Annotated in this window: 57 protein-coding genes, 1 tRNA gene and 1 pseudogene (1 of these 59 cut by a window edge); 34 read left to right on the top strand and 25 right to left on the bottom strand. The window is 61.9% G+C overall.

Annotation, left to right across the window (positions count from 1 at the left end; translation table 11 throughout):
- From lpdA to GGQ66_RS12225, 3 genes are all read left to right on the top strand, one after another.
- Nucleotides 1–1,095: the 3' portion of a dihydrolipoyl dehydrogenase gene (gene lpdA, locus GGQ66_RS12235; protein WP_183792880.1), read on the top strand. The gene continues 312 nt to the left of window position 1, outside the view; only the last 1,095 of its 1,407 coding nucleotides appear in the window; the start codon falls outside the window, past its left edge; it ends in the stop codon at nt 1,093–1,095.
- A 103-nt stretch (nt 1,096–1,198) separates the two neighbouring features.
- Nucleotides 1,199–1,711 carry a cytochrome b gene (locus tag GGQ66_RS12230; protein ID WP_183792878.1) on the top strand — a complete coding sequence of 171 codons (513 nt, stop codon included), beginning with the start codon at nt 1,199–1,201 and terminating at the stop codon, nt 1,709–1,711.
- Between the two features lie 84 nt (nt 1,712–1,795).
- Nucleotides 1,796–2,272 (top strand): DUF2867 domain-containing protein, encoded by a 477-nt coding sequence (locus GGQ66_RS12225; protein WP_183792876.1) that lies wholly within the window; start codon nt 1,796–1,798, stop codon nt 2,270–2,272.
- Here GGQ66_RS12225 and GGQ66_RS12220 read toward each other — a convergent pair.
- Both GGQ66_RS12220 and GGQ66_RS12215 read right to left on the bottom strand, forming a co-directional pair.
- A complete protein-coding gene (locus tag GGQ66_RS12220; protein ID WP_183792873.1) occupies nt 2,265–3,347 on the bottom strand; it encodes a TraB/GumN family protein in 1,083 nt (360 codons plus the stop codon). The genes GGQ66_RS12225 and GGQ66_RS12220 overlap by 8 nt on opposite strands.
- 86 nt (nt 3,348–3,433) lie before the next feature.
- Nucleotides 3,434–4,369: a tyrosine recombinase XerC gene (locus tag GGQ66_RS12215; RefSeq protein WP_183792871.1), complete on the bottom strand. Its 936-nt coding sequence runs from the start codon at nt 4,367–4,369 to the stop codon at nt 3,434–3,436.
- Nucleotides 4,370–4,455: 86 nt separating this feature from the next.
- Between GGQ66_RS12215 and GGQ66_RS12210 the strand changes: the two genes are divergently transcribed.
- The 9 genes from GGQ66_RS12210 to GGQ66_RS12170 all read left to right on the top strand — a co-directional run bounded on the left by GGQ66_RS12210 (nt 4,456) and on the right by GGQ66_RS12170 (nt 14,918).
- Nucleotides 4,456–5,592, top strand: a complete 1,137-nt coding sequence (locus GGQ66_RS12210; protein WP_183792869.1) for an AAA family ATPase — start codon at nt 4,456–4,458, stop codon at nt 5,590–5,592.
- A 48-nt stretch (nt 5,593–5,640) separates the two neighbouring features.
- Complete coding sequence (locus GGQ66_RS12205; protein WP_183792867.1) at nt 5,641–7,857, top strand: primosomal protein N'; 2,217 nt, start codon at nt 5,641–5,643, stop codon at nt 7,855–7,857.
- Between the two features lie 87 nt (nt 7,858–7,944).
- A complete protein-coding gene (locus GGQ66_RS12200; RefSeq protein WP_183792865.1) occupies nt 7,945–8,331 on the top strand; it encodes an AGROH133_08824 family phage infection protein in 387 nt (128 codons plus the stop codon).
- Nucleotides 8,332–8,594: 263 nt separating this feature from the next.
- The gene (locus tag GGQ66_RS12195; protein ID WP_183793136.1) at nt 8,595–9,161 is read left to right on the top strand and encodes a F0F1 ATP synthase subunit delta; all 567 of its coding nucleotides are present in this window, start codon (nt 8,595–8,597) and stop codon (nt 9,159–9,161) included.
- Entirely contained in the window at nt 9,161–10,690 is a 1,530-nt protein-coding gene (atpA, locus tag GGQ66_RS12190; protein ID WP_183792863.1) for a F0F1 ATP synthase subunit alpha, read from the top strand. The genes GGQ66_RS12195 and atpA overlap by 1 nt, the downstream gene beginning before the upstream one ends.
- Before the next feature lie 25 nt (nt 10,691–10,715).
- Entirely contained in the window at nt 10,716–11,591 is an 876-nt protein-coding gene (locus GGQ66_RS12185) for a F0F1 ATP synthase subunit gamma (protein WP_183792861.1), read from the top strand.
- A gap of 23 nt (nt 11,592–11,614) precedes the next feature.
- A complete protein-coding gene (atpD, locus tag GGQ66_RS12180; protein WP_183792859.1) occupies nt 11,615–13,060 on the top strand; it encodes a F0F1 ATP synthase subunit beta in 1,446 nt (481 codons plus the stop codon).
- Nucleotides 13,061–13,124: 64 nt separating this feature from the next.
- Nucleotides 13,125–13,532, top strand: coding sequence for a F0F1 ATP synthase subunit epsilon (locus GGQ66_RS12175; protein ID WP_183792857.1), 408 nt, complete (start codon nt 13,125–13,127; stop codon nt 13,530–13,532).
- Nucleotides 13,533–13,853: 321 nt separating this feature from the next.
- Nucleotides 13,854–14,918, top strand: coding sequence for a glycoside hydrolase family 25 protein (locus GGQ66_RS12170; protein ID WP_183792855.1), 1,065 nt, complete (start codon nt 13,854–13,856; stop codon nt 14,916–14,918).
- 100 nt (nt 14,919–15,018) lie between these two features.
- On the opposite strand, the gene GGQ66_RS12165 is transcribed toward GGQ66_RS12170, so the two are convergent.
- Together GGQ66_RS12165 and GGQ66_RS12160 are read right to left on the bottom strand one after the other, a co-directional pair.
- Nucleotides 15,019–15,095 (bottom strand) — tRNA-Arg (locus GGQ66_RS12165).
- A 59-nt stretch (nt 15,096–15,154) separates the two neighbouring features.
- The gene (locus GGQ66_RS12160; protein WP_183792853.1) at nt 15,155–16,318 is read right to left on the bottom strand and encodes a M20 aminoacylase family protein; all 1,164 of its coding nucleotides are present in this window, start codon (nt 16,316–16,318) and stop codon (nt 15,155–15,157) included.
- Between the two features lie 214 nt (nt 16,319–16,532).
- Here GGQ66_RS12160 and GGQ66_RS12155 point away from each other — a divergent pair, with 214 nt between their 5' ends.
- Together GGQ66_RS12155 and GGQ66_RS12150 are read left to right on the top strand one after the other, a co-directional pair.
- Nucleotides 16,533–17,675, top strand: coding sequence for a D-alanyl-D-alanine carboxypeptidase family protein (locus GGQ66_RS12155; RefSeq protein ID WP_183793135.1), 1,143 nt, complete (start codon nt 16,533–16,535; stop codon nt 17,673–17,675).
- A 1-nt stretch (nt 17,676) separates the two neighbouring features.
- Nucleotides 17,677–18,843, top strand: coding sequence for a CobW family GTP-binding protein (locus GGQ66_RS12150; RefSeq protein ID WP_183792851.1), 1,167 nt, complete (start codon nt 17,677–17,679; stop codon nt 18,841–18,843).
- Nucleotides 18,844–18,865: 22 nt separating this feature from the next.
- Here GGQ66_RS12150 and GGQ66_RS12145 read toward each other — a convergent pair whose 3' ends face one another.
- From GGQ66_RS12145 to GGQ66_RS12125, 5 genes are all read right to left on the bottom strand, one after another.
- Nucleotides 18,866–19,087, bottom strand: a complete 222-nt coding sequence (locus GGQ66_RS12145) for a sulfurtransferase TusA family protein (RefSeq protein WP_183792849.1) — start codon at nt 19,085–19,087, stop codon at nt 18,866–18,868.
- Nucleotides 19,084–20,451 carry a L,D-transpeptidase family protein gene (locus tag GGQ66_RS12140; protein WP_183792847.1) on the bottom strand — a complete coding sequence of 456 codons (1,368 nt, stop codon included), beginning with the start codon at nt 20,449–20,451 and terminating at the stop codon, nt 19,084–19,086. Before GGQ66_RS12140 ends, GGQ66_RS12145 begins: the two co-directional genes overlap by 4 nt.
- 189 nt (nt 20,452–20,640) lie before the next feature.
- Nucleotides 20,641–21,594 (bottom strand): acetyl-CoA carboxylase carboxyltransferase subunit alpha, encoded by a 954-nt coding sequence (locus GGQ66_RS12135; protein ID WP_183792845.1) that lies wholly within the window; start codon nt 21,592–21,594, stop codon nt 20,641–20,643.
- A 64-nt stretch (nt 21,595–21,658) separates the two neighbouring features.
- The gene (locus tag GGQ66_RS12130; RefSeq protein ID WP_183792843.1) at nt 21,659–22,615 is read right to left on the bottom strand and encodes a site-specific tyrosine recombinase XerD; all 957 of its coding nucleotides are present in this window, start codon (nt 22,613–22,615) and stop codon (nt 21,659–21,661) included.
- 5 nt (nt 22,616–22,620) lie between these two features.
- Nucleotides 22,621–22,779 (bottom strand): hypothetical protein, encoded by a 159-nt coding sequence (locus tag GGQ66_RS12125; RefSeq protein ID WP_183792841.1) that lies wholly within the window; start codon nt 22,777–22,779, stop codon nt 22,621–22,623.
- A gap of 139 nt (nt 22,780–22,918) precedes the next feature.
- On the opposite strand from GGQ66_RS12125, the gene GGQ66_RS12120 reads away from it, so the two are divergent.
- From GGQ66_RS12120 to GGQ66_RS12105, 4 genes and pseudogenes are all read left to right on the top strand, one after another.
- Nucleotides 22,919–23,503, top strand: a complete 585-nt coding sequence (locus tag GGQ66_RS12120; protein WP_183792839.1) for a shikimate kinase — start codon at nt 22,919–22,921, stop codon at nt 23,501–23,503.
- A gap of 4 nt (nt 23,504–23,507) precedes the next feature.
- Complete coding sequence (gene aroB, locus GGQ66_RS12115; protein WP_183792837.1) at nt 23,508–24,656, top strand: 3-dehydroquinate synthase; 1,149 nt, start codon at nt 23,508–23,510, stop codon at nt 24,654–24,656.
- Between the two features lie 65 nt (nt 24,657–24,721).
- Nucleotides 24,722–25,519 (top strand): annotated as a pseudogene (locus GGQ66_RS12110) (HlyC/CorC family transporter); the annotation flags it as partial.
- Nucleotide 25,520: 1 nt separating this feature from the next.
- Complete coding sequence (locus GGQ66_RS12105; protein WP_183792833.1) at nt 25,521–26,000, top strand: GNAT family N-acetyltransferase; 480 nt, start codon at nt 25,521–25,523, stop codon at nt 25,998–26,000.
- Here GGQ66_RS12105 and GGQ66_RS12100 read toward each other — a convergent pair.
- Together GGQ66_RS12100 and GGQ66_RS12095 are read right to left on the bottom strand one after the other, a co-directional pair.
- Nucleotides 25,975–26,484 (bottom strand): cupin domain-containing protein, encoded by a 510-nt coding sequence (locus tag GGQ66_RS12100; RefSeq protein WP_183792831.1) that lies wholly within the window; start codon nt 26,482–26,484, stop codon nt 25,975–25,977. The two genes, GGQ66_RS12105 and GGQ66_RS12100, sit on opposite strands and share 26 nt — an antisense overlap.
- A gap of 61 nt (nt 26,485–26,545) precedes the next feature.
- Nucleotides 26,546–26,827, bottom strand: coding sequence for a BolA family protein (locus GGQ66_RS12095; RefSeq protein ID WP_183793134.1), 282 nt, complete (start codon nt 26,825–26,827; stop codon nt 26,546–26,548).
- 102 nt (nt 26,828–26,929) lie between these two features.
- Between GGQ66_RS12095 and GGQ66_RS12090 the strand changes: the two genes are divergently transcribed.
- From GGQ66_RS12090 to GGQ66_RS12075, 4 genes are all read left to right on the top strand, one after another.
- The gene (locus GGQ66_RS12090; RefSeq protein WP_183792829.1) at nt 26,930–27,559 is read left to right on the top strand and encodes a J domain-containing protein; all 630 of its coding nucleotides are present in this window, start codon (nt 26,930–26,932) and stop codon (nt 27,557–27,559) included.
- 157 nt (nt 27,560–27,716) lie between these two features.
- Nucleotides 27,717–28,706, top strand: coding sequence for a cobaltochelatase subunit CobS (gene cobS, locus GGQ66_RS12085; protein WP_183792827.1), 990 nt, complete (start codon nt 27,717–27,719; stop codon nt 28,704–28,706).
- A gap of 80 nt (nt 28,707–28,786) precedes the next feature.
- Nucleotides 28,787–30,688 (top strand): cobaltochelatase subunit CobT, encoded by a 1,902-nt coding sequence (gene cobT / locus GGQ66_RS12080; RefSeq protein WP_183792825.1) that lies wholly within the window; start codon nt 28,787–28,789, stop codon nt 30,686–30,688.
- 8 nt (nt 30,689–30,696) lie between these two features.
- Nucleotides 30,697–31,692, top strand: a complete 996-nt coding sequence (locus GGQ66_RS12075) for an esterase-like activity of phytase family protein (protein ID WP_183792823.1) — start codon at nt 30,697–30,699, stop codon at nt 31,690–31,692.
- Between the two features lie 4 nt (nt 31,693–31,696).
- On the opposite strand, the gene GGQ66_RS12070 is transcribed toward GGQ66_RS12075, so the two are convergent.
- The 3 genes from GGQ66_RS12070 to rpmB all read right to left on the bottom strand — a co-directional run bounded on the left by GGQ66_RS12070 (nt 31,697) and on the right by rpmB (nt 33,499).
- Complete coding sequence (locus tag GGQ66_RS12070) at nt 31,697–32,326, bottom strand: LysE family translocator (RefSeq protein ID WP_370686342.1); 630 nt, start codon at nt 32,324–32,326, stop codon at nt 31,697–31,699.
- Between the two features lie 125 nt (nt 32,327–32,451).
- The gene (locus GGQ66_RS12065; protein ID WP_183792821.1) at nt 32,452–33,090 is read right to left on the bottom strand and encodes a queuosine precursor transporter; all 639 of its coding nucleotides are present in this window, start codon (nt 33,088–33,090) and stop codon (nt 32,452–32,454) included.
- Between the two features lie 112 nt (nt 33,091–33,202).
- Nucleotides 33,203–33,499, bottom strand: coding sequence for a 50S ribosomal protein L28 (gene rpmB / locus GGQ66_RS12060; protein WP_183792819.1), 297 nt, complete (start codon nt 33,497–33,499; stop codon nt 33,203–33,205).
- Nucleotides 33,500–33,718: 219 nt separating this feature from the next.
- On the opposite strand from rpmB, the gene GGQ66_RS12055 reads away from it, so the two are divergent.
- Both GGQ66_RS12055 and yddG read left to right on the top strand, forming a co-directional pair.
- Complete coding sequence (locus tag GGQ66_RS12055; RefSeq protein WP_183792817.1) at nt 33,719–34,492, top strand: DUF3108 domain-containing protein; 774 nt, start codon at nt 33,719–33,721, stop codon at nt 34,490–34,492.
- Nucleotides 34,493–34,571: 79 nt separating this feature from the next.
- Nucleotides 34,572–35,453, top strand: a complete 882-nt coding sequence (gene yddG, locus GGQ66_RS12050) for an aromatic amino acid exporter YddG (protein ID WP_183792815.1) — start codon at nt 34,572–34,574, stop codon at nt 35,451–35,453.
- Here the strand turns inward: yddG and GGQ66_RS12045 are convergent, their stop codons facing one another.
- Nucleotides 35,454–35,876 carry a cupin domain-containing protein gene (locus GGQ66_RS12045; protein ID WP_183792813.1) on the bottom strand — a complete coding sequence of 141 codons (423 nt, stop codon included), beginning with the start codon at nt 35,874–35,876 and terminating at the stop codon, nt 35,454–35,456. It abuts the gene before it with no gap.
- Complete coding sequence (gloB, locus tag GGQ66_RS12040; protein ID WP_183792811.1) at nt 35,873–36,646, bottom strand: hydroxyacylglutathione hydrolase; 774 nt, start codon at nt 36,644–36,646, stop codon at nt 35,873–35,875. The genes GGQ66_RS12045 and gloB overlap by 4 nt, the downstream gene beginning before the upstream one ends.
- Before the next feature lie 158 nt (nt 36,647–36,804).
- Between gloB and GGQ66_RS12035 the strand changes: the two genes are divergently transcribed.
- The 3 genes from GGQ66_RS12035 to GGQ66_RS12025 all read left to right on the top strand — a co-directional run bounded on the left by GGQ66_RS12035 (nt 36,805) and on the right by GGQ66_RS12025 (nt 39,689).
- Nucleotides 36,805–37,575 (top strand): class I SAM-dependent methyltransferase, encoded by a 771-nt coding sequence (locus tag GGQ66_RS12035; RefSeq protein WP_183792809.1) that lies wholly within the window; start codon nt 36,805–36,807, stop codon nt 37,573–37,575.
- Nucleotides 37,576–37,651: 76 nt separating this feature from the next.
- Nucleotides 37,652–38,758 (top strand): histidinol-phosphate transaminase, encoded by a 1,107-nt coding sequence (hisC, locus tag GGQ66_RS12030; RefSeq protein ID WP_183792807.1) that lies wholly within the window; start codon nt 37,652–37,654, stop codon nt 38,756–38,758.
- Nucleotide 38,759: 1 nt separating this feature from the next.
- Nucleotides 38,760–39,689: a prephenate/arogenate dehydrogenase family protein gene (locus GGQ66_RS12025; protein WP_183792805.1), complete on the top strand. Its 930-nt coding sequence runs from the start codon at nt 38,760–38,762 to the stop codon at nt 39,687–39,689.
- A gap of 66 nt (nt 39,690–39,755) precedes the next feature.
- Here GGQ66_RS12025 and GGQ66_RS12020 read toward each other — a convergent pair whose 3' ends face one another.
- Nucleotides 39,756–40,766 carry a DUF2125 domain-containing protein gene (locus GGQ66_RS12020; RefSeq protein ID WP_183792803.1) on the bottom strand — a complete coding sequence of 337 codons (1,011 nt, stop codon included), beginning with the start codon at nt 40,764–40,766 and terminating at the stop codon, nt 39,756–39,758.
- A 99-nt stretch (nt 40,767–40,865) separates the two neighbouring features.
- Here GGQ66_RS12020 and GGQ66_RS12015 point away from each other — a divergent pair, with 99 nt between their 5' ends.
- Both GGQ66_RS12015 and GGQ66_RS12010 read left to right on the top strand, forming a co-directional pair.
- On the top strand, nt 40,866–41,393 hold the full coding sequence (locus tag GGQ66_RS12015) for a gamma-glutamylcyclotransferase (RefSeq protein WP_183792801.1): 528 nt from the start codon (nt 40,866–40,868) through the stop codon (nt 41,391–41,393).
- A 133-nt stretch (nt 41,394–41,526) separates the two neighbouring features.
- A complete protein-coding gene (locus GGQ66_RS12010) occupies nt 41,527–44,160 on the top strand; it encodes a TIGR02302 family protein (RefSeq protein ID WP_183792799.1) in 2,634 nt (877 codons plus the stop codon).
- Nucleotides 44,161–44,241: 81 nt separating this feature from the next.
- Here GGQ66_RS12010 and GGQ66_RS12005 read toward each other — a convergent pair whose 3' ends face one another.
- The 3 genes from GGQ66_RS12005 to GGQ66_RS11995 all read right to left on the bottom strand — a co-directional run bounded on the left by GGQ66_RS12005 (nt 44,242) and on the right by GGQ66_RS11995 (nt 46,044).
- On the bottom strand, nt 44,242–44,601 hold the full coding sequence (locus tag GGQ66_RS12005; protein ID WP_183792797.1) for a response regulator: 360 nt from the start codon (nt 44,599–44,601) through the stop codon (nt 44,242–44,244).
- Nucleotides 44,602–44,794: 193 nt separating this feature from the next.
- On the bottom strand, nt 44,795–45,349 hold the full coding sequence (gene hpt, locus GGQ66_RS12000) for a hypoxanthine phosphoribosyltransferase (protein WP_183792795.1): 555 nt from the start codon (nt 45,347–45,349) through the stop codon (nt 44,795–44,797).
- A gap of 41 nt (nt 45,350–45,390) precedes the next feature.
- Complete coding sequence (locus GGQ66_RS11995) at nt 45,391–46,044, bottom strand: hypothetical protein (protein WP_183792793.1); 654 nt, start codon at nt 46,042–46,044, stop codon at nt 45,391–45,393.
- A 217-nt stretch (nt 46,045–46,261) separates the two neighbouring features.
- On the opposite strand from GGQ66_RS11995, the gene ftsE reads away from it, so the two are divergent.
- The 4 genes from ftsE to GGQ66_RS11975 all read left to right on the top strand — a co-directional run bounded on the left by ftsE (nt 46,262) and on the right by GGQ66_RS11975 (nt 49,696).
- Nucleotides 46,262–46,921, top strand: coding sequence for a cell division ATP-binding protein FtsE (ftsE, locus tag GGQ66_RS11990; RefSeq protein ID WP_183792791.1), 660 nt, complete (start codon nt 46,262–46,264; stop codon nt 46,919–46,921).
- A 58-nt stretch (nt 46,922–46,979) separates the two neighbouring features.
- Nucleotides 46,980–47,930, top strand: a complete 951-nt coding sequence (locus tag GGQ66_RS11985; protein WP_237358900.1) for a cell division protein FtsX — start codon at nt 46,980–46,982, stop codon at nt 47,928–47,930.
- A gap of 82 nt (nt 47,931–48,012) precedes the next feature.
- On the top strand, nt 48,013–48,747 hold the full coding sequence (locus GGQ66_RS11980; protein ID WP_183792787.1) for a YdcF family protein: 735 nt from the start codon (nt 48,013–48,015) through the stop codon (nt 48,745–48,747).
- A 160-nt stretch (nt 48,748–48,907) separates the two neighbouring features.
- On the top strand, nt 48,908–49,696 hold the full coding sequence (locus GGQ66_RS11975; RefSeq protein ID WP_183792785.1) for a lysophospholipid acyltransferase family protein: 789 nt from the start codon (nt 48,908–48,910) through the stop codon (nt 49,694–49,696).
- A gap of 36 nt (nt 49,697–49,732) precedes the next feature.
- On the opposite strand, the gene lysA is transcribed toward GGQ66_RS11975, so the two are convergent.
- The 3 genes from lysA to argH all read right to left on the bottom strand — a co-directional run bounded on the left by lysA (nt 49,733) and on the right by argH (nt 52,717).
- Entirely contained in the window at nt 49,733–51,001 is a 1,269-nt protein-coding gene (gene lysA, locus GGQ66_RS11970) for a diaminopimelate decarboxylase (protein ID WP_183792783.1), read from the bottom strand.
- Nucleotides 51,002–51,019: 18 nt separating this feature from the next.
- Nucleotides 51,020–51,214, bottom strand: coding sequence for an LPS translocon maturation chaperone LptM (gene lptM, locus GGQ66_RS11965; RefSeq protein WP_183792781.1), 195 nt, complete (start codon nt 51,212–51,214; stop codon nt 51,020–51,022).
- Nucleotides 51,215–51,313: 99 nt separating this feature from the next.
- A complete protein-coding gene (argH, locus tag GGQ66_RS11960) occupies nt 51,314–52,717 on the bottom strand; it encodes an argininosuccinate lyase (protein ID WP_183792779.1) in 1,404 nt (467 codons plus the stop codon).
- A gap of 27 nt (nt 52,718–52,744) precedes the next feature.
- Between argH and tlpA the strand changes: the two genes are divergently transcribed.
- Nucleotides 52,745–53,413, top strand: a complete 669-nt coding sequence (gene tlpA, locus GGQ66_RS11955) for a thiol:disulfide interchange protein TlpA (protein WP_183792776.1) — start codon at nt 52,745–52,747, stop codon at nt 53,411–53,413.
- Nucleotides 53,414–53,443: 30 nt separating this feature from the next.
- Here the strand turns inward: tlpA and GGQ66_RS11950 are convergent, their stop codons facing one another.
- Nucleotides 53,444–54,325, bottom strand: a complete 882-nt coding sequence (locus GGQ66_RS11950; protein WP_183792774.1) for a 3-hydroxybutyryl-CoA dehydrogenase — start codon at nt 54,323–54,325, stop codon at nt 53,444–53,446.
- A 65-nt stretch (nt 54,326–54,390) separates the two neighbouring features.
- Nucleotides 54,391–54,835, bottom strand: a 445-nt coding sequence (locus GGQ66_RS11945) for an electron transfer flavoprotein subunit alpha/FixB family protein (RefSeq protein WP_210287248.1), incomplete at its 5' end; no start/stop codon positions are given.

The following is a 54,835-nucleotide window of genomic DNA, read 5'->3' as shown; positions in this document are numbered from 1 at the left end:
AACAAGATCGATGGCTTCACCGGCCTCGGCAAGATCGTTTCCGCTGGCAAGGTCGCCGTTGTCAACGACAAGGGCGAGGAGCAGATCCTCGAAGCCAAGAATATCGTCATCGCCACGGGTTCGGACGTTGCCGGCATTCCGGGCGTTGCTGTCACGATCGATGAGGAAACCATCGTCTCGTCCACCGGCGCGATCGCGCTGAAGAAGGTTCCGGAAAAGATGATCGTGGTTGGCGGCGGCGTCATCGGCCTCGAGCTTGGCTCGGTCTGGTCGCGCCTCGGTGCCAAGGTCACGGTCATCGAATATCTCGACAAGATCCTCGGCGGCATGGACGGCGAGATTTCCAAGCAGGCCCAGAAGCTCCTTACCAAGCAGGGTATCGAGTTCAACCTGTCTGCCAAGGTTACGGGGGTTGAAAAGACCGCTTCCGGCGCCAAGGTTACGTTCGAGCCGGTTGCCGGTGGCGAAGCCCAGACGCTCGACGCCGATATCGTTCTCGTTTCCACCGGCCGCAAGCCCTACACCGAAGGCCTCGGCCTTGAGGCCGTGGGTGTTGCGCTCGACAATCGTGGTCGCGTAGAGATCGATGGTCACTACAAGACCAACGTGCCCGGCATCTTCGCCATTGGCGACGTCGTCAAGGGTCCGATGCTCGCCCACAAGGCTGAAGACGAAGGCGTTGCGCTGGCCGAAATCCTCGCCGGCCAGCACGGCCATGTGAACTATGACGTCATTCCGGGCGTCGTCTACACCCAGCCGGAAGTCGCTTCCGTCGGCAAGACGGAAGAAGAACTGAAGGCCGCAGGCGTTGCCTACAAGGTCGGCAAGTTCCCGTTCACCGCCAATGGCCGTGCCCGCGCCATGGAAGTGACGGACGGTCTGGTCAAGGTTCTGGCCGATAAGGATACGGACCGCGTTCTCGGCGTGCATATCCTCGGTTTCGGTGCCGGTGAAATGATCCACGAAGCCGCCGTGCTGATGGAATTCGGCGGTTCTTCGGAAGATCTGGCCCGCACCTGCCATGCACACCCGACCATGTCGGAAGCCGTGAAGGAAGCCGCACTGGCGACCTTCTTCAAGCCGCTGCATATGTAAGCCGTATTAAATCTTTGTCATGTTCGGGACCGCGCCTTGCCAGTCAGGGCGCGGTCTTTTAATTTTTATATTGTTTTACAATGTTTTGACAAAGGACAAGATCATGGCAGCTTCCTCTCCGGCTTCCCCGGTGAATTTTTCCATTGCCCAGCGCGCCGTGCATTGGGCAACCGTCCTTCTGATCGCCTGGCAGTTCATTGCCGCCAGTGGTTTCGATGCGGCCAAGGAAGCGCGCAAGGCCGGCGCCGCGCTGGATGGTTTTTCGGCGTTTCTGATCCAGTCGCATTTCATTACCGGTTTCGTTCTTCTCGCGCTGGTGATCTGTCGTCTGTGGCTCCGGTTCACCCAGGGCGTGCCGGCTGAACCGGCGAACGAACCCCCGGTGCTCAAGCTTCTCGCCAAGATCACCCATATCGGGCTTTATGTCGTGCTGTTCGCCATGCCGCTTTCCGGCATCGCGTTCAAGTATCTCGGTCTCAGCTTTGCCCATGATCCGCATGTCGGGCCGCTGAAGGGCCTGATGATCCTGCTGATCGCGCTGCATGTGGCGGGAGCGCTGGTTCACCAGTTCATCTGGAAGACGGATGTTCTGGCCCGGATGACACGCGGCGTCTGAAACCCTGCTGCGCGTTTATGCGCAATTGCCTGTCGGGTTGCGGCATGTGAGGAAATTGCGAAGTGTCAATCGGGCTTTCGCAAGATGAAGATAAATGCCGCAACCGTTTCCCTGCCGCACGCCGCGCTACCTAGGGCGAACTGGGCCGATCGCTGGACGACCACTTTCTGCGGGCAGGCCATGACCGCGTCTCAGGTCGCGGAGGTTCTGTTTGCCCGTCCCCCGCGGTGGATACGCAGATTGATGGAACTGCGCAACACGATCGTCGGCGTCTTTGGCCTGAAAGGTGCGGGAACCCTGACGGGAGCAACCGGTGGCTTTCCGGTTGTGTCGGAAGGCCCCGGCCAGATCGTTCTCGGTTTTGACGACCGGCACCTCGATTTTCGCATCGTGCTCGATGTCAGCGCGGTGGATGGTGGGCAGCAGGCGAGTGTGACGACGCTGGTCGATCGGCACAATCTCGCCGGCCGGCTTTACATTCTCGCGGTGACGCCCTTCCATCGGCTGATCGTACGCACGATGTTGGGCAAACTGGCTGCGTTCGGATCGACGATTACCTGACCGGCGTCAGCGTAAAGCCCTTTTGCTGGAGAAGAGCGACGACGCCTTCTTCGCCCGGCAGGTGCAGGGCACCAACGGCCAGGAACACGTTGCCCTTATCGAGGATCGGCGCACCACGATCGGCCATGACGTGGTTGCGATCGCGGATCAGGCGGTCCTCGAAGGCGGCATAACCATCACCCTCGCCGGTGGTGGCGGGTGTTGCGGCCTTCAGCATCGGCATGATTTCACCCGGCTTCCCCTGAAGGTAAAGTTCGGTCATCGTCTCGAATATGTCTTCCATCCTGTCGCCAAGCGCCAGCGTTTCGATGAGGCCCTTGAGGTGGAAGTCGACCGGCAGATCGGCCATGGCCGAAAGTTGTTCCACCATGGTTTCCAGCCCCAGCACCTCACGGCCCGATGCCTGAGCGTCAAGCGCCAGCTTCTTGTCGAGGAAGATCTGGCCGGATTGCTTGCGGGCCGTTTCGCAGGCGGGCAGTGCGACGAAGCTCGAAATCAGCCAGGGTTGCATGCGCGCCACCGCAATCAGCGGAATGCCGCGACCCTTGAGCCCGGCCTCCAGCTTGTCGGCTTCTTCCTTGCCGAGAAGGTCCTGAATGGTCTTGCCGTCGGCCAGCATGGTGAGATCGGCGCGACCCATCATCGCAGCGGCCGTTTTCTTCTCGTCCAGCACATCGGTCGTTTCGATGACGACGGTTGAGGCGCTCTCATAGGGCGCGCGTGCCGCTTCCGGCAGAGCCGTCACACGCGGGTCTGTGACATGCATGGTGCCAAGCAGCCAGGAGGGGGCGATGCCCGGCTTTTCGACCTTCCACAAAATGGCGTCGCCATTCGGCACCTTGGCGGTATCAGCCAGCAGCTTGGCGTAAAGCGCGGGATCATTGGCCTGCATGCCCGGCAGTATGCTCTTGCCGTTACAGGCATTGCCGCCTTCGGCACGGGCCGGTGAAATCGTCGCGAGCGCGGCCACAAGCAGGGCCAGCAGCAGGAGCGGAAAGAGAGCCAACGCATGCAGGAGCGGGCGGGAAACGTGATCCGCGAGGACAAGGGCGGTGGATTCGGATTTGAAGCGCATCATGGCTTTCCGGTTCGGCGTTTTTGATTACGCCGCATGTTAACCGAGGAAATCTCGGATCGGTTTAACGGATGTGGTTAACGGTTTCATGCACGCGGGTGGGCGCGGTCGTAGATATCGAGCAGGCGGGCGGAATCGACGCCGGTATAGACCTGCGTGGTCGACAGGCTGGCATGGCCGAGCAGTTCCTGAATGGTGCGCAGATCACCGCCACCGGACAGGAGGTGCGTGGCGAAGGAGTGACGCAGCGCGTGCGGTGTCGCGGTCTCCGGCAGGCCGAGCGCGCCGCGCAGCTTCTGCATCTGCCGCTGGATGATGGCCGGTTGCAGCGGCCCGCCGCGTGCTCCGCGAAACAGCGGCTGATCGGCGGCCAGCGGAAACGGGCAGAGCGCCTGATACTGCTTCACGGCTTCCAGAACGACGGCGAGCAACGGCACAAGCCGTGTCTTGTCGCCCTTGCCGGTGATGCGCAATGCGGTCGTGCCATCGGGCAGATCGTTCGGGGTCAGGCCCAGCGCTTCGGAAATGCGCAGGCCGCAGCCATAGAGAAGCGCCAGAACAGCCGCGTCGCGGGCACCGATCCAGGCTTCCTCCTGAAGATCGCCGCCGGTTGCGATGACCTCCAGCGCCTGGTCTGGCAAAAGTGGCTTCGGCAGGGATTTCGGTTGCTTCGGCGAGCGGACCGCACCAACCCCGGCGGCATTGACCAGCCCCTTCTTTTCCAGAAAGCGCAGGAAGGAGCGGATGCCGGCGAGATGTCGGCCGAGCGAACGGGCACCATCGCCCTCGCGGCGGCGGGCGGCCAGAAAGCCTCGGAAATCGGCGGGTTTCAGCGTGTGAATGTCTTCGATACGGGCCGGACCACCGAGATGGCCCGTCAGGAATTGCAGGAATTGCCGCGTGTCGCGCTCATAGGCTTCCAGCGTCAGGCTGGCCAGACGGCGTTCGCCGGCAAGGCTTGCCAGCCAGGCCTGCCGTTCGGCAATCAGATCGGGAGCAGCGATAATGAGGATTTCGGTCATGGCTTCTATACCGGCTTTTGCGCCACTGTGCTCGACCGGGCGTTAGGAAATTGCTAACGAACGGGTTTGAAAGCCGGAGTTTTCCCATGCGACTTGCCGCGCTCACCGCTCGCCAGTACCGCTCGTTGAGAGCCATCCGCATGGAGCTTGGCGGCGTTAACCTGTTCATTGGTGCCAATGGCGTCGGCAAATCCAATCTCTACCGCGCGCTGCAACTGGTGCAGGCGGCCGTGCGTGGCACGTTTGCCGGGGAGATTGCCGCGGAGGGCGGCATGATGCAGGCGCTGTGGGCGGGGCCGCGCCGCAATCATGAACGGGCGCGGGTTGCCTTCAGCGTTGAAGTTGAGGACGCCGAACGCGGCCTGACCTTTTCCTATGTCATCGAGGCTGGGTTGCGCCCGCCGCTGGCCGCCGGCTTCATCTTCGAACCTCAGGTCAAGGCAGAACAGTTCTCGGTCGATACGGGGCGTGGTCCGGTCGTTTTGATGAAACGGGACGGACCCGGCATTGTGCTGCGTGACGAACGCGGGCGAATGAGATCGCTCGATGAGAGCCTGATGGCCTCGGAAACGGCGATTGCCTTGCTGGCGCATGGTGGCGTTGCCCCGGAAATTTCCACTTTCTGCCGCTTCGTGGAGCAATGGCGCTTTTTCCACGGGTTCCGCACCGATGCCGGTTCGCCGCTGCGGCATCCCTGCCTTGCGGTGACGTCTCCGTTGCTCGATGAGGACGGCGCCAACCTCGCCGCCGTGTTCGCGACGCTTTCCGTGACCCGCGGCGATACAGTCGATCTTGATCGGGCGGTGGCGGACGCGCTGGGTGGTGCGCGGCTCGTCATTCCCGAGCCGGAAACCGAGGCTTCTTTTGGTCTTGCCCTGCCGGAATTCGAAAAGCGGGTGTTCACCGCGCGCGAGCTTTCCGACGGGCAGTTGCGGTTTCTGGCGCTGGCGGGGGCGCTGCTGTCCTATCGTGCGCCGCCACTGATTGCGCTCAACGAGCCGGAAGCGAGCCTGCATCCCGACATGCTGGAACCGCTGGCCGATCTGATCGCGAGGGCTGCGGGCAAGAGCCAGGTCTGGATCGTGACCCATTCCGAACGGCTGGCCGAGGCGGTGCGCCTACGCTGCGGGTTGCGGCCGCTGCGGGTCATTCGCAAGGATGGCGCAACATGGATCGAAGGGATGCGGCTGACGGGCATGATGCCTGACGGCGATGATGAATAAGACGCTTTCCTGTTTCCATTTTCGGCGGGGGGAGGCAATGTCGCGGCAATGACGCAAGATTCGCTTTCCTCCCTGTTCGGCGATTTGCCGGAAGCGCCGAAGCCCGGCCGCTCCGTGCCGGTTCTGGTACCCATGCCGGCACCGGGGCCTTACAGCTATGGTGTACCGGCAGGAATGGCAGTGGAGCCGGGTTCGGTGGTGCAGGTGCCGCTCGGTCCCCGGCAGGTGATCGGCGTGGTGTGGGACGGCGTCTCCGACGGGGTGGATCCGAAGAAGCTGCGCCCGATGACCAAGGTGTTCGATTGCCCGCCGCTGACGAAGGAGATGCGGTCTTTCATCGACTGGGTGGCGGCCTACACGCTGTCGCCACCCGGGCTTGTCGCCCGCATGGCGCTTCGCGCACCCACTGCCTTTGATCCAGAGCCCATGGTCGAGGGCGTGCAGATCGGGCAGGGGCAGCCGGAACGGTTGACGCCGGCGCGACACCGGGTGATGGAACTGGCGTCCGAAGGCTTTGCCTGGACGAAAAGCGGTCTGGCGCACGCCGCCGGTGTCTCGACAAGCGTGGTCGACGGGTTGCTGAAGAGCGGGGCACTGGAAACCGTCTTCATGGCGCCGCCACCGGTGGTGGCAAGGCCTGATCCCGATTTCAGCGAGGGCCGTCTCGACGGGCTTCAGGTGGATGCTGCCGAGGAGTTGCGGGAGGCCGTGCGCGACGGGTTTTCCGTGACGCTCATCGACGGCGTGACCGGTTCCGGCAAGACGGAGGTCTATTTCGAGGCGATTGCAGAGGCGTTGAAGAACGGCAAGCAGGTGCTCATCCTCCTGCCGGAAATCGCGCTGACGGCGAGCTTCCTCGAACGGTTTCAGGATCGCTTCGGCGCGAAGCCCGCCGAATGGCATTCCGATCTTTCGCCGAAGATGCGCGAGAAGGTCTGGCGGCAAGTGACGACCGGCGAAATCCGCGTCGTGGCTGGTGCGCGCTCGGCCCTCTTCCTGCCGTTCGAGGAACTCGGCCTTATCGTGGTCGATGAAGAACACGACCCCGCCTACAAGCAGGAAGATCGCGTCTTCTATAATGCCCGCGATATGGCCGTGGTGCGCGGGCGTATCGGCGGCTTCCCGGTGGCGCTGGTTTCCGCCACGCCCTCGGTCGAAAGTCAGGTAAACGCCCGCTCCGGTCGCTACAATCTCATTCACATGCCAACACGTTTCGGTGATGCAGCGTTGCCGGACCTGCATCTCATCGACATGCGCCGGCATCCGCCCGAACGTGGCGGCTTTCTCTCACCCGTGCTTTTGCGCGGCATGAAGAAGACGCTGGAGAAGGGCGAGCAATCGCTTCTCTTCCTCAATCGTCGCGGTTATGCGCCGCTGACGCTCTGCCGGGTGTGCGGCCATCGCTTCCAATGCCCGCAATGCTCAAGCTGGTTGGTCGAGCACCGGTTCAAGGGGCAGATCCAGTGCCATCAGTGCGGCTATTCGGAACCGACGCCGCACGCCTGCCCGGAATGCGGCACGCTCGATCATCTCGCCGCCTGCGGGCCGGGGGTGGAGCGCATCGCGGAGGAGGTGGAGCGACACTTTCCGGAGGCGCGCACCATCGTCCTGTCCTCGGATATGGCTGGCGGGGTCCGCAGGCTTCGGCTGGAGCTTGAAGCCATTGCCAAGGGTGAGGCCGATATCGTCGTCGGAACGCAGCTTGTCGCCAAGGGTCATAACTTTCCGCTGATGTCGCTGGTGGGCATTGTCGATGCCGATCTCGGCCTTGCGAATGGCGATCCGCGCGCCGCCGAACGCACGTTCCAGCTTCTGGCGCAGGTGACAGGCCGTGCAGGACGTTCCGGCCTCAAGAGCCATGGCCTGATCCAGACCTATCAACCGGCGCATCCGGTGATGCAGGCGATTGCCTCCGGCGACCGGGATGCCTTCTATGATCGCGAGATCATGGAGCGGGAGCGGGCGCTGCTGCCGCCCTTCGGCCGGCTGGCTTCGCTTATCGTTTCCGCCGATAGCCGGGCCGATGCGGAAACCCATGCGCGCGGGCTTCGCGCCGCCGCCCCTGCCGTTTCCGGCGTTGCGGTCCTTGGGCCAGCGGAGGCGCCGCTGGCTTTGGTCAGGGGGCGGCATCGCTTCCGGCTTCTGGTTCACGGGCAGAGAACGAGCGATATGCAGGGCTTTTTGCGTGCCATGCTCGTGAACGGGCCGAAGGTGCGCGGTTCGGTGCATGTGCAGGTCGATATCGATCCGCAGAGCTTTTTGTGATCTGCATGGCAAGCGCCCGAAAACGGGCGTTTTCGCCGCCCTCGCTTCATGCCATAAGGGCGGCGATTTCTGATTTGGGGGCTTGCCATGGAATTCTACCTGCCGACCGAGACGGGCGAACTGCTCGCTTTTTCCGCTGCCGCCTTTACCGCAGCGCTCGGTCTCTTCATGATGTTCGCGCCGGGGCTGACCTTCCGGTTCCTCGGGCTCGGCTCCATGGAACATCGTCCGGGTGCGATTGCCGAAGCGCGTTCGATGCTCGGCGGCTTCTATGCGGGCATCGGCCTTTCGGCTATCCTGCTTGCGCAGGATTGGATCTACATGGCGCTTGGCGCCGGTTTTGCGCTCTCGGCCTTCGGGCGCATCCTGTCGCTCATGTCCGACCGGGGGCGTAACCCTATGAATTATCCCCTTCTGGTTGCGCAAATCATTCTGGCGGCGCTGCCGCTTGGTTACGTTTTCGGTTTTCTCTGAAAGCTGCGGACAGCGCACGGGCAAAAGGGCTTGTCGCTTTCCTGCCGTCTTTCGGACAAAATTTCAAAAAGGGTATTGTCCTATAGGCGTAAACCTTTAATACCCGTGTTGCGAGTCCGGACAGCGTATGCTAGACGGACCCCGAATTTGGAAAAAGGCATGGCTGAGGTCAGGCCAATTTCAGGCGAAAATGCAACGAATTCAGAATCTTGTTTAGCTCCTCTCCCGAGGGGGCAGGATTCTGGATGAAAATCAGGGAACTTTTGCCCGTGGCAGACACATCCCCGCTTATTTCCGGTGTTGCCGAACGTTATGCGTCGTCGCTGTTCGAGGTTGCTCTCGAGGCTGGCAAGGTTGACGCAATCGGTGCCGCTCTCGACGGCTTCCAGGCCCTGATCGACGAAAGCGCGGATCTGAAGCGCCTGGTGCTCAGCCCGGTGTTTACGGCCGAAGACCAGACGAATGCACTCGTTGCGCTCGCTCAGAAGGCTGGTCTCGATGCGCTCGTAACGAATTTTCTGAAGGTGGTGGCGGGTAACCGTCGTCTCTTCGCGCTTCCCGGCATGATCAAGGCGTATCGTCAGATCGCCGCCGCCCACCGTGGCGAAGTGACTGCCGACGTTACCTCTGCTCACGCCCTGACGGCCGAGCAGGACTCTGAATTGAAGGCGGCGCTGAAGGGCGTTACCGGTAAGGACGTGACGCTGGCCGTCACGGTCGATCCGTCGATCCTCGGCGGTCTGATCGTCAAGGTCGGCTCGCGCCAGATCGATACTTCCCTTCGCACCAAACTTTCCACCCTTAAGCTTGCACTGAAAGAGGTTGGCTGATGGATATCCGCGCCGCGGAAATTTCCGCAATTCTGAAAGATCAAATCAAAAACTTCGGCCAGGAAGCTGAGGTTTCCGAAGTCGGTCAGGTTCTGTCCGTCGGCGACGGTATTGCCCGCGTCTATGGTCTGGACAACGTGCAGGCCGGCGAAATGGTCGAGTTCCCTGGCGGCATTCGCGGCATGGCGCTCAACCTCGAAACCGACAATGTCGGTGTCGTTATCTTCGGTTCCGACCGCGACATCAAGGAAGGCGACACCGTCAAGCGTACGGGCGCCATCGTGGACGTTCCGGTTGGTCCGCAGCTTCTTGGCCGCGTGGTCGACGCTCTCGGCAATCCGATCGACGGCAAGGGCCCGATCGTTTACGAAAAGCGCGCCCGCGTCGACGTCAAGGCTCCGGGCATCATTCCGCGCAAGTCGGTTCATGAGCCGATGTCCACGGGCATCAAGGCCATCGACGCCATGATCCCGGTCGGCCGCGGTCAGCGCGAACTCGTGATCGGCGACCGCCAGACCGGCAAGACCGCCATCATTCTCGACACGTTCCTGAACCAGAAGCCGATCCACGACAATGGCCCGGACAAGGACAAGCTCTACTGCGTCTACGTCGCCGTTGGCCAGAAGCGTTCCACCGTTGCCCAGTTCGTGAAGGTGCTCGAAGAGCGCGGCGCGCTGCAGTACTCGATCGTCGTTGCCGCCACGGCTTCCGATCCGGCTCCGATGCAGTACCTTGCTCCGTTCACCGGTTGCGCCATGGGCGAATACTTCCGTGACAACGGCCAGCACGCCCTGATCGGTTACGATGACCTTTCCAAGCAGGCCGTTGCCTATCGTCAGATGTCGCTTCTGCTGCGCCGCCCGCCGGGCCGTGAAGCCTATCCGGGCGATGTGTTCTACCTGCACTCGCGTCTCCTCGAGCGCGCTGCAAAGCTGAACGACGACAACGGCGCCGGCTCGCTGACGGCTCTGCCTGTCATCGAAACGCAGGGCAACGACGTGTCCGCGTTCATTCCGACCAACGTGATCTCGATCACCGACGGCCAGATCTTCCTCGAAACCGACCTGTTCTACCAGGGCATCCGTCCGGCCGTTAACGTCGGTCTGTCGGTTTCGCGCGTCGGTTCCGCTGCTCAGATCAAGGCCATGAAGCAGGTTGCCGGCTCGATCAAGGGTGAACTCGCCCAGTATCGCGAAATGGCCGCCTTCGCCCAGTTCGGTTCTGACCTCGATGCCTCGACGCAGCGCCTGCTGAACCGTGGTGCACGCCTGACGGAACTCCTGAAGCAGCCGCAGTTCTCGCCGCTGAAGACGGAAGAGCAGGTTTCGGTGATCTTCGCCGGCATCAACGGCTACCTCGACAAGCTGCCCGTCGCCGACGTTGGTCGCTATGAACAGGCTCTGCTGAGCTACCTCCGCACGGAAGGCAAGGCCATTCTGGACGCCATCCGTTCGGAAAAGGCGATCTCGGACGACACGAAGGCAAAGCTCAAGGCTGCGCTGGATACGTTCACCAAGAACTTCGCCTGATCCGATCAAGCCAGGACGATAAGCGATGCCTTCACTTAAGGACCTAAAAAACCGGATCGCCTCGGTCAAGGCGACGCAGAAGATCACCAAGGCGATGAAAATGGTCGCCGCGGCGAAGCTGCGTCGTGCCCAGGAGGCCGCCGAGGCCGCCCGGCCGTATTCGCAGCGGATGGGTGCGGTGCTTGCCAACATCGCGCAGACTCTTGGCGACGACGACAGCGCCCCGAAGCTGATGACCGGAACCGGCAAGGACGATGTGCATCTGCTCGTCGTCTGCACGGCCGAACGCGGTCTTTGCGGTGGTTTCAACTCCCAGATCGCGCGTGCTGCGCGCGATCATGCCCGCCAGCTTCTGCGCGCGGGCAAGACGGTCAAGATCTTCTGCGTCGGCAAGAAGGGCTATGACATCCTGCGTCGCGAATTTGCGCCGTTGATTATCGAGAAGAAAGAACTGCGCGACGTTCGCAAGATCGGTTTCGAAAATGCGGATGCCATCGGCAAGCGCGTCATCGCAATGTTCGAGCAGGGCGAATTCGATGTCGCTACGCTGTTCTACTCGGAATTCAAGTCGGTGATCAGCCAGGTTCCGACCGCACTTCAGCTCATTCCGGCGGCGGCTCCCGTTGCTGCTACGGCTGATGCCGGTGCGCTCTATGAATACGAGCCGGATGCGGCTGCGATCCTCAACGATCTCATTCCGCGTAACATTTCCGTCCAGATCTTCCGTGCGCTTCTTGAGAATGTCGCGGGCGAAATGGGTGCCAAGATGAGCGCGATGGATAACGCCTCGCGCAATGCCGGTGAGATGATCCACAAGCTGACGCTTTCCTATAACCGTCAGCGTCAGGCTCAGATCACCAAGGAACTCATCGAAATCATTTCGGGCGCCGAGGCGCTCTGAGTCAAGAAAAAGAGGTAACGAACATGGCTGACGCAGCAGCTTCCATTGGTAAGGTGACGCAGGTCATCGGCGCCGTCGTCGACGTGACGTTCGACGGCGAGCTGCCGGCGATCCTGAATGCTCTCGAAACCGTCAACGGCGGCAACCGCCTCGTGCTGGAAGTTGCCCAGCATCTGGGCGAAAACGTCGTTCGCACCATCGCCATGGACTCGACCGAAGGTCTTGTCCGCGGCCAGACGGTGACGAACACAGGTGCCCCGATCTCGGTTCCGGTTGGTGCGGAAACGCTCGGCCGCATCATGAACGTCATCGGCGAGCCGGTCGATGAAGTCGGTCCGGTCAACACGACGCTGCGTCGCGGCATTCACCAGGAAGCTCCGTCCTACGTCGAGCAGTCCACGGAAGGCCAGATTCTCGTTACCGGCATCAAGGTCGTCGACCTTCTGGCTCCCTACGCCAAGGGCGGCAAGATCGGCCTGTTCGGCGGCGCCGGCGTCGGCAAGACCGTTATCATCATGGAACTCATCAACAACATCGCAAAGGCACACGGCGGTTTCTCCGTGTTCGCCGGTGTGGGTGAGCGTACCCGCGAAGGTAACGACCTTTACCACGAAATGATCGAGTCCAAGGTGAACGTGGACCCGAAGGAAAACGGTGGTTCGACCGCCGGTTCCAAGTGCGCCCTGGTTTACGGCCAGATGAACGAACCCCCGGGTGCCCGCGCACGTATCGCTCTGACCGGTCTGACGATCGCCGAGCATTTCCGTGATGAAGGTCAGGACGTTCTGTTCTTCGTGGACAACATCTTCCGCTTCACGCAGGCCGGTTCCGAAGTGTCCGCTCTGCTCGGCCGTATTCCGTCGGCTGTGGGTTACCAGCCGACGCTGGCCACCGACATGGGCGCCCTGCAGGAACGCATCACCACCACGACGAAGGGTTCGATCACCTCGGTTCAGGCCATTTACGTACCCGCCGACGACTTGACCGACCCGGCTCCGGCCACGTCGTTCGCTCACCTTGACGCCACGACGGTTCTTAACCGTTCTATCGCTGAAAAGGGCATCTACCCGGCCGTTGACCCGCTCGACTCCACGTCGCGCATGCTCAACCCGATGATCATCGGTGAAGAGCATTACACGGTCGCCCGCAAGGTTCAGTCGACCCTGCAGCGCTACAAGGCCCTTCAGGACATCATCGCCATCCTCGGCATGGACGAACTGTCCGAAGAGGACAAACTGACGGTGGCTCGCGCCCGCAAGATCGAGCGCTTCCTGTCGCAGCCGTTCCACGTGGCTGAAGTCTTCACCGGCGCTCCGGGCAAGCTCGTCTCGCTCGAAGATACGATCAAGGGCTTCAAGGGTCTCGTTGCCGGCGAATACGATCACCTGCCGGAAGCCGCCTTCTACATGGTCGGTTCCATCGAGGAAGCCGTTGAAAAGGCCAAGAAGCTGGCTGCCGAAGCCGCTTGATGTTCCCCGGAAAGGGCGCGGGACCGCGCCCTTTTTCCCTCTGATTATGAAGAGTTGAAGCGTCATGGCTGACAATTTCAATTTTGAACTCGTTTCTCCCGAGCGGCTGCTCGTGTCGGAGCAGGCCAGCGAAGTTGTCATTCCGGCAACGGAAGGCGAAATGACGGTGATGGCTCGTCACGCTCCGACGATGACGACGCTGAAGCCCGGTGTGGTGACGGTCAAGTCCGCGGCTGGCAAGACGGCCAAGTATGTCGTGTTCGGTGGCTTTGCCGATATCAGCGCGACCGGTCTGACGGTTCTTGCGGAATCTGCGGTTCCTGCAACCGAGTTCAGCACCGATGCCCTGCAGGCCCGTATCGATACGGCCCGGAAGGAACTGGCGGCTGCCCAGGATCATGAAAAGCGCAACGGTATCGAGGAGTTCCTCTCCGAACTGACGCAGCTTCATGGCGCTGTCATCGCCGGCTGATTTCGCCGCGATCACGCGTTAACCAACGTAATTGTGAAGAGCCGTCCGGTCATGCCGGGCGGCTTTTTCGTATGCGGGCTCCCGGTGTGGCATCGACCGCCTCCGGTGTCGCCACTGTAACCAGCTGAAAATAATTGACTTATCAGGTCGCGAGGCCGGGTTTTACGTTGCTCTATGCATAACGAGCCTCGTATGGGGGACATGGCTCTACCTCGCCGAGTTACCGCGAATTTAAGGTTTTTCGGTCATAGTCTCTTAAGTCACTGACTGACATGGAGGGGCGCGCCCGCGCCCGGGTTCATACCGGCAGAGTATTTTGTCATGCGTCTATCTGTCCTTTCCTCACTGCTCATCGGAAGCCTCGCGCTTGGCGGCTGTCGCTCGTCGTCGCCCGCCGAAGTATTGGCGATTACGCCATCGCGCGATGTGACGAGTTCGGTCGCGCCATCGGCACCCGTTCCTTCTGCTGATGTCGGTGCGAAGGCGCGCGTGGCTGTGGCGGCGTCGAACCCCGTGGCAAGGCAGACTGATACGATTGCGATACCGCCAAAAGAGCAGGTTCTGGCGTGGGCCGGCACACCGGCGCAAACGACCGGGGTGCTGGCGAATATGCCGGTTGCCGAACCGGTTGTCGCGCCGACCTTGCGACCGACCGTGGCCTCGGAGGCAGATCGCGCACTGCGCGGTCGCACGCGCGTTTACGCACACCGGTTCAGCGACGCCAAGCCGATCAATTTCGGGAAGGTGACGCCGCGTCATTATGCTGTTCATGGCGTGGATGTGTCGCGTTGGCAGGGTGATATCGATTGGCCGAAGCTCAGGACGCAGGGCGCAAACTTCGCCTACATCAAGGCCACCGATGGCGGCGATCATCTGGACCCGATGTTCCGGACGAACTGGCGCAAAGCGAAGGAAGCCGGCCTCAAGCGCGGCGCCTATCATTTCTTCTACTGGTGCCGTGTGGCCAGCGATCAGGCGTCATGGTTCATCCGCAACGTGCCGCGCGATCCCGACGCCCTGCCGCCGGTCATCGATGTCGAGTGGAACGGCGAGTCGTCCTGCAAACGTCGACCGTCGCCTGAGAAGGTGCGCGAGAAGATGCAGGTCTTCATGGACATGCTGGAACGTCACTACGGCAAGCGGCCCATCATCTACACGGCACCCGACTTCTATGACGACAATCTTCGCGGCGCCTTCACCAGCTATCCGTTCTGGCTGCGCGCCGTTGCGCAGCATCCCTCGAAGGTTTATCCGGGCCGTAACTGGCGTTTCTGGCAGTATTCCGGTTCCGGTCTGTCCCAGGGCGTGAACGGCAAGATCGACCTCAACGTTTTCCATGGTACGGAAGAGGAATGGCACCGCTGGGCGTCCAACGATGGCGCGTGACGATGCCCGGTGGGGTAGTGCAGCAGCCAGACGGCCACCGGCTTCGGTGACGTCGCGGATCACCCACATGCGATGCGTTGGAAGACAAGTAAGGAAAGAGTGGTGATCCCGACGCGATTCGAACGCGTGACCCCCAGATTAGGAATCTGGTGCTCTATCCTGCTGAGCTACGGGACCACTGTCCGCACACATACAAAAGGCTTGGCGTTTAGCCAAGCCCTTTGTTTGCCACCGGATCAATCGGTCAGACGCTGTTCGGCAAGACGGACCCAATAGGAGATGCCGCTGCCGATGATGTCGTCGTTGAAGTCATAGGCCGGGTTATGAAGACCGGCGCTTTCGCCGTTGCCGATGAAGATGAAGGCGCCGGGGCGCTTCTTCAGCATGAAGGCGAAATCCTCGCCGGCCATCGAGGGTGCAACATCCGGGTCGACATTGGTCGGGCCGGCAACCTCGCGGGCGACGGCCAGTGCGTGACCCATTTCCGCATCGTGGTTGGCAGTAACGGGGCAATTGCGTTCGTAATGCAGAACGCCGACCGCGCCATGGGCCGCGGCGATGCTTTCGACGATCTGCTGCATGCGGGCTTCGGTCTGGTCCTGCACGGCTTCGCTCAGGGTGCGGACCGTACCGGCAAGCTCAGCCTCGGTCGGGATGACGTTATGGGTGGTGCCGGCGATGAACTTGGTAATCGACAGCACGACCGACTCGATCGGATCGACATTGCGCGAGGCGATCAATTGCAGGTTTGAGACGATCTGAGCGCCGATGACGATGGGGTCGATGGAGCGGTTGGGCTGGGCGGCGTGGCTGCCGCGACCGGTGACGGTGATCGTGAACTTGTCGGGTGCGGCCATGATGCCACCCTTGCGGATGGCGAACTGGCCGGCGGGAATACCGGGCATGTTGTGCATGCCATAAACTTCCGAAATGCCGAAGCGCTCCATCAGTCCGTCTTCGACCATGGCGAGCGCGCCCGCGCCGCCTTCTTCGGCGGGCTGAAAGATGACGGCGACGCGGCCGTTGAAATTGCGGGTTTCGGCCAGATATTTCGCGGCGCCGAGCAGCATGGCCATATGGCCATCATGACCGCAAGCGTGCATGCGTCCGGGGATCTTCGAGGCCCAGGGTTTGCCAGTCACTTCATCCACCGGCAGCGCATCCATATCGGAGCGCAGGCCGATGGTGCGGTCGCTTTCGCCGCGTCCCTTGATGATGCCGACAACACCGGTCCGGCCAATGCCTGTCACGATTTCGTCGACGCCGAATTCTTTCAGCCGCTCGGCAACGAAGGCGGCGGTATTCGTCACTTCGTAGAGAATTTCGGGGCTCTCATGGAGGTGGCGGCGCCATTCGGTTGCTTCGGCCTGAAGCTCGGCGGCGCGGTTCAAGATGGGCATGGGGCTGTTCCTGTGTTGTCTGGCGGTAAAGTGAACGGATTCGTCTCCTCCATCGCGGTGAGTTTGCGCCTTGTAATTGACCTAATCAATCGTCTTTGCCATTGCTTGGCCACATAGGGTAAATATCCCGGCGCTCAATATTCGATCTTGTAACCGCGATCACATGAAGGAACCCGCCGTGCTCAAATCAGGCTTCCGCGCATTCACCTCGCTCATGCTGGCCGGTGTGGTAACGATGGGTGGTGCACTGGCGGGGCGCGATGCGGCGCTCGCCAATCCCTATATCGTCGTCGATGTCAATTCCGGTCAGGTGATCGAACATTCCGACGCCTTCCGCAAATGGTATCCGGCCTCGCTGACCAAGCTGATGACAGCCTATCTGGCGTTCAGTGCAATGAAGGAAGGCCGGCTGAAGCCGGATAGCCCGGTGACCATATCGCAGAAGGCTGCGAGTGCGCCGCCTAGCAAGACCTTCTTCCGCGCCGGCGCGCAGGTGACGCTTGACAATGCGCTGAAGCTGCTGCTGGTCAAGTCCGCCAATGACATTGCGGTTGCCATTGCCGAAACGGTTGGCGGCTCGCAGGATGCCTTCGTGGCGAAGATGAATGCCGAGGCGCAGCGGCTCGGCATGACCTCGACCCGGTATGTGAACCCGAACGGCCTGCCGGGCAAGGGGCAATACACCACGGCGCGTGACCTTGCCGTTCTGGCGGTGACGATCAAGCGCGAGTTCCCGCAATATGCCTCGTATTTCTCGCTGGAAGGTGTGGATACCGGCAAGAAGACCTATGGCAATTACAACATGCTGATCGGTCGTTTCGATGGCGCGGATGGCATGAAAACGGGCTTCATCTGCGCCTCGGGCTTCAATCAGGTTTCGTCGGCCACGCGCAATGGCCGCAGCGTCGTTTCGGTCGTTCTGGGTGAAAACAGCCTGGCCGGTCGCACGGAACGCTCTGCCGAACTGCTGCAGAAGGCATTGACCACGGGCGCTTCGGGCGTGCCGCTCGGCAAGCTGGCACCCTATGGCGAACAGGGCACGGAAGCCAATGACGTAAGTGCGGAAATCTGCAATCCGCAGGCCGCGAAGGTGCGTTCGGAAGGCCGTGACGATGCTGGCCGCATGGTCATCAAGTCACCCTATGTGCACGAGATGGACCGCCCGCCGGTCTATTCGTTCGCCGGCGTCATTCCCGGCACGGAGCCGCCGCCCCCGCCGCCGAAGCCGGATGCCAAGAAGGCCGATTCCAAAAAGAAGGATCAGGCGGCCAAGGACAAGCCACCGGTGAAGAAGCCGAAGGCCGACGCGCCGCCAGCCACCAATGCGGCCGTGCCCGCGCAACGCCCGGTGAACTGACATGCAGGCGCGCATTCCGGTTTCCATCGTCACCGGCTTTCTCGGGGCAGGCAAATCCACGCTTCTCAACCGGCTCCTGAAAGACCCGGCCATGAAGGATGCGGCTGTCATCGTCAACGAGTTCGGCGATGTCGGCATCGATCACCTTCTGGTCGAATCCTCGGGCGATTCCGTCATCGAACTTTCCGATGGTTGCCTGTGCTGCACCATGCGCGGCGACCTCATCGATACGCTGGCGGAACTGATGGACCGTATCCAGACCGGAAAGCTCAAACCGCTCAAGCGTATCGTGGTGGAAACCACCGGGCTTGCCGATCCAGCCCCCGTCATGCAGTCGGTCATGGGGCACCCGGTTCTCATCCAGAATTTCGAGCTGGATGGCGTGGTGACGGTGGTCGACGCCGCCAACGGTCTTGCCACGCTCGACGCCCATCCTGAATCGGTGCGGCAGGCGGCGGTTGCCGACCGGCTGGTGCTGACCAAGCGTTCGCTGGCCGATGCCGGGACCGTCGAGCGCCTCATGGCGCGGTTGAGGGCCCTCAATCCGCGCGCGGTGATCACGGATGCGGAAAGCGATGCTCCTGCGGCGTCTCTCCTCGTCAACGGACTTTATGATCCGGATACGAAGCATCCGGATGTCAGTCGTTGGCTTCAGGAAGAGGGCGTACATGCGCACGATCATCACCACGGCGATGAGCATCATGAACATGGTCCCGATTGCGGCTGCGGCCATGACCACGACCACCACCACCACCACCACCATGATGATGACCATGGGCATCATCGCCACGCAGATGACATCCGTTCCTTCTCGATCCTGCATGACCAGCCGATCGATCCGATGGCCATCGAAATGTTCGTCGATCTGCTGCGCTCGGCCCATGGCGAAAAGCTTCTGCGCATGAAGGCTGTGGTGCAGACCTCGGATCGTCCCGACAAGCCTTTGGTGCTGCATGGTGTCCAGAGCATCTTCCATCCGCCGGTGCGGCTTGAGGCATGGCCCGATCCTGCGGATCAGCGGTCGCGGCTGGTGCTGATCACCAAGGGATTGCCGGAAGCTTTCGTGCGCGATCTCTTCGCGGCCTTCACCGGCAAGCCGGTGGTGGATCATCCCGATCGGACGGCTTTGTCGGACAATCCGCTGGCCGTGCTAGGGGTGACCTTCTGAGGCGTCGCGGGAAGAACGACGCCTAGCCCTTGCGGATATGAAACCGGTTGCCATGCTCTGTTTTCCCGGTGGAAAGCAGTGCGTGGCCATCTTCGTTGCACATATGGGTGATGTCGATGACGGCAAGCGGATCGGTGGTTTCCACGATCAGTTCGGCGCCGCCTGTCATGTTCGCCAGCCGCTTGCGGGTGCGCAAAACGGGAAGGGGACATTTCAGCCCCCTCAGGTCGAAGATCTCGGTCACGGACGGGCCCAGAATTTCCAGCGCGGCACGGTCGTTCCCGTCTGCTCCGCCGTCGGTGCGGTTGTTGCCGCATCCATGACCGTCGTATTGGCGGCGGCCAGCAGCGCGGGCTTGTGCGGGTTCGGAACCGGAATCGGAATGCCGCCGGTCGTGGTCGCGGCAACCGTCGGCATGGTCGTGGATGTCGCGGCGGCCTTGACCATGGCGTTCTGCTGCTGGGTGGCAACGGTTGCCGCCACCGGCGTTGCCGTTGCGCCCGCAGCCGGGGTCGAGACCGGCGCGGCGGATGCAACTTCCGTCGAGGCGGTGCCGAAGAGCGGCTGAGAGGCCGGCTTTGCCGCGCGCCCACCGGGCTTGGTCGGGTCAAACTCAGAAATCTTCACCAGACGACCGGCCTTCAGCGCCGGGCCGGTGGGGGCGAAGGCGAGGTCCTTGCCCTTGCGCTGGTCGGCCACAAGCGCCTTGCGTTCGGCTTCGCTCGGGTCGTACCAGGCAACGTCCTCGTACTTGTCGATAGCCTTCTGATAGGCCACTTCATAGGTCTTGTTGTAGCTGGCGAGCGCCGCCTGCAGGGCCGGCGGCGTCGACATATTGGCAGGGCAGGCCCCGACCGGATTGAACGCGCCCGTGGCTTCCTGATTGAAAACGTACTGCTTGTTGCAGACGGCGACTTCCGGCGGACGCTTGGTGACTTCGAAATTGTCGTAGCCGACCTTGAGCATCTTCCAGAATTCGTAATGCTCGCTGTGGCGGTGGCGCGCCATATTTTCCGCCGTCATGCGGAAGGGGAAGGCCTGAAGCTGGATGGTCTGCTGGCCGCCCTTGAAGGCGTCGCGCGCAAAGGCCCAGATTTCGAGGATCTGCGCATCGGTCATCGAGTAGCAGCCCGACGACGAGCAGGCGCCATGGATCATCAGGTTGGTGCCATTACGCTTGTTGGCTGCGTCGTAACGGTTCGGAAAGCCTGTGTTGATCGCCAGGAAATACTGCGAATAGGGGTTCATGTTGGCGCGCGAGAGCGGGTAGAACCCTTCCGGCGCCTGCCGGTCGCCTTCCTTCACCTTCGGACCGAGGCGGCCCGACCAGGCGCAGATCTTGTAATCCTTGATCTTCTCGAAACGGTTGTCCGTCCGTGCCTTCCAGATTTCCAGAACGCCTTCTTCCTTGAAGATGCGGATGGAAATCGGCGAGGTGCGGTCCATGCCCTTCGCCTTCATTTCGGCGACCATGCTGTCGGGCAGGGGCTGCTCGGTCTTGTTCTTGACGTCCTTCACATAGCCGGGATCGATCGCATCGAGGCTCTCGTTGCAGCCTGCGAGCAAGGTGGCGATCAGGGGAAAGAGTACGACGTTTCTCAAGCGCATTGCGAATTGCCCGGTTTCAATCTGAGGCGGCTGCCTTTTAGCATCCGCCATCCGTTCCGCAAATATAGAGTATTCGCCTTCACAAAAACTTAACCTTGTGCGGCTGCACGATCCAATCACCGGACTGTTACCGGCGATTGAAGCCGCATTATGGCCGATACCGCGCCCGGTGGGGCGCGGCAACTGGCATCAGAGGTTGCGCCCGATGGCGAGGAACTTCTGGCGGCGCTCGTCGCGAAGTTCGGTCCCGGAAAGCGGGCTCAGCGCGGCGAGTGCCGCCGCAATGGTGTCGCCGGTATCGTTGATGACCTGCTCGGCATGGCGGTGCGCGCCGCCGGTCGGCTCCTTGATGATGCCGTCGATAACGCCGAGACCCTTGAGGTCTTCCGCCGTGATCTTCATGTTGGTGGCGGCTTCCTTGGCGCGGCTCGAATCGCGCCACAGGATGGAAGCGGCCCCTTCCGGCGAGATCACCGAATAGATGGCGTGTTCCAGCATGTAGACGCGGTTGCCGGTGGCGATGGCGATGGCGCCGCCCGAACCGCCTTCACCGATGACGATGGAGATGATCGGAACCTTGACCTGCAGGCACATTTCGGTGGAACGGGCGATGGCTTCAGCCTGACCGCGTTCTTCGGCGCCGACGCCGGGATAGGCGCCAGCGGTGTCGACCAGCGTCACGATCGGCAGGCCGTAACGGTCGGCCAGTTCCATGACGCGGACGGCCTTGCGGTAGCCTTCGGGGCGCGGGCTGCCGAAATTGTGCAGGATGCGCGACTTGGTGTCGTTGCCTTTTTCCTGACCGATGACGGCCACCGGCTGGCCGCGGAAGCGGGCGAGACCGGACTGGATGGCGGCATCCTCGGAGAACTTGCGGTCACCGGCGAGCGGCGTGAATTCTGTGAAAAGCTTTGCAGCATAATCCACGAAATGCGGACGCTGCGGATGCCGCGCGACCTGCGTCTTCTGCCAGGCGTTGAGCTTCGAATAGATATCGACGATGGCTTCGCGGGCGCGCGTTTCGAGACGGGTAATCTCGTCGGAAATGTCGATGCTTTCGTCTTCTGCCTTGAGCTTCTTCAGTTCGTGGATCTTCGCTTCAAGGTCGGAGATCGGCTTTTCAAAGTCGAGATAGTGATGCATGACATCCGTTTCCAATCGTTGTGCCTGGCGCTCCAGGCAGTGCTCCCGTCACTTTTTCGGGTCTCTAATCCGGCTTTTTTGCCTGTTTGGCAAGAGGGTGATGGTTTTGCACGAGCTGTTGCAGGCGTTCTTCCAGAACGTGTGTATAGATTTGTGTCGTCGATATGTCCGAATGACCAAGCAGTTCCTGCACCGCGCGCAGGTCCGCGCCGTTCTGCAGAAGGTGGCTGGCGAAGGCGTGGCGAAGCACATGCGGCGAGAGCATGGATGGTGGCAGGCCCGCGCGAATGGCGAGGTCCTTCAGGTCCCTTGAGAAGACCTGACGCGGAACGTGTCCTTCCTTCGAGGCGGCAGGAAACAGCTTCGGACTGTCCTTCAGCCGCGGATCGGCCTCGGCGGCAATTGCCAGCGCCTCGCCATAACGGCGAAGGGCAGCGATGGCGGTGTGCGAAAGCGGCACCAGCCGTTCCTTGGCACCCTTGCCGCGAATAACGAGGAAGCGGCCCTCTTCCCCCAGAACCCGCGCCGGCAACGTCAGGAGCTCGCTGACGCGCATGCCCGTGGCATAGAGCAGTTCCACCAGCGCCAGCATCCGAAATCGCTTCAACCGCTCGCCCGGCTCTGCCGTCTCCGCTTCCCTGACAGCCTGATCGAGCAGCCGCGTCACCTGATCGACGCCGATGGTCTTTGGCAGGGGGCGGCCTTTTTTCGGTGCGTCGAGGACGCCGGAGGGATCGTCGGCGCGCAGGCCCTCGGCATAGAGAAACTTCGAGAACTGGCGTAACGAAGAGAGCTTGCGGGCTTGTGATGAAGTCTTCAACCCTTCGCCTGCCAGCCGGGTCATATAGGCGGAAAGATCGGCTGGGCTTGCTTCCAGCATGCCGATGCCGCGGCCTTTCAGAAAGGTGCGCAGATCTTCAAGATCGCGGCGATAGGCCAGGAGCGTGTTGGCCGATGCGCCGCGTTCGGCGCTCAGCATTTCCAGAAAGGCTTCGATATGGGCTCCGTCCAGTGCTGCCATGGCGTTTACGGCTTCGCACTGGCGGCGGGGATGCTGCCGGGGGGGATTCGGATGATCATGTCCTTCTCGCCGGGGTCCACGAAAATGGTCAGTGCCAGCATGATGCCGTAGACGCTGGCGATGATGGCGCCCGCGAAGAACAGCAGGCGATAGAGGGTCGGCATGTCGCTCTCCGGTGCCGGTTTGCTTTTTTGATGGCCTGACCCTAGTCCATCATGGGCAAGGTTCCAAGTTTTCGCGCGCCACGGCTTGACGCTTCCCCCGCATTTGCCGATAGGATCACCCATCGAAGCGAAGACGATGATGAGCGCACTGAACCTGTCCGAGACCCCCAAGACGCTGAGCGAGCGTGCCCGCGCCGCCCTCGGCAATCGCAATCTCGTTTTCGTCGGCCTTATGGGCGCCGGAAAATCCGCCATCGGGCGCATGGTGGCGCAGGATCTCGGTCTTTCCTTCGTCGATTCCGACCACGAGATTGAACGCGTGTCGCGCATGACGATCACCGAACTTTTTGCCGCCTATGGCGAAGCGGAGTTCCGTGCGCTGGAAACGCGGGTGATTGAACGCCTCTTGCAGGCGGGGCCGCGTGTCGTCTCGACCGGTGGCGGCGCCTTCATCAATCCGAATACGCGGCAAAGGATCAAGGAAAGCGGCGTGTCCGTCTGGCTCAAGGCGGATCTCGATGTGCTCTGGAACCGCGTCAGCCGTCGTGAGGGCAGGCCGCTCCTGAAGACGGCCGATCCCAAGGGAACGCTTCGGGCCTTGATGGACGATCGCTATCCGATCTATGCCGAAGCCGATCTGACTGTTATTTCCCGGGACGTTCGCAAGGAAGTGATCGTCAAGGATGTGCTGGCTACCATCGCCGGCCTTGCCAACAAGGAATAAGACCATGACCGCCGTTGAAACGGGCACCATCGAAGGCGCAGGCCCGGAACAGCTCGTCCGCGTGCCGCTCGGCAGCCGCTCCTATGACATTCTCATTGGCCCAGGCCTGATTGCCCGCGCCGGCGGTGAAATCACCGCGCGCCTCAAGGGCCGCCGGGCCGCCGTCATCACCGATGCCAATGTCGGTCCGCTTTATCTGGAAGCGCTGACCGACAGCCTGCAGACCGATGGCATCGAATCGGTTTCGCTGACGCTGCCCGCTGGCGAGAAGACCAAGAATTTCGAGAACCTGATCGCCGTCGTCGATCTGGCGCTCACGGCCCGTCTCGAACGCAATGACATGATCATCGCGCTGGGTGGCGGGGTGATCGGCGATCTCGCCGGCTTTGCCGCCGGCATCGTCAAGCGCGGCATCCGCTTTGTGCAGATCCCGACCTCGCTGCTGGCACAGGTCGATTCGTCCGTCGGCGGCAAGACCGGCATCAATACCCGCCACGGCAAGAATCTTGTCGGCGTGTTCCATCAGCCCGACCTCGTTCTGGCCGATGCCGATGCGCTCGGCACGCTGTCCGAACGCGAGTTCCGCGCCGGCTATGCCGAAGTGGCAAAATACGGCCTGATCGACAAGCCGGACTTTTTCGCCTGGCTGGAGAAGAATCGCGCCGACGTCTTCGCTGGTGGACCGGCCCGCATCGAGGCGATTGCCGCCTCCTGCCGCGCCAAGGCCGCCGTCGTCGCAGCGGATGAGCGGGAAAACGGCGCACGCGCCCTTCTCAATCTCGGCCACACCTTCGGCCACGCGCTGGAAGCGGCTGTGCAGTATGATTCCGCGCGTCTCGTGCATGGCGAGGGTGTCGCCATCGGCATGGTGCTAGCACATGAATTCTCGACCCGCCTCAACCTTGCCAGCCGCGATGATGCCGACCGGGTGCGCAAGCATCTGAAGGAAGCCGGCCTGCCGGTGAGCATTGGTGAAATTCCGGGCGATCTGCCCCCGGCAGAAGGGTTGATGGAAGCGATTGCGCAGGACAAGAAGGTCAAGAGCGGCAAGCTCACCTTTATCCTCACGCGCGGCGTCGGCCAGTCCTTCGTCGCGGATGATGTGCCATCCTCGGAGGTTCTCTCCTTCCTGAGAGAAAAATATCCGCAATGAGCGGAGGGTCCCTGTTGCGCCGGTTCCTGATCTGGTTGCGGGGCCTCTGGTCCGGCCGGCCGGAGCTTTCGGCGCATGAGCGGCTTCTGGGCACTGTGGATCAGCTTTACGGCGAGGGATCCGTCGTCAAGGACGATCGTGACCGGCTGGATGGCATCCTGCATCTGGGCGAACTCGAGGTCTACGACATCATGGTGCACCGCACCGCGATGCGAACGATCAATGCCGATGACATGCCGGCGGAGGTGATCCGCCAGATTCTCGAAAGTCCGTTCACGCGTTTGCCGCTGTGGCGGGGGTCCAGCGACAACATTGTCGGTGTCATTCATGCCAAGGATCTGCTGCGCGCCATGGCCGAACCGGATTTCGAGCGGGACAAGCTCGATATCTCGAAGATCGCCCAGAAACCATGGTTCGTGCCTGACAGCACCAACCTGAAGGACCAACTGAATGCCTTCCTGCGGCGCAAGGTGCATTTCGCGCTCGTCGTGGACGAATATGGCGACGTGCAGGGGCTCGTGACGCTCGAGGACATTCTCGAGGAAATCGTCGGGGAAATTGCCGATGAGCATGACATCGACGTGCAGGGCGTTCGACAGGAAGCGGATGGCTCCATCGTCGTAGACGGTTCGGTGCCGATCCGTGATCTCAATCGCGCGCTGGACTGGAACCTGCCCGACGATCACGCCACCACCATCGCCGGCCTCGTCATTCATGAATCCCAGATGATCCCCGAGGAGCGACAGTCTTTCACCTTCCACGGCAAGCGCTTCTTCGTGATGAAGCGGGAGAAGAACCGCATTACCCGTCTGCGTATCCGCCCCGCAGGGGACGAGGCCGCAGCGGTTGCGGCGGGCGAGTGACGTGTCCGGCATTGTGGTCCGGTTCGCCACGCACGCTGAAAAGCCGGTGCTTGCGGCAATGCTGTCTGCCTATCTTGCCGAGCTTGGTCAGTATGGCGAGGTCGATACGGACTATCCCTATTTCGATGCCTATTGGCAGGAGCCCGAAAGCCGCTGGCCCTATCTCGTCACGCTCGATGGCGAGCCTTGCGGCTTTGCTCTGGTCAATCGCTGGTCCGTATCGGGACTGGGCACGGATTTCTCCGTCGCCGAATTCTATGTCGCGCCGGATGCGCGCAGGGGTGGCGTCGGTTGCGAGGCTGCCGGCCGGGTTTTATCCGCGCGACCGGGCCTCTGGGAACTTGGCGTGCTTGCCGGAAACGAGCCGGCGCTCACCTTCTGGCCGAGGGCCATCGCCCAGACTGGTGCCGGCGCGCCGGAACGGATCGAAAAGCAGGACGAAGTGATCTTCCGGTTCAGGATTTTGCCTTCACGGCCCTGAGCATATCCGGCAGGCCGTCATGGGGGCCAAGTGCGTGACGCGGTGCATCTTCCCAGATATCGCTGCGGGTCTTCTCGAAGTCCGGGTGAAGCGGGTACTTGATTGCAGCGCCCGGAACGTTCGTCTCGCCGATCACGAGCAGGCGCACTTCATCCGATGTATTGTTGATAAAGGTATGGGCTATACCGGTGCCCGAGGGGAAGGCGATGCAATCGCCGGGTTTCAGAGGGTGAAGGTGGCCGTCCACCCAGGCGTCCGGATGGCCTTCGATGACGAAAATGAATTCGTCTTCGGCGCTTTCGGCGTGGGGGTAGGAGGTGCGGCGACCCGGCAGCAGGCGTTCATGGTGAATGCCGAGCTTTGTCAGGCCGAGCAGCCGCCCGACCGGCGCTCCGATCGAAAGCAGTTCGGTGTCGCCCTTGTAGTGGCTATCGTCAGGTCCTTCCAGTTCCACCCAGTGTCTGATGAACTCCGGTCGTTCCATGTTGCATCTCCGTGCCGTTCAGGCCGTGATGCTGCGCCAGGACGGGCCCGCAGGCAAGAGCCTACCAGCGCACCGCTTCGCCGGGTGCTGCAGCCTCGATGGCTAGGGCGTGGAGGCCGGCGTCGAACTGCGGTTTCAGCAGATCGTTGATGGCGCGGTGGCGGTTCACGCGGGACTGGCCTGTGAAGGCGGAGGCCACGATGCGGATGCGCATATGGGTCTCGGCATCGCCGCTCATGCCGGGCTGATGGCCGGCGTGGTGGGCGCTTTCATCGATCACTTCAAGCCGCTCGGGCTGAAATGTCTCTTGCAGGCGGTTTTCGATGATGTCGCGGATGCGCATGGGGTTCATGATACCTATATGAAGCGGGCACTCCACAAGCCACCAACAAACACCTTTGTCAATTCTTGTTTCGGTTCCTCGCCGGGCCGATAATGCAGCACCATGATAAGACTCGACTCCAAATATTTCGACCGTATCCGGACCCGCCGGAAGAAGGCCTCGGAACCCGAGGCCAAGGGGCCCATGTGCCAATGGGACGGCTGTCAGGAAAAGGGCGCGCATCGGGCGCCGGTCGGACGCCATGCCGAGGGCGAATTCTTCTTTTTCTGCTTCGAGCACGTCAAGGAATATAACAAGGGCTACAACTATTTCTCGGGCCTCTCCGACAATGAAGTGGCGCGCTACCAGAAAGAAGCCGTGACCGGGCATCGCCCGACCTGGACGATGGGGGTGAACGGGGCTGCCAAGACCAGCCCGCTCCATTCCACCAATCGCTCCGGTTCTGCCGGCGCGCAGGCGCGTATCAAGGATCCGTTCGGTTTCGTGCAGCAACGCCGCACGGGCACCAACCGTACCAATCCCGCCCAGCGCAAGCTGAAGACGCTGGAAGCCAAAGCCTTCGATACGATGGGGCTGACGGTGGGGGCGACGGCTGACGACATCAAGCGTCGCTACAAGGAACTCGTGAAGAAGCACCATCCCGATGCCAATGGCGGCGACCGTGCTTCGGAAGAGCGCTTCCGCGCTGTGGTGCAGGCTTACCAGCTTCTCAAGCAGGCGGGTTTCTGCTGAGGCCCGGATTTTCAGCAAAAACCATGCATGAGATGAAAATTCCTTGCGTCAAAATGGTTCCAAAGACGGCGGCGATGCTCTAAACCTTTGCCCAAGCGATGGCGACGCGAAATTACGATGATCCGGCCTTTTCCCAGAAGGCCGTCCTGGAGATATTATGAGCACGATCGACCCCGAGATTTCCGAGCTTCCCGATACCACCGTTTCCGTCAGGGAAGTCTTCGGCATTGATTCCGACATCCGCGTTCCGGCCTATTCCAAGGCGAATTCCTACGTTCCCGATCTCGATCCGGATTATCTGTTCGATCGTGAGACGACGCTCGCCATTCTCGCAGGCTTTGCCTATAATCGCCGCGTGATGATTTCCGGCTATCACGGCACGGGTAAGTCCTCGCATATCGAACAGGTCGCCGCCCGCCTCAAATGGCCGTGCGTGCGCGTCAACCTCGACAGCCATGTCAGCCGTATCGACCTCGTCGGCAAGGACGCCATCGTTCTGAAAGACGGCAAGCAGGTGACCGAGTTCAAGGACGGTATCCTGCCCTGGGCCTACCAGAACAATGTCGCACTCGTGTTCGATGAATACGATGCCGGCCGTCCGGACGTGATGTTCGTCATCCAGCGCGTGCTCGAATCCTCCGGTCGCCTGACCCTGCTCGACCAGAGCCGCGTCATTCGTCCTCACCCGGCTTTCCGCCTGTTCGCCACGGCCAACACCGTCGGCCTCGGCGATACGACCGGCCTCTATCACGGCACGCAGCAGATCAACCAGGCCCAGATGGACCGCTGGTCGATCGTTTCGACGCTGAACTACCTGCCGCACGATCAGGAAGTGAACATCGTCGTTGCCAAGGTGAAGAGCCTGGCCACCAAGGAAGGTCGCGAGACCGCCTCGCGCATGGTCCGTGTGGCCGATCTGACCCGCGCCGCCTTCATGAATGGCGATCTTTCGACCGTCATGAGCCCGCGTACCGTCATCACCTGGGCTGAAAACGCCGAGATCTTCGGTGACATCGCCTTTGCCTTCCGCGTTACCTTCCTGAACAAGTGTGACGAACTGGAGCGCAATCTGGTGGCGGAACAATATCAGCGTGCTTTCGGCGTGGAGCTGAAGGAAAGCGCTGCCAATATCGTGCTCGGCGCGTAATTCGCGCCGCCTTTCTCTTAATCAACGTCTCCGCGCCGGTGTGAAAGCCGGTCCGGGGGCGGTTCAGGAATACGGCGAGCATGTCCGGTCAAGGCGATAATTCCAGACCCAAAACCACCACGATCATCGACATGGAGCCGGTGCGCAGGGCGCTGACAGGTTGCGTGCGCTCGATTGCCGGCAAGACCGATATCGAGGTGAGTTTCGCCAACGAACGGCCGGGCATAACCGCCGAACGCATTCGCCTGCCCGACCTTTCCAAGCGTCCGACGCTTCAGGAACTGGCGGTGACGCGCGGCCTGGGCGACGCCATGGCGCTGCGTATCGCCTGCCACGACACCAAGGTTCACAACAGCATGGCGCCCGGCGGACAGGATGCCCGCGTGATCTTCGACGCTGTCGAACAGGCCCGCATCGAATCGATCGGTGCGCTGCGCATGGCGGGCACGGCGAAGAACCTCGCTAGCATGCATGCCGAGAAATATGCCAAGGCGAATTTCGCCGGCATTCTCGCCAAGGAAGACGCGCCGATCGGCGAGGCGCTGGCCATGCTGGTGCGTGAAAAGCTGACGGGCGAAGCGCCGCCGGCAAGCGCCGGACAGGTGCTCGATTTCTGGCGGCCCTTCTTCGAAGAAAAGGCCGGCGACCAGTTCGGTGATCTCGGTTCGCTGGTCGAGGATCAGCAGGCCTTTGCCAAGGCCGTGCGCCATATGCTTGCGTCCATGGGCGTTGCCGAGGATTACGGCGACAATGATGCCGAGCCGGACCAGTCGGAGGAGACGACCGACGAAGACCAGCCGCGCTCCGACGACCAGAGCGAAGAGAGCGTGGAGGAGGAAGCCGGTTCCGAAGCTGCGCCCGCCGAGGAAAGCGAAGCGTCGCAGGATCAGATGGAAGACGGCGAGATGGACGGCGCCGAAGTCTCCGAAGAGGAGATGGACGACAACAGCGACGACGAGTCCGAAACGCCTGGCGAAACCCGCCGCCCGCAGACGCCCTTCGATGATTTCAACGAGAAGGTCGATTACCGCGTCTTCACCGCCGATTTCGACGAGGTGACGACCGCGGAAGAACTGTGCGATGAGGCCGAACTGGATCGGTTGCGTGCGCTTCTCGACAAGCAGCTTTCGCATCTTCAGGGCGCTGTTGGCCGCCTTGCCAACCGCTTGCAGCGCCGCCTGATGGCGCAGCAGAACCGTTCCTGGGATTTCGATCTGGAAGAAGGCTATCTCGATCCTGCACGGCTCAGCCGTCTGGTGATCGACCCGATGCAGCCGCTTTCCTTCAAGCGCGAGCGCGACACGCAGTTCCGCGATACGGTTGTGACGCTTGTCATCGACAATTCAGGCTCGATGAGGGGACGTCCGATCACGGTTGCCGCCACCTGCGCCGATATTCTCGCCCGCACGCTGGAACGCTGCGGCGTGTCGGTTGAAATTCTCGGCTTCACCACCAAGGCTTGGAAGGGCGGTCAGTCGCGCGAGAAGTGGCTGTCCGAAGGCAAACCGGCCAATCCGGGCCGCCTCAACGATTTACGTCACATCATCTACAAGTCTGCCGACGCGCCCTATCGCCGCTCGCGCCGCAATCTCGGCCTGATGATGCGCGAGGGCCTGCTCAAGGAAAATATCGACGGCGAAGCGCTGATCTGGGCGCATAACCGCCTTCTGGCGCGGCCCGAACAGCGCCGGATCATGATGATGATTTCGGACGGTGCGCCGGTTGATGATTCGACGTTGTCGGTGAACCCCGGCAACTACCTCGAGCGCCACTTGCGTGCGGTGATCGAACAGATCGAAACACGCTCGCCGGTCGAGCTTCTGGCCATCGGTATCGGCCATGACGTGACGCGCTACTATCGCAAGGCCGTCACCATCGTCGATGCGGATGAACTGGCCGGCGCTATGACGGAGCAGCTTGCGGCTCTCTTCGCCGAAAATGCCGGTGGCCGCGGCGCACGCGGCCAGCGTCGCGCCGGGTGAGGCCGCTGATGGTCAACCGGGTTGCGCTTCTTGGCGCTGCCCTGGCATTTGCCCTTCTGGCACCGGCTGAGCGTCTGCGGGCCGCGCCCGTCGAGATCGTGGCGCAGCCGATCCACGTCTTCAAGACCGGGCAGGAAAGTGCCCGCTTCGGCGCGCTCGAATTCATGGGCGGTTTGCGGCTGATCTCGGATGCGCCTCTGTTCGGGGCCTTGTCGGCCATACGCTTTCGTCCCGACGCGCAAAGCTTCGTGGGCGTTCTCGATACTGGTCACTGGCTGACCGGGACTGTGGTGCGCGATTCCGCAGGGCGTCTTTCGGGTGTTCGTGATGCGGATATTTCCGAAATGCTGGATGTCAGTGGTCGCCCGTCTCCGGGAAAATCGGAAATGGATGCCGAGGGGCTGGCGCTTGTTCCGGGTGGTGTTGCTGTCAGTTACGAACAGCGGCACCGGATCGATCTTTACCCCGATCCCGGCTTTGCGACATCAAAGCCGGTCGGGCGGATCGATCCGCTTATTCCGTTTGACCAGCTTCGCCACAACCGCGGACTTGAGACGCTGGCTATCTCGCCGACCGGCAGCCCCCTTGGCGGCGCGCTCGTGACCGTCTCGGAAAAGAGTGTCGATGCGCATGGCAACATTCTGGCTGCCATACTCGACGGACCGCTCAAGGGGCGCTTCACGGTCAAGCGCAGCGGTGACTATGATGCCACCGATGGGGCCTTCCTGCCAAATGGCGACCTTTTGCTGCTGGAGCGCCGTTTTTCCATGGCGTCTTCCATCGGCATGCGCATTCGCCGGATCCCGGTCGAGGCGATCCGACCGGGATCGGTTGCCGATGGCGCGGTGCTGATCGACGCGGACTTCTCGCACCGTATCGACAACATGGAGGGGTTGGATGTCATTTCCGGCCCGGATGGCGAACCGCGGATCATCGTCACCTCGGACGACAATCACTCGCTGTTCCAGAACACGCTGATGCTGGAATTCCGGATCGCACCGTAAACGGTCAGGTCTTTGACAGCAGCAGGCGAAGGCCGGCATAGCCGAAGACCAGTGCCAGTGTGCCCTCGATCCAGCGTCGTGATTTCTGATAGGCGCGCCCCATGATGGCGGTGGAAAACATCAGCGCATAACCGACAAAGACGGTGAGGCCGAGAAGCGCGCAGCCCGCCAGAATGGCCGGCAGGGTGGAGGCCGGCGCATCCGGGCGCAGGCCGAGCGACATGATCGCTGCCCAGCCGAGCACGGATTTGGGGTTGGTGAGGTGGAGCAGAACCCCCTTGCGGTAGAGCGTCGTGCGTTTGGCGGGCGCTTCGGTCCTGACCTGCCGGGTGTCCGCTGAAAGTGCCGATTTCGCTGATTTGTAGGCGAGATAAATCAGGTAAAGGCCGCCGGCAATCTTGATGACCAGGAGCGCGTCGGCATAGCCGGTGAGCAGGGTTGACAGGCCTGCGGCGGCGAGCGCTGCCCAGAAGAGGCTGCCTGTCATCACGCCAAGCGCCACTGTGACGGCGGATGCCCTTCCCTGGCTCATAGCCGTGCCCATGATGGCCATGGTGCTGGGGCCGGGGCTGGCGACGGCGATGAAATAGGCGGTGTAAACGATGAGGAGGTGGTGGATTTGCTCAAGGGGCACGGGCTTTGCTCCGGTTCAGGGCCGTTCTGTTCTGCACGGACCCGAATGGCCCATCCGCAAATTAGTCTGCAGACCACAAGCTGACGGGCCAAATCCGGATATTGTGTGGCGAAGCCCGGCGGACGTCAGCCTTTTGCGGCTGCGGCCGGCATGGGCTTCAGAACGCTCATCAGTGCGCCATAGGGCAGGAGCATGACGAGGCCCACCAGCATCTTTACGCTGAAATCGCCAATGGCCCAGGAAATCCACCGCGGTGCTTCCGTCGAGAGGACGCCGAGGATCGGTGCGGCGCCCAGCGCGAAATCATCGTTCGGACCGATGAAGACGAAGGCGGCGGCAAACGCCAGCGAGAAGAAGATGGCGGTATCCAGCACCGAGCCGATCAGCGAGCCGGCGAGCGGCGCGCGCCACCAGGCAAGCCGGCGCAGGCGGTTGAAGACAGCGATATCAAGCAGTTGGCCGACGAGATAGGCCGTGCCCGATGCAATCGCGATGCGCGGAACCGAAGTGAAGAAGGAAATGCCGACACCGACGACAAAGCCGGCAAACACCACGCGGCGCGCAGCGGAAGGGCCGAACTGCCGGTTGGTAAGGTCCGTGACCAGAAAGGCGACGGGATAAGTGAAAGCGCCCCAGGTCAGGAGATCGGCGAGATTGATGCCGACGACCGTGGCGTTCAGCGGAAACTGCACGAGGAAGTTCGAGGCGACGACGATGAGCGTCATCAGGGCGATGTAAACGAGAATAGCGTGTGTCTTACGCATTTTTTTATCCTGGGTGATGCCACCAGTGAGAGACATATGAACGAGGCAAAGGAAAAGGCTTGAACGGACGAGCCGTCAAGCCTTCTCAACCTCGGAATGAAAGCCTTACTGCTCAGGCAGCAGCAGCTTCAGCCGTCTTCTTGACGATCTGACGACGCAGAAGGCGGGCGCGCATGCTCAGTTCGCTTTCGTCAGCTTTGATGAGGAAGGCATCGAGACCGCCGCGATGTTCGACGGAGCGCAGAGCAGCCGCGGAAACGCGGAGGCGGAAGCGCTGGCCGAGAGCATCGGAGATCAACGTGACGTGGCACAGGTTCGGAAGGAACTTGCGCTTGGTCTTGTTGTTGGCGTGGCTGACGTTGTTGCCCGACTGGACGCCCTTGCCGCTCAATTCGCACATACGGGACATGGTACACCTGCTTCTTATTTGCCCATGAACCGTTCCGTCGGGCAAAGCCCAAACCGCGATCCAACGGGTGACAATTGGAAAGTTGCGGTTCTATAGTCAGATGCGGCGGCGGCGTCAAGCCATCGGGCGCAAATTCCCCGCAAACCGGTATTTTTGCCCTATTTTCCTTATAGCCATGGCAGCGTATAAGGGCGCGTTCCCTGCATGAGGCAAGACTCCATGACATCAGCGTTGCGGTCGGCAAGTTTTCTGGCGCTTCTCTTCGTCGCGCCAGCCGTTGCGCTTGCGCAGACGCCCGGCCGTCATGTCACCGATTACGCCATTACGCTTGCGGGTTTTACCATCGCAACAGCCAGTTTCAACACCGTGTTGAAGGAAACCGACTATTCCGTCACCGGGCGGTTTCGCACGGCCGGTATCGCCGGGTTGATCACGACGATCTCCGGTGAGACCAGCACGGAGGGGCAGGTCTCCAAGGGGCAGTTGACGTCGTCGGAATATCGTCTCGTCTATCGCCGGGGCGAGCGGGCGCGGGTCTATGACGTGAAGATGCGTAACGGCAATGTCACAAGCACGACCATCGAGCCGCCGCCGCGCCGCAGTCCCGAAACCTGGGTGGCGGTGCGTGACGCCGATCTCCGGCGGGTGGTCGATCCATTGTCCGGGCTGATGATCCCGGCGTCCGGCAAGGTTTGCCCGACCACATTGCCGGTTTATGATGGCGAGACGCGCATGGACATCGTGCTGACCGACAAGGGTACAAAAACCATCGCCATCGGAAAGCGGCGGGTCGATGCACTGGTCTGCGGCGCCCGTTATGTGCCCAAGGCCGGTTTCAAGCGCGGCCGCAAGGACATCGAGTATCTGAAGGCGGCGGCAATGGAAATCTGGTTTGCCAAATCGGATGTCGTGGATTTATATGCCCCGGTCTATGCCCGTATTCCCACGAAGACCGGCAATCTGGTCATTACCGCAACGCGGTTCGGGAAGTAGGCGGCATCGTCTGCAATCAATGGGGTGAAAAGTCCCCGCTGGCGACGCGACCGGGTGGTCGCGATCGGGGAGAATTCGTGTGAAGTTTAGAGCCACGCTCATCGGTCTCATGACCATTCTGATGTGGGCATTCCTTGCCACGTTGACGGCGGCCTCCGGGCGCATGCCGCCATTCCAGTTGACCGCCATCGGCTTCGGGCTCGGTAGCCTGCCCGGTCTGGCGCTGATGGTGGCGCAGCCGGCGCGGTTCAAGGCGCTGCGGCAGCCGTTCAAGGTCTGGCTTGTCGGCATAGGCGGTCTGTTCGGCTATCACCTGCTCTATTTTACGGCGTTGCGCAGCGCGCCTGCGGTGGAAGCGACGCTCGTCAACTATCTCTGGCCACTGCTCATCGTCGTGGGGTCGGCGCTTCTGCCAGGCGAACGCCTCGGCTGGCATCATCTGGTTGGCGCGGCGATCGGTCTGGCTGGTACGGTTCTCGTGGTGGCGGGCGGAAATGTCGCCTTCAATCCGGCGTATCTACCGGGCTACGGCGCGGCGCTTGTCGCCGCCGTCACCTGGGCGGCCTATTCGCTCCTGTCCCGCCGCTTCGGAGCGGTGCCGACGGATGCCGTGACCGGTTTCTGCCTGGCGACCGCCATCCTGTCGGCCTGTTGCCATCTGGCGCTGGAAACGACCGTATGGCCGGAAACGTCGTTCCAGTGGGTGATGGTCGTGGCGCTGGGCCTCTTGCCACTGGGGCTTGCGTTCTACACCTGGGATTTCGGTGTCAAGAACGGCGATATTCAGGTTCTGGGCGCGGCGAGTTATGCGACCCCCATCCTCTCGACGCTGATCCTGCTGGCAGCCGGTTACGGCGAACCGGGCTGGCGGCTCGTCATCGCCTGTCTGCTGGTGACGGGCGGCGCGATCCTCGCCTCGAAGGATCTGCTGTTTCGCGGGCGCAAGCTGGTCGACGCTTGATCACGCTTGCGGCTTCCAGCCGGGTGGTGCCATTTCGAACGCCGAAAAGGTGAAACCCGGCGCAACGGTGCAGCCGACCAGCGTGAACGCACCGAGAGAACGGGCCGATTGCCACCAGCCGGCGGGCACGATGCCCTGCGGGCGCTCACCGGCCAGAATATCGGGGCCGAGCGTCAGGGTCTCTTCGTCGCTGCCATCCTTTGAAAGGGAAAGGGCCAGCGGCGCACCGGCATAGTGGTGCCATATCTCGACGGCGTCGTGAACGCGGTGCCAGTGCGATGTCTCGCCCGCCTCCAGAAGGTAATAGATGGCCGTCGAATGGCCTCGCTCGCCACCGGCCTCATCGCGAAACGTTTCGGTGTACCAGCCGCCTTCGGGGTGCCGCTGCATGTTCAGCGCCGCGATGATCTCTTCAGCCGTCACTTGAAATTGTCCTTGCGCCTGCGGATTTCGGCAAAGACCTCCTCGTTCTCGCGGCTTTCCATCAGGAGATTGCGGCGGATCGCGGGGTCGGCGACGCGCAGATAGGGATTGGTTTCCTTTTCCAGTCCGATGGAGGTCGGGATGGTGAAGCGCCCTGCGTTCAGTGTGTCCTCCACCTCGGTGATCCGGGCTTTCAGTCGCGCATTGTCCGGATCGACGGTGACGGCAAAGCGGGCATTGGCCAGCGTATACTCATGGCCGAAATAGACGGCGGTCTCATCCGGAAGAACGGCAAGTTTCTGCAACGAATGCCACATATCGGCGGCGGGGCGCTCGAACAGTCGTCCGCAGCCCATGGCAAACAGCGTATCGGCCGCAAACAGCAGCTTGCTTTCCGGCAGGTGGTAACAGACATGACCGGCGGTGTGGCCGGGTGTTTCGATGACGCGCACCGGTTCGCCGGCGAACTCGAATTCATCGCCTTCGCCATAGGCCTGATCGATGCCGGGGATGGCCACGGATTCGTGGACGGGGCCGATGATGGTGCAGCCGAACCGTTCCTTGAGCGCCAGATTGGCGGCCACGTGGTCGTTATGGTGGTGGGTGGTGAAGATATGCGTGAGCTTCCAGCCTCGCCGCTCAAGGGCAGCAAGGATCGCCGCTTCCTCCGGGGCGTCGACACTGGCCGTCAGGCCGCTTCCGGCGTGGTGGAGAAGAACGCCGTAATTGTCGGTGCGGCAGGGAAAAACGTCGATCTGCAAAGCGGTCATCGCGGAGAAGGCCTCGGCTCATGGGAATTCGCGGAAAATGTAATGGCTCGAACCTCGAAGTCCACCCCTGAGCATGGATGGTTTTAGCACTTTGTTTTCACATCTGCTTTCCCGAAATGCGGGTTCCCCTTTGCGGGCGGATAAGATAACCTTTGCGGATGCACACCGATATTGTCGATCTCAGGCAGTTCTACTCCACCCGGCTCGGCCAGCTCGCTGTGCAATCCATCGTCACGGCACTCGAAACCGTGTGGCCGCGTCTGCCGGAAGAGCGGCTGGTGGGGCTTGGCTATGCCGTGCCGTTCCTCGAACGGTTCGGTGAAGGCACAGAGCGCACCTTTGCCTTCATGCCCGCCGGGCAGGGCGCGGTGAATTGGCCCGCGGGAGCGAAGTCGCTGACGGCTCTGGTCTTCGATGAGGAACTGCCGTTGCCGGATGCCAGCATCGACCGCGTTCTGATGGTGCATTCCCTTGAATTTGCCGAAAACCCGGTGGAAACGCTGAAGGAAATCTGGCGGGTGCTCGCCCCCGGCGGGCGGCTTGTCATCGTTGCGCCGAACCGGCGCGGGTTGTGGGCGCGGCTGGAGCATACGCCGTTCGGTTCCGGCCGGCCCTATTCGCGCGGACAGTTGACGCGGCTGTTGCGCGAGGCGAACTTCACGCCCGGCGCCTTTGCCGAGGCGCTTCTTTTTCCGCCGTCCGAGCGTGGCTTCATGGTGCGCCCCTGGCGGAGTTTCGAGGCCGTGGGCCGCCGTCTGTGGCCGGCCTTTTCGGGGGCAACCGTTGTCGAGGCGCAGAAGCGTCTTTATCAGGGGCTGCCTGTTGCCGCGCGGGCCTCCCGCCGTGTTTTCGTGCCGGTTCTTTCGCCGCAGGGCGTGCCGACGACACGCATGCCGGTTTCGCTCGACAAACAGGCTTTTCGGGATTAATTCCGGCTTCAACTGGTAGAAATCCTGTTTCCGGAGTGCCGCATGGCCGCATCCGGCCATCCCGAAGGTTTTTATGATGACTGCCCCGAAGCCTCAGCCCACGCCCCGCCCCGGTGTTCTGGACATTGCCGCCTATGTGCCGGGCAAGGAACATGCGCCGGGCGTGGCGCGCGTCTTCAAGCTTTCGGCCAACGAGACGCCGCTCGGACCAAGCCCGAAGGCCATCGAGGCTTTCAAGGCCGCCGCGGGCCAGCTTGAGCGCTACCCGGACGGTCAGGCTACGGCATTGCGCGCGGCCATCGGCACGACGTTTCGCCTGAACCCGGCCAACATCATGTGCGGCAACGGGTCCGACGAGTTGCTCGGTCTCCTCTGCCACACCTATCTCGGTCCCGGCGATGAAGGTATCGTCACCGAACATGGCTTCCTCGTCTACAAGATCCAGATCACCGCCGCCGGGGCAACGCCCGTAACGGTGAAGGAGAAGGACTGCCGCGTCGATGTCGACGCGATCCTTGCCGCCGTCACGCCGAAGACGAAGGCGGTTTTCATCGCCAATCCCGGCAATCCCACCGGAACCTATGTGCCCGTGGCCGAAATCCGCCGCCTTCAGGCCTCGCTGCCGCCGCAAGTGCTGCTGGTGCTCGACGCCGCCTATGCGGAATATGTGCGCCGCAACGATTATGAGGCTGGGCTGGAGATCGTCTCTTCCTGCCAGAACGTGGTCATGACCCGCACCTTCTCCAAGGTTTACGGGCTGGCTGCACTGCGCCTCGGCTGGCTCTACGCGCCGGAACATATCATCGATGCGCTGGACCGGGTGCGCGGTCCCTTCAACATCAGTGCGCCCGGCATAGCCGCCGGCGCCGCTGCCATGGCCGATCAAGGCTTCATCGAGCAGGCCGTCAGCTTCAATGCGGAGTGGATCGGCAAGCTGACGCAAGCCTTCGAGGCGCTGGGGCTTGAGGTAACGCCGTCGGTGACGAATTTCGTGTTGATCCATTTCCCGGATGTGGAGGGCAAGCGTGCGGCGGATGCCGACGACTTCCTCACGGCGCGGGGTTATATCCTGCGTGCCGTTCGCTCCTACGGTTTCAATAATGCATTGCGCATGAGCGTGGGCCCGGAAGAGGCCAATCTCGGCGTGATCGAGGCACTTCGCGAATTCATGGGGCGTGGCTGATATGACGGAAGCATTCTTTGGAAAGATCGCGCTGATCGGTATCGGTCTGATCGGCTCGTCGATTGCCCGTGATGTCAAGGCGCGTGGGCTTGCGAAGGAGGTGTCGATTTCAACCCGCAGCACCGGGACGCTGAAGCGCGCCGAGGAACTGGGGCTCGGTACGTCCTACACGGTGTCGGCGGCGGATGCCGTCAAGGATGCCGATCTGGTGATCGTGTCCGTTCCGGTCGGTGCATCCGGTGCCGTGGCGGAACAGATCGCGCCTTCGCTGAAGAAGGGCGCAATCCTGACCGATGTCGGCTCGACCAAGGCGTCGGTGATTGCGCAGATGCAGCCGCACGTTCCCGAAGGCGTGCATTTCATTCCCGGCCATCCGCTGGCGGGCACGGAGAAGTCTGGCCCCGATGCTGGTTTCGAGGGGCTGTTTGCCGGTCGCTGGTGCATCTTCACGCCTGTGGCGGAGACCGATCCCGCAGCACTTGCCAAGCTCAGGGCCTTCTGGGAGGCGCTGGGCAGCAAGGTGGACGAGATGGACCCGCAGCACCATGACAAGGTGCTGGCCATCGTTTCCCACCTGCCGCACATCATTGCCTACAACATCGTCGGCACGGCGGACGATCTGGAAACCGTGACGCAGTCCGAAGTCATCAAATATTCGGCGTCTGGTTTTCGCGATTTCACCCGTCTTGCCGCCTCCGATCCCACGATGTGGCGAGATGTGTGCCTGCACAACAGAGATGCGATCCTTGAAATGCTGGCGCGCTTTTCGGAAGATCTCGCCTATCTGCAACGGGCGATCCGCTGGGGAGAGGGCGACAAGCTGTTCGATCTCTTCACCCGCACCCGCGAAATCCGCCGCTCCATCATTCAGGCCGGACAGGATGTGGACGCGCCGGATTTCGGCCGCCACGGCACCAGCCAGAAAAGCTGACCCGGTGTTATCCTCGCTTTCGTCTGCTTTTCGGGAAAACCGGATCCTGCTTGTCCCCGGCAAACTCTAAAGCGGCGGAATTTCGCCCACGGGAATGAAGCCGGCAATCAGCACCTTGCCGCGCTTCAGCGTCAGGTCGATGGAAAGATCGGGGTTGCCTTTGGTGTAGCTGCGGATCAGCGAGCCGGCGCTTTGGAAGATGCCGTCGGCTTCCGGAAGCGCCTGCCGGGCCGCGTCGAGCCAGGATTGCACATTCTTCGCCTCGATTTGCAGCTTGCCGGAAATGCGCCCCATCTCATCCACGGCAAAGGGGCCGCTGACGATGATATCGCGGCCTTCGCCGAGATTGGCGGCAAAGCGCTCGATTTCCCCGCGCTTGCCATAAAGTGCTTGCCGATCGAAGCGACCGACGAGATCGCCGCCCTCCGCGACCTTCAGTGATGCGTCGATCCTGAGCGGCGGCAGCGGCAGCTCCGTGCCGTTGCGGGAAAGTACGGCGCCTTCCATGGTGACACCGGTCGCAAGGTCGCCGCTGGCGCCATCGGCGAAGCCGGAGAAGCGCTCGGCCCGGGCCTGAACCGCACTACCCTTGCCGGGGTCGGTGAAATTCGCCTTCAACCCGGTCGCATCGACCCGTACGGCCTGCATGCCGGACAGGCCGAAATCGACATCGGAGGTCAATGCCTGCCATTCGCCCACGAGCTGTCCTCTGGACGAACGGATTTCTACCGGCCCCTTCGAATTGGAATGGACGCTGTTGGGCGACAGCAGCGATACCCGTGCTTCCGACGCGCCAAGCGTGGTGGAAATACCGTGCTTCACATCATCTGCCGTGAGGCTCGAGCAATGAAGTGACAGGGAAAACGGAAAGCCGCCGCTCTTCATGTTGCGGCAATCGACTGAGAGGCCCTTTTCATCCTGCCCGGCGAGCGCGGAAAGAAGCCGGCCTTCAATTCTTCCGGCCAGAACATGCCATCCGCCGGTATAAAGTGCCGCGAGGGTAGCGAGGGCGCCGGCGGTGATGATCCATGCGCGGCGCGATGTCTTGCAGCCGCTCGCCGGTTGCGTTACGTCCATTGCACTTCCTTCCGTGGTCGTCTTCTGACCCATGACTGCGGTTCTGACCTCACCCCTTTATAGGGCGAATCAAGCGGATTTCACGACGTGACGTGCGAAATGGACGAATTTTGGGTCTTTGGTTACGGTTCGCTGATGTGGAACCCCGGTTTTCCCCATGTCGAGAGCCAGCGCGCCCGGCTTGGTGGCTACCGGCGTTCCCTGTGTATCTGGTCCTGGGTTCACCGGGGCACGGAAAGCGATCCGGGGCTGGTGCTCGGCCTCGACCGGGGCGGGTCCTGTTCCGGCATGGCTTTCCGTGTTGCGCCAGACGAATGGGGGGCTGTGCTGGCCTATCTGCGCGAGCGTGAACTGGTAACGAAGGTCTATCAGGAAAAGACCTTGTCGCTTGCGCTGGCGGACGGGCGCAAGGTGAAGGGCGTCGTCTACGTGGCCGACCCCGCCCATGTGCAATATGCGGGATCGCCCGAACCGGATGTGGCGGCGAAGATCGTTCATGCCGCTGTTGGTGCCTCCGGGCCGAACGATGCCTATCTGTTCAACACGCTGACCCAGCTTCGGGCGATGGGCATTCACGACCATCTGCTGGAGAGCGTGGCGCAGAATGTGGAAAAGCTGCGTGGCTGACGCTGGCGCTGTTCACAATGCAGCGAAATCCGCGGATAGACGGCGAAAAGCCGGGGGGTGACCTCGCCTTCGCCACAAAGGGTGTTATCCTTCGTCGACCGAAAACCCCGATGTTTTGGGACAGGAGAAGCGTATGAACGGCGATAGCCGGCAGAAGGAGCGTTCGCATGCCAGCGCGCTTGCCACGCGTCCCGGCCTTGCCCGGCGGCTTGCCTTCAAGCGGGCGCTTGCGAGGCTGACGCTGTTGGGCGAACGGCTGCTGCCCGCGCTTCTCGTGCCGGCCACGATTGCCGCCGTCTTCGTTTCGCTTGCCTGGTTCGGTCTGTTCCGCACGATGCCGGACTGGCTGCGGCTTGCCGTCGTCGCTTTGGCGGGAATCGGCTTTCTGGCGTCGTTTCGACCGCTTCTCAGGCTGCAATGGCCGGATGCGCATGCCGCCGACCGGCACCTCGAAAGCCGCAACGGTCTTGCCCATCAGCCGGTTGCCGTGCAGGAAGACCGCCCGGCCAACGATACGCCCTTTGCGCGGGCGCTGTGGCGTGAGCACCAGATCCGCATGGCCGAGCGTATTTCCGCGCTCGATGCCGGGTTGCCGCGTCCTGATCTTTCCCGTTTCGACCGCAACGGTCTGCGCGCCTTGCCGATCCTCCTTTTGGCGGCGGCGTTCGGGTTTTCCTTTTCCAACGGGGCGGGCCGTTTAATCGATGCCTTTGCTCCCTCCGGCGTGCAGGGTACGATCAATCCCGGCCTGCGTATCGATGCCTGGGTGACGCCGCCGGCCTATACGGGCCGCGCGCCTGTTTATCTCACGGCAAGGGCGGAGATCGGCAACGGTCCTGCCGAGGTGCCGCAGGGCTCGCAACTGACCGTCCGTGTGGCGGGTGAAGGTGGCGGCGAAAAGCTCGTCTTTTCCCCGGCTGCCGGCGGTGAGGCCATAACGCTTGCATCAAGCGATTCTCTTCCCGCCAATCCGGTTGCGGCGGCCGCGCCCGCGAGCGGTGTCCGCAGCTATGGGCTATCGCTGGACGAGGACGGCACGCTCTCCGTCAACGGCCAGAATTTCGCCTTCACCGTCATTCCCGACAAGGCGCCGGAAATAGCCTTCGATCAGCCGCCGCGCGTCAGCGCCAATGGTTCGCTCGAAATCGGCTTCATGGCGCGCGACGATTACGGCGTGCAGACGGCGCGGGCCGAGATCGAGCCTGCGGAAGAGCCGCTGCCGGGCGTCAAGGCGCTGTTTCCCGCGCCGGAATACAGGCTCGATCTGCCACGCCGGGGCAATGCCACGATCAAGGGGCTTACGAGCCGCAACCTGACGGAACATCCGCTTGCGGGTACGCGTGTGCGGATAACGCTGGTGGCGGTCGACGCCGCCGGGCGGGAAGGACACAGCCAGCCTTACGAAATGACCATGCCGGCGCGGCGCTTCTATGAGCCGCTGGCTGCTTCTATCGCCGAGGAACGGCGTACCTTTGCGCTCAACACCGCTGCGCTGCCGCGCGCCATCGCGCTGAACGAGGCGCTGGCGCTGAGGCCGGAGGAAACCATTCCCAATCTCAAGCACTTCCTTCTGGTGCGCTCGGCGCTCGGGCGCATGCAGATGGCGCGCAGCGAGGACGATCTGAAGGGGGCCGCCGATTACCTCTGGGAAATCGCGCTCGGTCTGGAGGATGGCGACCTTTCGCTGGCCGAGCGCCAGATGCGTGATGCGCAGAAGGCGCTGTCCGATGCGCTGGAGCGGGGCGCTTCCGAGGACGAGATTTCGCGGCTGACGGCCGAATTGCGCAAGGCGATGGAGCAATATCTCTCCGAACTGGCGCGGCAAATGCAGCAGAACCCGAACATGCAGGGTCGCATGGCGGAAAACACGCTGCGGCAACAGGATTTGAGCCGCATGCTGGACCAGATCGAGAATCTGGCGCGCTCCGGTAACCGCGATGCGGCGCAGCAGCTTCTCTCCGAAATGCAGCGGATGATGAACAACCTGCAGGCCGGTCGCCCGGGTCCGCGCAATAACGGGCAGGACAACAGCCCGATGCGCAAGCAGATCGACAAGCTGGGCGAGCTGATGCAGGAACAGCAGAGGCTGATGGACGAGACCTTCAAGCTCGACCAGCAACTGCAAAGCCGCATGATGGAGAATGACGAGCTTGGCGAGGACAAGGACCTATTCGAAGGTGAGCAGAACCGCGAGCAGGGACAGAATGGCCAACAGCAACAGCAGCCGGGCGGCGAGAACGGCCAGATGACCGAGCAGCAGCTTCGCGATGCGCTGAAGAAGCTGCGGGAGCGGCAGGATGCGCTGGGCGGCAAGCTGAAGGAGTTGCAGAAAGGCCTTGCCGATATGGGCATGAAACCCGGCCCCGGCTTCGGCGAGGCCGGCAAGGAAATGAAGGGTGCCGGCGAAGCGCTTGGCCAGGGCGAGGGCGGTCCGGCGGTCGAAGGCCAGGGCAAGGCCTTGCAGGCGCTGCGCGAAGGCGCGCGCGACATGATGAACCAGATGATGCAGGCCATGCAGGGGCAGGGCGAGCAGCAGGGCGCGCAGGGGCCGGGCATGGTGGGCGAGGGGAACCAGAACGGGCGTGATCCGCTCGGACGTCCGCGTGCCAGCGCCGGCCCGGAATTCGGCGATCAGGTCAAGGTGCCCGATGAGATCGATGTGCAGCGCGCTCGTGAAATCCTCGAATCCATCCGCGAAAAGTTGAGCAACGGTCTCGGCGGTGAAATCGAGCGGCGCTATCTGGAGCGGTTGCTGGATCTGCAGTAAGCGCGGTTTCCCGCACCCTGGAAAAATCGAAAGGCCCGCAGATCATGCGGGCCTTTTACGTCGGGAGAGGCTGGATCGGGATCAGGCCGCCAGTGCGCGGGCCACGGCGCGGCGAATATCCGGCAGGGCAAAGGGCTTGTCGACGACATCGATGACCTTGGTCATGAGGTCGTCCGCGCGTTCGCGCTGGTCAGCATAGCCGGTCATCAGCAGAATGCGCAGGTTGGGGTGGCTGGCGGCGGCGCGGTGCGCCAGCTCGATGCCATCCATGACCGGCATGCGGATATCGGAGAGGAGAAGGTCGAACTCTTCTTCGGCCAGACGTTCCAGGCCTTCGGCGCCATCGGCAGCTTCTGCGGTAATATGTCCGTCAAGCCTGAGCGCGCGCGCCACGAAGGAGCGCAGAGAATCTTCGTCTTCGGTGATCAGGATTTTCGCCATGATGGCTGCTCCGCTTCTTCTTTCCGCGGGCGTGCGCCTCATGCTCACCCGGCCCGGATCATGACCGGGAACGGGGGCAGATCACCAGAGTTTTCTTGTCTATCCGTAAACATCCACCGGCTCGCGGCCCCCGTGGTTAACAGGGAATGACCGGCGGGTGGCCAGAACTGGCCCGGATCGAAGGAAGTGGCCGTCAGCCGTCCGTCAGCGCGTCGCCAGTCACGACGCCGACGAAGGGCAGTTCGCGGAAGGCGTAAGCAGCATCCATGCCGTAGCCGACGACGAAATAATCGGGGCATTCGAAGCCGACATAATCAGCCTCCAGCTTTTCCTTGCGCTTGACGCTCTTGTCGAGCAGCACGGCGATGGAGACGTTGCGGGCACCGCGCGAATAGAGCAGTTCCTTGGCAAACAGCAGGGTGCGGCCGGATTCGAGAATGTCATCGATCAGCAGCACGTCGCGATCTTTCACGTCGCTGTCGATGTCCTTGACGATCCGCACACCCTGCGAAACCGTGCCGGTGCCGTAGCTCGAAAGGGTGATGAATTCGACTTCCGGGGCAAGCCCGGTCTCGTGCAGGGCGCGGATCAGGTCGGCGGCGAAGATGAAGGAGCCCTTGAGAATCGCGATCACAAGCAGATCTTTTACCGGGCCAGCGGAAATCTTCCGGGCGATGTCCGTGTTGCGGGCAGCAATCTGTTCGGCAGAAAAAAGCGGCTCAATAATCTTACCACGAACGATAGGCATGCAGGGTTCTCCACGATATTAGGGCCCTGCTTACCATATAATCACGTTCCGGGAACATCCTGCGGGCTGAAGGAAAGCTTCAGTTCCGGCATTTTTCCACCGGGGTGAACGACGCGGGCAACGAAGCCGTGGCTGTGGCCTGGCTGAACCAGAGCCACCGGCGGGTCGATGACGATGGAGGCAACGAGGTTTTCGCCGGCCATGAGGCTTGCGCGTACGGGTGGAACGGCCATGGCGGCCTGCCCGTGGTTCTCGATGACGCCGTTGATGGTCAGGAGCCGCATGCCGTTCGCCTCCTGCGGGGTGAGGCTGGCATGGGTGATGACGAGCGGCTGGGCGGGGGCTGGCGACGCCTCTTGCGGAAACAGACTGGAAAGCCCACCGGCCAATACGAATACGACGACGAAAAGGGCCGCGACAAGCGCGGAAAACATATCGACGGACAGGCTGGTCAACCGTGTTTCGACGCTTTCCATCAAACCGCGGACGGCTGCCATGAAATCGACGCGAACGGGTTCGACGGTACGGTTGTCATTGCCGGCACGGCTTGGCTGAACGGTATCGCGGAGGGTGACGAATTCGGCGTCGACAATGGTTTCCGGCGCGCGCTGCTGGCGCTGGCGTGCGCGCGGCGCATCCGGCGTGAGGATGTCATAGGCAAGGGCTTTGTGTCTGCGGGCGCTGGAAACGGTCATGGGGCCTATCGCCTTTCTCCTTCCGTGGTCGTCTGTTGAGGCGACGGCGGAGGGCATTGCAACAAAGTCTCACCAGACGTAAATAAAAATGGTTAACGCTTCGGTAACGCCATCCGGGATAGACCGGACCTGAACGCTGCGGCGGTGTCTGCAAGGCGGGCTGCGGAGCGAGACTTCTCGAACAAGGCCGGAACGAAGAACCGGGGAACGGGCGCGCTTGATTCATTTCGAAAATGTCGGTCTGCGCTACGGGATGGGGCCGGAGATCCTGAAGGATCTGACCTTCACCATCCCGAAGGGCTCGTTTCAGTTCCTGACCGGACCTTCCGGCGCGGGCAAGACGACATTGCTGCGCCTGATGTTCCTGTCACTGAAGCCGACGCGCGGATTGATCCGCAGTTTCGAACGCGACATTTCCCGCATTCCCGTGACCGAACTGCCGATGCTGCGGCGACGGATCGGCATCGTCTTTCAGGATTTCCGCCTGCTCGACCATCTGACGACCTATGAGAATGTGGCGCTGCCGCTGCGGGTGCGCGGCAAGGAGGAAGCCTCCTATCGCAAGGATGTGATCGAGCTTCTGAAATGGGTCGGGCTCGGTGAGCGCATCAATGTGCTGCCGCCGGTTCTCTCCGGCGGTGAAAAGCAGCGCACCGCCATCGCCCGCGCGCTGATCGACCGGCCGGAAGTGCTGCTTGCGGATGAGCCGACCGGCAACGTCGATCCGCCGATGGCGCGGCGGCTGCTCAACCTCTTTCTCGAACTCAACCGGCTGGGGACGGCAGTGGTGATCGCCACTCACGATCTCGGCCTGATGGATCAGGTGAACGCGCGCCGCATGATCCTGACCGATGGACGGCTTGACCTCTATGAGTGATCGTCCCGCACCCACGCAGGCAGGCTCCGGGCAGGCCAATGCGGCCCGCCGCCGGGAAATGCAGGTTCGCCCGACCGGCCCGATCCTGCCGCCTTCCAACATTCAGGGCAATGCGCTGATGGTGGTGATCGCCATCATGGCATTTCTGGCCTGCCTCACGCTTGGCGGGGTCAGCATGGTGCGGGCGACCGCCTCAAGCTGGCAAAGCCAGATTTCCCGCGAGGTAACAATTCAGATCAAGCCCGACGAGAAGCTGGACATGGAGAAGTCGCTGGCGCGTGCCCGCGATATCGCGTTGACCTTCGTCGGCACCAAGGAAGGCCGCATTCTGGATGATGAGGCGACCGCGCGTCTGCTGGAGCCCTGGCTTGGTGCCGGGTTGAAGCTGGATGAATTGCCGGTGCCACGTCTCGTGGTTATCACCATCGACGAGAGCAACCCGCCGGATTTCACCGCCATGCGGGCCATGCTTCAGGACGAGATTCCGCAGGCCTCGCTGGATGACCATCGCACCTGGGTCGACAGGCTGGTGTCCATGGCGGACACGACCGTCCTGATCGGCATGGGCGTGCTGGGGCTGGTCTTCACCGCCATGGTGCTGACGGTCGTGTTCGCGACCCGCGGCGCGCTTTCGGGCAATCGCCACATTGTCGAGGTGCTGCATTTCGTCGGCGCGGAGGGGCGGTTCGTGGCCAGCGAGTTCCAGAAGCACTTTCTCAAGATCAGCCTCAAGGGTTCGGCTGCGGGCGGGCTTGCGGCGGCCTCCGTCTTTGCCGGGCTCAGCCTCTGGCAACGCCATGCGGTCGCGACGCCGGAAAGCGATCAGGCGACCGCGCTGTTCGGGCAGTTTACCATCGGTTTCTCGGGCTATATGGGAGTGTTCGCAACAATGATCGTAATCGCTCTCATTACGACGCTGACGGCCCGTTTCACCGTGATGCGAACCATTGCCGAAATCGACAGTATCCGTTCCGATCCGGCCCGTATCGATGGGCTGGCCAATGGTTGATCCTGCCCGGCGTCCGGTGCTCTGGGGAAATTATCGGTTAACCGTCTGCTGTCTGCCGCAATCTCCGGCTATAGATTGATTCATGGAATCGCACGAAACGAAGCACGAGGAGACCGTAACGGCCCCGCCAGAGGCAGGGCCGGGGGCGATTTTTTCGCGGCGCAGCCGGGTGCGACGGTTCATCCGCATCGCTGGCGCCATTTTCATTTTGTGCCTTGGTATTGTTTTCGCGGCCTTCCTGCGCTTTGCCGATTCGGTTGTCTCGTTTCAGCCGCCCATCGATCCCAAGGCCGATGCCATCGTCGTGCTGACTGGAGGCTACCAACGGATCGATCAGGCGGTCAACCTGCTGGAAACCGGAGCGGGACAACGTCTGCTGATTTCCGGTGTGCATCCGGGCACCTCCGCCTCGCGGCTTTCCAAGCTGACGAAGAGTTCCGGCGCGCTCTTTTCCTGCTGCGTCGATATGGGCTATCAGGCGCTCGACACGATCGGCAATGCCGCGGAAACGGCCCTGTGGATCTCCGATCACGGCTACCGCAGCGTTCTGGTCGTGACCAACAATTATCACATGCCGCGCAGCCTTCTGGAACTGCGGCGGGCCGATCCCCGAACGGACTTCATTGCCTATCCTGTCGTGAACAGCGACCTGAAGGTGAAGAACTGGTTCATCGATCCAAATGCGCTGCGCACGCTTCTTTCCGAATTCATCAAGGTGACGGCGGCAACGTTGCGCGATTTCATCGGTCTACCCTCTGAGCCCGGTCTGCGCGACCCGCTGACGACGCAAAGCATTCACTCCCGAAGATCGTCCTGAACCGCCCTTTTTCTTGCAGGCGTTATCGTGTAGGCACGGACATGTCGCCTCCATGATCTTCGCCCGAAAGGGGCAGGGTGGTGGATTCATCAGCTCCGAGCGTTCTTTCCGCGTCCGTCCGGACGTGTGATGCGCCAGAGCCATTCCGGAAAACCGCGTCATGATCATCCTGCGTTCGTTTCTGTTTCAGATCGCCTTCTACATCAACATCACACTCAGGATGGTTCTGCTCAGCCCGATCTATTTTCTGATGCCGCGCTCCTACCGTATTCCGAAGGGGTGGGCGTCCTCGTCCAACTGGCTGATGGACAAGATCGTCGGCGCAAGTTTCGAGATCGAGGGGCTGGAAAACCTGCCGACCGGGCCGGCGATTATCGCACCCAAGCATCAGTCGGCCTGGGACACATTCATGCTGATGCCGTGGATGCACGATCCGGTCTATATCCTCAAGCGTGAACTGTTCTGGCTGCCTCTGTTCGGCTGGTACATGAAGAAGCAGCGGCTCATTCCCGTGAACCGCGAGGCCAAAGGCCGCAACATGCTCGACGTCATGAAGCGGACGTCGGACGAGCTTGCCACGGGGCGCCAGCTTCTCATCTATCCCGAGGGCACCCGTCGCTCGCCGGGCGCCGAGCCGGTCTACAAGAACGGTATCGCCCGCCTTTATCGCGCCCTGCGCGTACCCGTGGTGCCCATCGTCATGCATCCGGGCCTGTTCTGGCCGAAGAATGCCTGGCTTCGCTATCCCGGCCATTTCAAGATCAAGATCCTGCCGCCGATCGAGCCCGGCCTTTCACAGGACGTGTTCCTGGAAAAACTGATCGGCACCATGGAAAAGGAAAGCGACGCGCTGCTGATCGAGACCGCGGCGGCCAATCCTCATCTGAAATTGCCGGAAAGCGCGGTGAAGCGGTTGGCCGAACTGAAGGCCAGGCCAGTGGCCGAATGAGAAAAGGCGGGCCGAAACCCGCCTTTTTCGTATTGGTTACTTCAGCCAGTTCGGCAGGGAGTCGAGAGCCAGAAGCTCCTCGTAGGTGCTGCGCGGGCGGATGACGTGGAAAGCATCGCCCTTGACCAGAACTTCGGGAATGAGCAGGCGGGAGTTGTAGGTGTTCGACATGACCGCGCCGTAAGCACCGGCCGAGCTTGCATAGAGCAGGTCGCCGGGGGCGGGGCGGGCGAGTTCCCGGTCGAGACCGATATAGTCGCCGGTTTCACAGACCGGGCCGACAATATCGGCGCGAATGCGCGGGGCGTCGGCGGCGGGTTGAACGACCGGGCCGATCTCGTGATAGGCTTCGTAAAGCGTCGGGCGGATGAGGTCGTTCATGCCCGCATCGACGATGACGAAGTTCTTTTCCTCGCCATCCTTCACGAACACGACTTCCGTGACCAGAATGCCGGCATTGCCGACGATGAGACGGCCCGGTTCGCAAACGACCTTGCAGCCAAGGCCCTTCAACTGCTTCAGCACCGTTTCGGCATAGGCATCCGGCAGGGGCGGCGGGTTGTTGTCGGCCTTGTAGGGAATGCCGAGGCCGCCACCGATATCGACATGCTCGATGGTGTGGCCATCGGCGCGCAGTGCCTCGACCAGTTCACGCAGCAGGGCAAACGCATCCTCGAAGGGCTGCAGATCGGTGATCTGGCTGCCGATATGCATGTCGATGCCAGTGACCTCGATGCCTTCGAGCTTTGCGGCACGGGCATAGACCTCCCGGGCGTTCTTGAAGGAGATACCGAACTTGTTCTCCTTCTTGCCGGTCGAAATCTTGGCATGGGTGCGGGCGTCGACATCCGGATTGATGCGCAGCGAAACCGGGGCCTTCTTGCCAGCCTTGAGCGCGCGGGCGTTCAGTACTTCCAGTTCAGGTTCGGACTCGACGTTGAAGCAATAGATGCCCTGCGACAGCGCAAAGTCCATCTCGTGAGCAGTTTTGGCAACGCCGGAGAACATGATGCGGCTGGCCGGAACGCCGGCAGCCAGGGCGCGACGCAATTCGCCTTCGGACACCACGTCCATGCCAGCGCCGAGCTTTGCCAGCGTCTTGAGCACGGCAATGTTCGAATTGGCCTTCAATGCATAGCAGACCAGTGCGTCGACTTCCTTGAAGGCATTGGCGAAGACGCGGTAATGGCGCTCGATGGTGGCAGAGGAATAGACGTAGAACGGGGTGCCGACGGCCTTGGCAATCTCCGGCACCGATACGCCTTCGGCGTGAAGCACGCCGTCGCGGAATTCAAAGTGGTTCACGGTTTCTGTCCTGTCGGATCAAAGAAGGGGGTCGAGAACGAACGGCCGGTCCGGCACTTTCGGATCGGGATTGTAGCTGCGTTTGTTCATCTTATCGACCGGTGTGGACGGCATGTCGAGGTCGCCTTTGCGGCCGCAGCCGGAAAGCACGAGGCTTGCGGCCAGGAGAAGGCCGAGAGAAAGCGTGACGGTGCGAAGCGGTCTCGAAGACATGGGTCCCTGTCCGGCGGCTAGATCATGAATATTGGTGATAAACAAAAACAGGGCGCTTGTGCACCCTGTTTCTGTAAATAGATCCGCGCGAAAACGTGATCAGTTGCGCCCGCGCCACCAGGCGATCTGCTTCTTCACTTCTGCAGGCGCTGTGCCGCCGAAGCTCTTGCGGCTGGCGACGGAGGCTTCGACCGTCAGCACGCCGTAAACGGCGTTGGTGATGTCGGCGTGGATGGCCTTCAGCTCATCGAGCGGCAGTTCCGCAAGCTCGCAGCCCTTGCTTTCGGCCAGTGCCACGACACGCCCCGTGACGTGATGGGCATCGCGGAAGGGCAGTCCCGCTTCGCGTACCAGCCAGTCGGCCAGATCGGTGGCGGTGGAATAGCCGGAGCCGGCGGCATCCTTCATGCGGTCGGTGCGAACGGTCAGGTCACGCACCATGCCGGTCATGGCGGCAATCGCCAGTTCGAGGCTTTCGGCGGCGTCGAAGACTTGTTCCTTGTCTTCCTGCATGTCCTTGGAATAGGCGAGCGGCAGCCCCTTCATGACGGTCAGAAGCGCAATCAGCGAGCCATTGATACGGCCGGTCTTGGCGCGCACCAGTTCGGCGGCATCGGGGTTCTTCTTCTGCGGCATGATGGAAGAGCCGGTGGAGAAGGCATCAGACAGGCGGATGAAGCCGAATTGGGGTGTCGACCAGATGACGATTTCCTCGGCGAGACGCGACAGATGCGTGGCGCAGATCGAGGCCGTTGACAGGAATTCGAGTGCGAAATCGCGATCTGACACGGAATCGATGGAGTTGCGGGTCGGCTCGCGGAAGCCGAGCGCCCGCGCCGTCTGGTGACGATCGATGGGATAGCCCGTGCCGGCAAGGGCCGCGGCGCCGAGCGGACTTTCATCTAGGTGCTCGATGGCGTGACGCACGCGGTTGCGGTCGCGGCCGAACATTTCGACATAGGCCATGCAATGGTGACCGAAGGTGACCGGCTGGGCAGTCTGCAGATGGGTGAAGCCCGGCATGACGGTGGCGGCATGTTCTTCGGCGCGGTCGAGGAAGGCTTCGATCAGGCCCGTGAGCGCCCGCTCGGTCTTGATCAGCTCTTCCTTAACCCACAGGCGGAAGTCGACGGCCACCTGGTCGTTGCGCGAACGGGCCGTATGCAGCCGGCCGGCGGCGGGGCCGATGAGATTGGCGAGCCGCGCCTCGATGTTCATGTGAATGTCTTCGAGCTGGCGGGAAAACTCGAAATTGCCGCTCTCGATCTCGATGCGGATGGTCTCCAGCCCGGTCACGATCTTTTCACGATCGTCTGAGGAGATGATTCCCTTCTCTGCCAGCATGGTGGCATGTGCTATAGAGCCGCGGATGTCTTGGTCGAAAAGCTTCTTGTCGAAACCGATGGAGGCATTTATCTCCTCCATGATCGCGTCAGGGCCCGAAGCGAAACGTCCGCCCCACATCTGGTTGGAGGAATTGGTGTCCTTGGTTCCGTCGGCCATGGCTTTTTGCCCATCCTGGAGAATGACATGACGAAGAAAAGACCGCTCGGTCTCCCCTCCGCAAAACTGATTGTTGTCGCGGCGCTGACCGGCCTGACCGCCGGAGCCGTTGCGGTATACGTGAAGCGCATGGGGTCTGGCAACACGGATGCGCCGGTTGTCGCGGCTTCCGGTGAATGTGCGGCCTCAAAGGCGAAGGCCGATGCGCTGAAACCGTTCCTGAAGGGTGAAATAGCGACCATGGCGGCGGTCGATCAGCCGCGTTCCATCCCGCTTTCCTTCAAGGGCGAGGGCGGCAAGGATCTGACGCTTGCCGACTTCAAGGGTAAGTCGTTGCTTCTGAACCTCTGGGCGACGTGGTGCGTGCCATGCCGCAAGGAAATGCCCGCGCTCGATCATCTGGAAAAAGCCAAGGGTGGCGCGGATTTCGAGGTTGTGGCCGTCAACATCGATACCGGCTCTGACGAAAAGCCGAAGGCGTTCCTGACGGAAACGGGCATTACCTCGCTCGGCTACTACCGCGATGCATCCATGGGTGTGTTCAACACCGTGAAGAAGGAAGGGCTGGCAATCGGCCTTCCGGCCACACTGCTGTTCGATGCCGAAGGGTGCCTGACGGCTGCCATGAACGGCCCGGCGGAATGGGCCGGTGCGGATGCGCAGGCGCTCGTGGATCAGGCGGTGAAGCTGAAGTGAGTGGTTCGGGGGGGGCTGGCCCCCTCTATCTTAGCGCGTCGGGAGCGGCACTTCGCCGCGGTAATCGTAGAAGCCGCGACCAGCCTTGCGGCCGAGCCAGCCGGCTTCGACATATTTGACCAGAAGCGGGCAGGGGCGGTACTTGGAATCGGCCAGACCGTCATGCAGCACCTGCATGATCGACAGACAGGTATCGAGGCCGATGAAATCGGCAAGCTGGAGCGGCCCCATCGGATGGTTGGCGCCGAGCTTCATGGCGGTGTCGATGGCTTCAACCGTGCCAACGCCCTCATAAAGCGTGTAGATCGCCTCGTTGATCATCGGCAGCAGGATGCGGTTGACGATGAAGGCGGGAAAGTCTTCGGCAACCGTCACGACCTTGTCGAGCGAGGTGACAAAAGCGCGGGCTGCGGCGAAGGTATCTTCCTGCGTGGCGATGCCGCGCACCAGTTCCACCAGCTTCATCACCGGCACCGGGTTCATGAAGTGGATGCCCATGAAGCGTTCCGGCCGGTCGGTGGCGGAGGCAAGGCGGGTGATCGACAGCGACGAGGTGTTGGTGGCGAGGATCGCGGCGGGGTTCAGGATCGGGCAGAGCTCTGCGTAAATCTTGCGCTTGACCGCTTCGTTTTCCGTTGCGGCCTCGATGACGAGATCCATGGGGGCGAGGTCGCCCATCGCGGCGCTGCCCTTGATCTTGGAGAGGGCCGCCTTGCGGTCTTCCTCGGTGATCTTGCCGCCAACGACCTGGCGGGCGAGATTGCCGTTGATGGTGGCGAGGGCCGCTTCGATACGCTCCTGTGACAGGTCGTAGAGCGTCACGTCATAGCCAGCAAGCGCCGAAACATGGGCAATGCCGCAGCCCATCTGTCCCGCGCCGATTACACCGATTTTCGTCATGCCGATGGTCATGCTCGTGTCTCCTCCCCTCGAAAAGCGAGAACCGGGGCGTTGTTCCGCCCCGGTCCGTATTGGTCCTAGAGAGCCTTCTGCAGTTCGGGCAGGGCTTCGAATATGTCTGCGACGAGGCCGTAGTCGGCGACCTGGAAGATCGGGGCCTCCTCGTCCTTGTTGATCGCCACAATCACCTTACTGTCCTTCATCCCCGCAAGGTGCTGGATCGCACCCGAGATGCCGCAGGCGATGTAGAGATCGGGCGCAACCACCTTGCCCGTCTGGCCAACCTGCCAGTCGTTCGGGGCGTAACCCGCATCCACCGCCGCGCGGCTTGCGCCGACGGCGGCTCCGAGTTTGTCGGCAACCGGCAGGATCACCTCGTTGAACTTCTCCGAAGAACCCAGCGCACGGCCGCCAGAGATGATGATCCTCGCCGCCGTCAGTTCCGGACGCTCGGAGGCGGCAATCGCCTCCGACACGAACGTCGAGACACCCTTGTCGCCGGCAGAGGCAACGGCTTCGATG

The sequence above is a fragment of the Allorhizobium borbori genome, assembly GCF_014196535.1.
In the GTDB taxonomy this organism is placed as follows: domain Bacteria; phylum Pseudomonadota; class Alphaproteobacteria; order Rhizobiales; family Rhizobiaceae; genus Ectorhizobium; species Ectorhizobium borbori.
This window is presented reverse-complemented; position numbering and strand designations above follow the sequence as displayed.

Coding starts and splice junctions, on each gene's coding strand:
- GGQ66_RS12005 (WP_183792797.1), bottom strand. CDS start 44,601: ATGGCGAAAATCCTGATCACCGAAGACGAAGATTCTCTGCGCTCCTTC.
- GGQ66_RS11980 (WP_183792787.1), top strand. CDS start 48,013: ATGGAATCGCACGAAACGAAGCACGAGGAGACCGTAACGGCCCCGCCA.
- GGQ66_RS12100 (WP_183792831.1), bottom strand. CDS start 26,484: ATGGAACGACCGGAGTTCATCAGACACTGGGTGGAACTGGAAGGACCT.
- GGQ66_RS12015 (WP_183792801.1), top strand. CDS start 40,866: ATGGACGAATTTTGGGTCTTTGGTTACGGTTCGCTGATGTGGAACCCC.
- argH (WP_183792779.1), bottom strand. CDS start 52,717: ATGGCCGACGGAACCAAGGACACCAATTCCTCCAACCAGATGTGGGGC.
- GGQ66_RS12055 (WP_183792817.1), top strand. CDS start 33,719: ATGACATCAGCGTTGCGGTCGGCAAGTTTTCTGGCGCTTCTCTTCGTC.
- hisC (WP_183792807.1), top strand. CDS start 37,652: ATGACTGCCCCGAAGCCTCAGCCCACGCCCCGCCCCGGTGTTCTGGAC.
- GGQ66_RS11995 (WP_183792793.1), bottom strand. CDS start 46,044: ATGACCGTTTCCAGCGCCCGCAGACACAAAGCCCTTGCCTATGACATC.
- GGQ66_RS12220 (WP_183792873.1), bottom strand. CDS start 3,347: ATGCGCTTCAAATCCGAATCCACCGCCCTTGTCCTCGCGGATCACGTT.
- GGQ66_RS12125 (WP_183792841.1), bottom strand. CDS start 22,779: ATGCCGACCCTCTATCGCCTGCTGTTCTTCGCGGGCGCCATCATCGCC.
- GGQ66_RS12090 (WP_183792829.1), top strand. CDS start 26,930: ATGATAAGACTCGACTCCAAATATTTCGACCGTATCCGGACCCGCCGG.
- cobS (WP_183792827.1), top strand. CDS start 27,717: ATGAGCACGATCGACCCCGAGATTTCCGAGCTTCCCGATACCACCGTT.
- GGQ66_RS12185 (WP_183792861.1), top strand. CDS start 10,716: ATGCCTTCACTTAAGGACCTAAAAAACCGGATCGCCTCGGTCAAGGCG.
- GGQ66_RS11950 (WP_183792774.1), bottom strand. CDS start 54,325: ATGACCATCGGCATGACGAAAATCGGTGTAATCGGCGCGGGACAGATG.
- GGQ66_RS12035 (WP_183792809.1), top strand. CDS start 36,805: ATGCACACCGATATTGTCGATCTCAGGCAGTTCTACTCCACCCGGCTC.
- GGQ66_RS11975 (WP_183792785.1), top strand. CDS start 48,908: ATGATCATCCTGCGTTCGTTTCTGTTTCAGATCGCCTTCTACATCAAC.
- gloB (WP_183792811.1), bottom strand. CDS start 36,646: ATGACCGCTTTGCAGATCGACGTTTTTCCCTGCCGCACCGACAATTAC.
- GGQ66_RS12175 (WP_183792857.1), top strand. CDS start 13,125: ATGGCTGACAATTTCAATTTTGAACTCGTTTCTCCCGAGCGGCTGCTC.
- GGQ66_RS12160 (WP_183792853.1), bottom strand. CDS start 16,318: ATGCCCATCTTGAACCGCGCCGCCGAGCTTCAGGCCGAAGCAACCGAA.
- GGQ66_RS12025 (WP_183792805.1), top strand. CDS start 38,760: ATGACGGAAGCATTCTTTGGAAAGATCGCGCTGATCGGTATCGGTCTG.
- GGQ66_RS12140 (WP_183792847.1), bottom strand. CDS start 20,451: ATGCGCTTGAGAAACGTCGTACTCTTTCCCCTGATCGCCACCTTGCTC.
- GGQ66_RS12210 (WP_183792869.1), top strand. CDS start 4,456: ATGCGACTTGCCGCGCTCACCGCTCGCCAGTACCGCTCGTTGAGAGCC.
- GGQ66_RS12010 (WP_183792799.1), top strand. CDS start 41,527: ATGAACGGCGATAGCCGGCAGAAGGAGCGTTCGCATGCCAGCGCGCTT.
- GGQ66_RS12205 (WP_183792867.1), top strand. CDS start 5,641: ATGACGCAAGATTCGCTTTCCTCCCTGTTCGGCGATTTGCCGGAAGCG.
- atpD (WP_183792859.1), top strand. CDS start 11,615: ATGGCTGACGCAGCAGCTTCCATTGGTAAGGTGACGCAGGTCATCGGC.
- GGQ66_RS11985 (WP_237358900.1), top strand. CDS start 46,980: ATGCAGGTTCGCCCGACCGGCCCGATCCTGCCGCCTTCCAACATTCAG.
- GGQ66_RS12120 (WP_183792839.1), top strand. CDS start 22,919: ATGAGCGCACTGAACCTGTCCGAGACCCCCAAGACGCTGAGCGAGCGT.
- GGQ66_RS12075 (WP_183792823.1), top strand. CDS start 30,697: ATGGTCAACCGGGTTGCGCTTCTTGGCGCTGCCCTGGCATTTGCCCTT.
- GGQ66_RS12135 (WP_183792845.1), bottom strand. CDS start 21,594: ATGCATCACTATCTCGACTTTGAAAAGCCGATCTCCGACCTTGAAGCG.
- GGQ66_RS12200 (WP_183792865.1), top strand. CDS start 7,945: ATGGAATTCTACCTGCCGACCGAGACGGGCGAACTGCTCGCTTTTTCC.
- cobT (WP_183792825.1), top strand. CDS start 28,787: ATGTCCGGTCAAGGCGATAATTCCAGACCCAAAACCACCACGATCATC.
- GGQ66_RS12130 (WP_183792843.1), bottom strand. CDS start 22,615: ATGGCAGCACTGGACGGAGCCCATATCGAAGCCTTTCTGGAAATGCTG.
- GGQ66_RS12170 (WP_183792855.1), top strand. CDS start 13,854: ATGCGTCTATCTGTCCTTTCCTCACTGCTCATCGGAAGCCTCGCGCTT.
- atpA (WP_183792863.1), top strand. CDS start 9,161: ATGGATATCCGCGCCGCGGAAATTTCCGCAATTCTGAAAGATCAAATC.
- lptM (WP_183792781.1), bottom strand. CDS start 51,214: ATGTCTTCGAGACCGCTTCGCACCGTCACGCTTTCTCTCGGCCTTCTC.
- aroB (WP_183792837.1), top strand. CDS start 23,508: ATGACCGCCGTTGAAACGGGCACCATCGAAGGCGCAGGCCCGGAACAG.
- GGQ66_RS12020 (WP_183792803.1), bottom strand. CDS start 40,766: ATGGACGTAACGCAACCGGCGAGCGGCTGCAAGACATCGCGCCGCGCA.
- hpt (WP_183792795.1), bottom strand. CDS start 45,349: ATGCCTATCGTTCGTGGTAAGATTATTGAGCCGCTTTTTTCTGCCGAA.
- GGQ66_RS12215 (WP_183792871.1), bottom strand. CDS start 4,369: ATGACCGAAATCCTCATTATCGCTGCTCCCGATCTGATTGCCGAACGG.
- tlpA (WP_183792776.1), top strand. CDS start 52,745: ATGACGAAGAAAAGACCGCTCGGTCTCCCCTCCGCAAAACTGATTGTT.
- GGQ66_RS12155 (WP_183793135.1), top strand. CDS start 16,533: ATGCTGGCCGGTGTGGTAACGATGGGTGGTGCACTGGCGGGGCGCGAT.
- rpmB (WP_183792819.1), bottom strand. CDS start 33,499: ATGTCCCGTATGTGCGAATTGAGCGGCAAGGGCGTCCAGTCGGGCAAC.
- GGQ66_RS12095 (WP_183793134.1), bottom strand. CDS start 26,827: ATGCGCATCCGCGACATCATCGAAAACCGCCTGCAAGAGACATTTCAG.
- GGQ66_RS12150 (WP_183792851.1), top strand. CDS start 17,677: ATGCAGGCGCGCATTCCGGTTTCCATCGTCACCGGCTTTCTCGGGGCA.
- GGQ66_RS12065 (WP_183792821.1), bottom strand. CDS start 33,090: ATGCGTAAGACACACGCTATTCTCGTTTACATCGCCCTGATGACGCTC.
- GGQ66_RS12230 (WP_183792878.1), top strand. CDS start 1,199: ATGGCAGCTTCCTCTCCGGCTTCCCCGGTGAATTTTTCCATTGCCCAG.
- GGQ66_RS12225 (WP_183792876.1), top strand. CDS start 1,796: ATGAAGATAAATGCCGCAACCGTTTCCCTGCCGCACGCCGCGCTACCT.